At 50.0% G+C, this 55,634-nt stretch carries 58 protein-coding genes and 1 pseudogene; 25 read left to right on the forward strand and 34 right to left on the reverse strand.

Features of this window, described 5'->3' with window-relative positions:
* Positions 1–60 precede the first annotated feature (60 nt).
* The 26 genes from IPL17_RS10505 to IPL17_RS10630 form a co-directional block, all read right to left on the reverse strand.
* Positions 61–426 carry an NUDIX hydrolase gene (locus tag IPL17_RS10505; RefSeq protein ID WP_345307041.1) on the reverse strand — a complete coding sequence of 122 codons (366 nt, stop codon included), beginning with the start codon at positions 424–426 and terminating at the stop codon, positions 61–63.
* Between the two features lie 62 nt (positions 427–488).
* Positions 489–1,001 carry a LysM domain-containing protein gene (locus IPL17_RS10510; protein ID WP_345307042.1) on the reverse strand — a complete coding sequence of 171 codons (513 nt, stop codon included), beginning with the start codon at positions 999–1,001 and terminating at the stop codon, positions 489–491.
* A gap of 30 nt (positions 1,002–1,031) precedes the next feature.
* The gene (locus IPL17_RS10515; RefSeq protein WP_345307043.1) at positions 1,032–1,232 is read right to left on the reverse strand and encodes a hypothetical protein; all 201 of its coding nucleotides are present in this window, start codon (positions 1,230–1,232) and stop codon (positions 1,032–1,034) included.
* Positions 1,233–1,458: 226 nt separating this feature from the next.
* Positions 1,459–2,832, reverse strand: a complete 1,374-nt coding sequence (lpdA, locus tag IPL17_RS10520; protein ID WP_345307044.1) for a dihydrolipoyl dehydrogenase — start codon at positions 2,830–2,832, stop codon at positions 1,459–1,461.
* A gap of 246 nt (positions 2,833–3,078) precedes the next feature.
* Positions 3,079–3,744 carry a dienelactone hydrolase family protein gene (locus tag IPL17_RS10525; protein ID WP_345307045.1) on the reverse strand — a complete coding sequence of 222 codons (666 nt, stop codon included), beginning with the start codon at positions 3,742–3,744 and terminating at the stop codon, positions 3,079–3,081.
* An 85-nt stretch (positions 3,745–3,829) separates the two neighbouring features.
* On the reverse strand, positions 3,830–4,306 hold the full coding sequence (locus IPL17_RS10530) for an isoprenylcysteine carboxylmethyltransferase family protein (RefSeq protein ID WP_345307046.1): 477 nt from the start codon (positions 4,304–4,306) through the stop codon (positions 3,830–3,832).
* A 5-nt stretch (positions 4,307–4,311) separates the two neighbouring features.
* Positions 4,312–5,532: a dihydrolipoamide acetyltransferase family protein gene (locus tag IPL17_RS10535; protein ID WP_345307047.1), complete on the reverse strand. Its 1,221-nt coding sequence runs from the start codon at positions 5,530–5,532 to the stop codon at positions 4,312–4,314.
* A 60-nt stretch (positions 5,533–5,592) separates the two neighbouring features.
* Complete coding sequence (locus IPL17_RS10540) at positions 5,593–6,045, reverse strand: transketolase C-terminal domain-containing protein (RefSeq protein ID WP_345307048.1); 453 nt, start codon at positions 6,043–6,045, stop codon at positions 5,593–5,595.
* Positions 6,020–8,008: a thiamine pyrophosphate-dependent enzyme gene (locus IPL17_RS10545; protein WP_345307049.1), complete on the reverse strand. Its 1,989-nt coding sequence runs from the start codon at positions 8,006–8,008 to the stop codon at positions 6,020–6,022. The genes IPL17_RS10540 and IPL17_RS10545 overlap by 26 nt, the downstream gene beginning before the upstream one ends.
* 134 nt (positions 8,009–8,142) lie before the next feature.
* A complete protein-coding gene (locus IPL17_RS10550) occupies positions 8,143–10,128 on the reverse strand; it encodes a heterodisulfide reductase-related iron-sulfur binding cluster (RefSeq protein ID WP_345307050.1) in 1,986 nt (661 codons plus the stop codon).
* A 56-nt stretch (positions 10,129–10,184) separates the two neighbouring features.
* On the reverse strand, positions 10,185–11,132 hold the full coding sequence (locus tag IPL17_RS10555; protein ID WP_345307051.1) for a LysR family transcriptional regulator: 948 nt from the start codon (positions 11,130–11,132) through the stop codon (positions 10,185–10,187).
* A gap of 172 nt (positions 11,133–11,304) precedes the next feature.
* Positions 11,305–13,026: a rhodanese-like domain-containing protein gene (locus IPL17_RS10560; RefSeq protein WP_345307052.1), complete on the reverse strand. Its 1,722-nt coding sequence runs from the start codon at positions 13,024–13,026 to the stop codon at positions 11,305–11,307.
* Between the two features lie 35 nt (positions 13,027–13,061).
* Positions 13,062–14,288, reverse strand: a complete 1,227-nt coding sequence (locus IPL17_RS10565) for a cytochrome c3 family protein (protein WP_345307053.1) — start codon at positions 14,286–14,288, stop codon at positions 13,062–13,064.
* Positions 14,289–14,347: 59 nt separating this feature from the next.
* Positions 14,348–14,584 carry a hypothetical protein gene (locus IPL17_RS10570; protein ID WP_345307054.1) on the reverse strand — a complete coding sequence of 79 codons (237 nt, stop codon included), beginning with the start codon at positions 14,582–14,584 and terminating at the stop codon, positions 14,348–14,350.
* A 252-nt stretch (positions 14,585–14,836) separates the two neighbouring features.
* Positions 14,837–16,480 carry a hypothetical protein gene (locus IPL17_RS10575; RefSeq protein WP_345307055.1) on the reverse strand — a complete coding sequence of 548 codons (1,644 nt, stop codon included), beginning with the start codon at positions 16,478–16,480 and terminating at the stop codon, positions 14,837–14,839.
* Positions 16,481–16,566: 86 nt separating this feature from the next.
* Positions 16,567–16,731: a hypothetical protein gene (locus tag IPL17_RS10580; RefSeq protein ID WP_345307056.1), complete on the reverse strand. Its 165-nt coding sequence runs from the start codon at positions 16,729–16,731 to the stop codon at positions 16,567–16,569.
* A 14-nt stretch (positions 16,732–16,745) separates the two neighbouring features.
* Positions 16,746–17,435, reverse strand: a complete 690-nt coding sequence (locus IPL17_RS10585; RefSeq protein ID WP_345307057.1) for a cytochrome c biogenesis protein — start codon at positions 17,433–17,435, stop codon at positions 16,746–16,748.
* A 24-nt stretch (positions 17,436–17,459) separates the two neighbouring features.
* The gene (locus IPL17_RS10590) at positions 17,460–18,149 is read right to left on the reverse strand and encodes a heme exporter protein CcmB (RefSeq protein WP_345307058.1); all 690 of its coding nucleotides are present in this window, start codon (positions 18,147–18,149) and stop codon (positions 17,460–17,462) included.
* Between the two features lie 10 nt (positions 18,150–18,159).
* A complete protein-coding gene (ccmA, locus tag IPL17_RS10595) occupies positions 18,160–18,858 on the reverse strand; it encodes a heme ABC exporter ATP-binding protein CcmA (protein ID WP_345307059.1) in 699 nt (232 codons plus the stop codon).
* 50 nt (positions 18,859–18,908) lie between these two features.
* The gene (locus IPL17_RS10600) at positions 18,909–20,495 is read right to left on the reverse strand and encodes a cytochrome c (protein WP_345307060.1); all 1,587 of its coding nucleotides are present in this window, start codon (positions 20,493–20,495) and stop codon (positions 18,909–18,911) included.
* A complete protein-coding gene (locus IPL17_RS10605) occupies positions 20,482–20,814 on the reverse strand; it encodes a c-type cytochrome (protein ID WP_345307061.1) in 333 nt (110 codons plus the stop codon). Before IPL17_RS10605 ends, IPL17_RS10600 begins: the two co-directional genes overlap by 14 nt.
* Before the next feature lie 27 nt (positions 20,815–20,841).
* A complete protein-coding gene (locus IPL17_RS10610; protein WP_345307062.1) occupies positions 20,842–21,354 on the reverse strand; it encodes a zinc ribbon domain-containing protein in 513 nt (170 codons plus the stop codon).
* A gap of 11 nt (positions 21,355–21,365) precedes the next feature.
* The gene (locus IPL17_RS10615; RefSeq protein WP_345307063.1) at positions 21,366–21,944 is read right to left on the reverse strand and encodes a TlpA disulfide reductase family protein; all 579 of its coding nucleotides are present in this window, start codon (positions 21,942–21,944) and stop codon (positions 21,366–21,368) included.
* Between the two features lie 83 nt (positions 21,945–22,027).
* Positions 22,028–22,519, reverse strand: coding sequence for a cytochrome c-type biogenesis protein (locus tag IPL17_RS10620; protein ID WP_345307064.1), 492 nt, complete (start codon positions 22,517–22,519; stop codon positions 22,028–22,030).
* Positions 22,520–22,587: 68 nt separating this feature from the next.
* Positions 22,588–24,654, reverse strand: a complete 2,067-nt coding sequence (locus IPL17_RS10625) for a heme lyase CcmF/NrfE family subunit (protein ID WP_345307065.1) — start codon at positions 24,652–24,654, stop codon at positions 22,588–22,590.
* Positions 24,655–24,735: 81 nt separating this feature from the next.
* Positions 24,736–25,230: a cytochrome c maturation protein CcmE gene (locus tag IPL17_RS10630; protein WP_345307066.1), complete on the reverse strand. Its 495-nt coding sequence runs from the start codon at positions 25,228–25,230 to the stop codon at positions 24,736–24,738.
* A 217-nt stretch (positions 25,231–25,447) separates the two neighbouring features.
* On the opposite strand from IPL17_RS10630, the gene IPL17_RS10635 reads away from it, so the two are divergent.
* Positions 25,448–26,818: a peptidase MA family metallohydrolase gene (locus tag IPL17_RS10635; RefSeq protein ID WP_345307067.1), complete on the forward strand. Its 1,371-nt coding sequence runs from the start codon at positions 25,448–25,450 to the stop codon at positions 26,816–26,818.
* The gene (locus tag IPL17_RS10640) at positions 26,805–28,400 is read left to right on the forward strand and encodes a peptide ABC transporter substrate-binding protein (RefSeq protein ID WP_345307068.1); all 1,596 of its coding nucleotides are present in this window, start codon (positions 26,805–26,807) and stop codon (positions 28,398–28,400) included. Before IPL17_RS10635 ends, IPL17_RS10640 begins: the two co-directional genes overlap by 14 nt.
* A 64-nt stretch (positions 28,401–28,464) precedes the next feature.
* Here IPL17_RS10640 and IPL17_RS10645 read toward each other — a convergent pair whose 3' ends face one another.
* Positions 28,465–29,385 (reverse strand): LysM peptidoglycan-binding domain-containing protein, encoded by a 921-nt coding sequence (locus IPL17_RS10645; protein ID WP_345307069.1) that lies wholly within the window; start codon positions 29,383–29,385, stop codon positions 28,465–28,467.
* A gap of 42 nt (positions 29,386–29,427) precedes the next feature.
* On the opposite strand from IPL17_RS10645, the gene IPL17_RS10650 reads away from it, so the two are divergent.
* Positions 29,428–30,411, forward strand: a complete 984-nt coding sequence (locus tag IPL17_RS10650; RefSeq protein WP_345307070.1) for an aldo/keto reductase — start codon at positions 29,428–29,430, stop codon at positions 30,409–30,411.
* Positions 30,412–30,448: 37 nt separating this feature from the next.
* Here the strand turns inward: IPL17_RS10650 and IPL17_RS10655 are convergent, their stop codons facing one another.
* The 5 genes from IPL17_RS10655 to IPL17_RS10675 all read right to left on the reverse strand — a co-directional run bounded on the left by IPL17_RS10655 (position 30,449) and on the right by IPL17_RS10675 (position 35,850).
* On the reverse strand, positions 30,449–31,870 hold the full coding sequence (locus IPL17_RS10655; RefSeq protein WP_345307071.1) for an FAD-dependent thymidylate synthase: 1,422 nt from the start codon (positions 31,868–31,870) through the stop codon (positions 30,449–30,451).
* A gap of 123 nt (positions 31,871–31,993) precedes the next feature.
* Complete coding sequence (locus tag IPL17_RS10660; RefSeq protein ID WP_345307072.1) at positions 31,994–32,338, reverse strand: histidine triad nucleotide-binding protein; 345 nt, start codon at positions 32,336–32,338, stop codon at positions 31,994–31,996.
* Complete coding sequence (locus IPL17_RS10665) at positions 32,331–33,473, reverse strand: hypothetical protein (protein ID WP_345307073.1); 1,143 nt, start codon at positions 33,471–33,473, stop codon at positions 32,331–32,333. The genes IPL17_RS10660 and IPL17_RS10665 overlap by 8 nt, the downstream gene beginning before the upstream one ends.
* Positions 33,474–33,539: 66 nt before the next feature.
* Positions 33,540–34,694 carry a polysaccharide deacetylase family protein gene (locus IPL17_RS10670; protein ID WP_345307074.1) on the reverse strand — a complete coding sequence of 385 codons (1,155 nt, stop codon included), beginning with the start codon at positions 34,692–34,694 and terminating at the stop codon, positions 33,540–33,542.
* Between the two features lie 70 nt (positions 34,695–34,764).
* The gene (locus IPL17_RS10675; protein WP_345307075.1) at positions 34,765–35,850 is read right to left on the reverse strand and encodes an inositol-3-phosphate synthase; all 1,086 of its coding nucleotides are present in this window, start codon (positions 35,848–35,850) and stop codon (positions 34,765–34,767) included.
* 96 nt (positions 35,851–35,946) lie between these two features.
* Between IPL17_RS10675 and IPL17_RS10680 the strand changes: the two genes are divergently transcribed.
* From IPL17_RS10680 to IPL17_RS10725, 10 genes and pseudogenes are all read left to right on the forward strand, one after another.
* Complete coding sequence (locus IPL17_RS10680) at positions 35,947–37,212, forward strand: GAF domain-containing sensor histidine kinase (protein ID WP_345307076.1); 1,266 nt, start codon at positions 35,947–35,949, stop codon at positions 37,210–37,212.
* A 150-nt stretch (positions 37,213–37,362) separates the two neighbouring features.
* Positions 37,363–38,544: a pyridoxal phosphate-dependent aminotransferase gene (locus tag IPL17_RS10685; protein WP_345307077.1), complete on the forward strand. Its 1,182-nt coding sequence runs from the start codon at positions 37,363–37,365 to the stop codon at positions 38,542–38,544.
* Between the two features lie 66 nt (positions 38,545–38,610).
* On the forward strand, positions 38,611–39,423 hold the full coding sequence (gene pheA, locus IPL17_RS10690; RefSeq protein ID WP_345307078.1) for a prephenate dehydratase: 813 nt from the start codon (positions 38,611–38,613) through the stop codon (positions 39,421–39,423).
* Positions 39,424–39,542: 119 nt separating this feature from the next.
* Positions 39,543–39,859 (forward strand): annotated as a pseudogene (locus IPL17_RS10695) (metalloregulator ArsR/SmtB family transcription factor).
* A 1-nt stretch (position 39,860) separates the two neighbouring features.
* Entirely contained in the window at positions 39,861–40,340 is a 480-nt protein-coding gene (locus tag IPL17_RS10700) for an SRPBCC family protein (RefSeq protein ID WP_345307079.1), read from the forward strand.
* A 22-nt stretch (positions 40,341–40,362) separates the two neighbouring features.
* A complete protein-coding gene (locus IPL17_RS10705; RefSeq protein WP_345307080.1) occupies positions 40,363–40,953 on the forward strand; it encodes a dihydrofolate reductase family protein in 591 nt (196 codons plus the stop codon).
* Positions 40,950–41,333, forward strand: a complete 384-nt coding sequence (locus IPL17_RS10710; RefSeq protein ID WP_345307081.1) for a VOC family protein — start codon at positions 40,950–40,952, stop codon at positions 41,331–41,333. The genes IPL17_RS10705 and IPL17_RS10710 overlap by 4 nt, the downstream gene beginning before the upstream one ends.
* On the forward strand, positions 41,333–41,719 hold the full coding sequence (locus tag IPL17_RS10715) for a DUF1801 domain-containing protein (RefSeq protein WP_345307082.1): 387 nt from the start codon (positions 41,333–41,335) through the stop codon (positions 41,717–41,719). Before IPL17_RS10710 ends, IPL17_RS10715 begins: the two co-directional genes overlap by 1 nt.
* A gap of 1 nt (position 41,720) precedes the next feature.
* A complete protein-coding gene (locus IPL17_RS10720) occupies positions 41,721–42,296 on the forward strand; it encodes a dihydrofolate reductase family protein (RefSeq protein ID WP_345307083.1) in 576 nt (191 codons plus the stop codon).
* Between the two features lies 1 nt (position 42,297).
* Positions 42,298–42,756 (forward strand): VOC family protein, encoded by a 459-nt coding sequence (locus IPL17_RS10725; RefSeq protein ID WP_345307084.1) that lies wholly within the window; start codon positions 42,298–42,300, stop codon positions 42,754–42,756.
* Positions 42,757–42,764: 8 nt separating this feature from the next.
* On the opposite strand, the gene IPL17_RS10730 is transcribed toward IPL17_RS10725, so the two are convergent.
* On the reverse strand, positions 42,765–43,232 hold the full coding sequence (locus IPL17_RS10730) for a MarR family transcriptional regulator (RefSeq protein WP_345307085.1): 468 nt from the start codon (positions 43,230–43,232) through the stop codon (positions 42,765–42,767).
* A 109-nt stretch (positions 43,233–43,341) separates the two neighbouring features.
* On the opposite strand from IPL17_RS10730, the gene IPL17_RS10735 reads away from it, so the two are divergent.
* The gene (locus IPL17_RS10735) at positions 43,342–43,809 is read left to right on the forward strand and encodes a hypothetical protein (protein ID WP_345307086.1); all 468 of its coding nucleotides are present in this window, start codon (positions 43,342–43,344) and stop codon (positions 43,807–43,809) included.
* A gap of 72 nt (positions 43,810–43,881) precedes the next feature.
* Here IPL17_RS10735 and IPL17_RS10740 read toward each other — a convergent pair whose 3' ends face one another.
* The gene (locus IPL17_RS10740) at positions 43,882–44,985 is read right to left on the reverse strand and encodes a transposase (protein ID WP_345307087.1); all 1,104 of its coding nucleotides are present in this window, start codon (positions 44,983–44,985) and stop codon (positions 43,882–43,884) included.
* A gap of 110 nt (positions 44,986–45,095) precedes the next feature.
* On the opposite strand from IPL17_RS10740, the gene IPL17_RS10745 reads away from it, so the two are divergent.
* The 11 genes from IPL17_RS10745 to argH form a co-directional block, all read left to right on the forward strand.
* The gene (locus IPL17_RS10745; protein WP_345307088.1) at positions 45,096–45,764 is read left to right on the forward strand and encodes a peptidase E; all 669 of its coding nucleotides are present in this window, start codon (positions 45,096–45,098) and stop codon (positions 45,762–45,764) included.
* Between the two features lie 144 nt (positions 45,765–45,908).
* Positions 45,909–48,158, forward strand: a complete 2,250-nt coding sequence (locus IPL17_RS10750; protein WP_345307089.1) for an excinuclease ABC subunit UvrA — start codon at positions 45,909–45,911, stop codon at positions 48,156–48,158.
* Between the two features lie 151 nt (positions 48,159–48,309).
* Entirely contained in the window at positions 48,310–49,701 is a 1,392-nt protein-coding gene (locus IPL17_RS10755) for an FAD-binding oxidoreductase (RefSeq protein WP_345307090.1), read from the forward strand.
* Positions 49,702–49,751: 50 nt separating this feature from the next.
* Positions 49,752–50,243, forward strand: a complete 492-nt coding sequence (locus tag IPL17_RS10760) for a GyrI-like domain-containing protein (protein WP_345307091.1) — start codon at positions 49,752–49,754, stop codon at positions 50,241–50,243.
* A gap of 17 nt (positions 50,244–50,260) precedes the next feature.
* Positions 50,261–50,866: a DUF1801 domain-containing protein gene (locus IPL17_RS10765; RefSeq protein ID WP_345307092.1), complete on the forward strand. Its 606-nt coding sequence runs from the start codon at positions 50,261–50,263 to the stop codon at positions 50,864–50,866.
* A 13-nt stretch (positions 50,867–50,879) separates the two neighbouring features.
* Positions 50,880–51,257 (forward strand): DUF1801 domain-containing protein, encoded by a 378-nt coding sequence (locus IPL17_RS10770; RefSeq protein WP_345307093.1) that lies wholly within the window; start codon positions 50,880–50,882, stop codon positions 51,255–51,257.
* 15 nt (positions 51,258–51,272) lie between these two features.
* Positions 51,273–51,821 carry a DUF4287 domain-containing protein gene (locus IPL17_RS10775; RefSeq protein WP_345307094.1) on the forward strand — a complete coding sequence of 183 codons (549 nt, stop codon included), beginning with the start codon at positions 51,273–51,275 and terminating at the stop codon, positions 51,819–51,821.
* 19 nt (positions 51,822–51,840) lie between these two features.
* The gene (locus tag IPL17_RS10780) at positions 51,841–52,389 is read left to right on the forward strand and encodes a hypothetical protein (RefSeq protein WP_345307095.1); all 549 of its coding nucleotides are present in this window, start codon (positions 51,841–51,843) and stop codon (positions 52,387–52,389) included.
* On the forward strand, positions 52,386–53,255 hold the full coding sequence (locus IPL17_RS10785) for a 5'-3' exonuclease H3TH domain-containing protein (protein ID WP_345307096.1): 870 nt from the start codon (positions 52,386–52,388) through the stop codon (positions 53,253–53,255). The genes IPL17_RS10780 and IPL17_RS10785 overlap by 4 nt, the downstream gene beginning before the upstream one ends.
* Before the next feature lie 346 nt (positions 53,256–53,601).
* Positions 53,602–54,873: an argininosuccinate synthase gene (locus IPL17_RS10790; protein WP_345307097.1), complete on the forward strand. Its 1,272-nt coding sequence runs from the start codon at positions 53,602–53,604 to the stop codon at positions 54,871–54,873.
* Between the two features lie 54 nt (positions 54,874–54,927).
* The coding region (gene argH / locus IPL17_RS10795; protein ID WP_345307098.1) for an argininosuccinate lyase at positions 54,928–55,634 on the forward strand (707 nt) is incomplete at its 3' end.

Consider the following 55,634-nt stretch of genomic DNA (forward strand, 5'->3'; position numbering starts at 1 on the left):
GATAGTTTTTCCACGCTGAGAAATTCATCCTCGTCCGCTTCAAGAGGGTCATATCTCAGTTCACGCCAGATAAACATGCATAAATTCCGTGGAATAGCCCGGGAGAAAAACCCCCGATTTTCTCGATATTGTTCCGGCGAAACCTGTCTCCTCGCGGATTTCTCGCGCAGCACATACTGCGGGATCTTCGCCTACATCCAAAGTTCCTGCAGGCAGTTCGAGCAGATCCTTGCCCGCGGCGTGGCGATATTGCCTCACAAACAACAGCTTGCCATCTGTGTCAATGGGAACGATGATCACCGAACCGCCATGTTCAATGATATCAAATTTGGTTTCGCGCCCGTCCGGGGTCTTGAGCGTGTCGCGGCGGATGGTGAAAGCGCGGCCTTTGAGTAACGTCTCAGTTCGTAGAAATTCAAATGGCATTGTGTAGGTTTCCTTCTAATAAAAAAAGCCCAAGCATTTGCTTGGGCTTTTTTTATTTCAACTTAGGGTATCTGTAACTTTTGCCCAGCGGTCAAGGTTGCTGAGACTGCGAGACTATTTGCAGAAGCGATTGCAGCGGGATCAACATCACCGAATTTACAGGCTATGCCGTATAGTGTTTCACTTGAGGATGCGACAGTGTACGTGGTAGGGTGCGCGGCGAGTGAGCGGCTTCCAGGGAATGACCCGCTCTGCGGAATGGTTAACTTTTGATTTGGAACATACACATCGGGGCTGGTAAGTCCGCTTGCGCTAAGCAAGGCATCCGGATCTACATTGAAGCGGCGGGCGCTGCAATATGGAATTCGCCAGACTGGAGAGTGTAGGTGGCAGGTCTTACAACAGGCGCTGGCGTATTGATCGGGCCGCTTGGCGTAGTGGCTGCTACCACGGGAGTTAAAGCAACAGCTCCAACATTTGTAGGGGTACCAGGGATGTTGTCCCTTCCAGCCGGAACCGTGTTCCCTCTTGCGGCGTGAGCACTGCCCCTGTTGAAATTGCAGCAGGCGTTCCATTTGATTTGCCACCTGCGGCAGCTGTTTGCGCTACTGAAGTTTGCTTTGCAAATTCTCGATCATTGCCATCGGATTCTCAACGGAAGGGAATGGGGAAACAAATAGTCCGGTTGCGATTACGGTTGGCGTTGCTTCGGGTGCTTGGGATAATGATTGCGTACAGGCAGAAATCAATACTGTTGTTAGTACAAAAATGAAGACTACTACCAGGGCGCGATTTTTTTGACTCATATTTTCTCCTCTTTCAAAAATTTAAGAGATGGTAGCACATGACGTTTCAAGCGTCAAGGCATACTGTTTGTGATGAAATGATTCTGTAGAGTTCTGTTTTACACGAATAGAATGTGGCTTTTCGAAAGAAAACGGGAGTACCCCACTTCCTTGTGCGATAAGTGACACAGCCTCGTAATGTACGTTACGAGGCTGTGTCACTCAAACATCGAAAATAACCGACCTGTTAAATATGTATCGCGTTACCTTCCGCTCCGTGCGCGGCTTCCATGATCGCTTCTGAAAGGGTGGGGTGCGCATGGACGTTGCGCGCGATCTCGTGCGGGGTAAGCTCCATCATACGCGCAAGGGTCAATTCGGGCAGCAGTTCTGTCACCTCAGGCCCGATCATGGATGCTCCGAGAAGTTCGCCGTATTTTTCATCCACAATTATCTTCACGAAGCCGCCGTAATCGCCCATACCGAGCGCCTTGCCGTTGGCCTGAAATGGGAAGCGGCCGATCTTCACCGCATGTCCGCGTTCTTTGGCTTGCGCCTCTGTCATGCCAAATGACGCTATCTGCGGCTGGCAATACGTGGCACGTGGCATCATCTCATATTCGAGTGTGACAGTTTCATGTCCGCCGATATGTTCAGCGCAAATAATTCCCATCGCTGAGCCGACGTGCGCCAGCATCAGTTTGCCGGTCACATCGCCGATGGCCCAAATACCAGGCACATTCGTCTGCATCTTTTGATTGATCTCCACGAAGCCGCGCTCATTGATCTGGACTCCGACTTCTTCGAGACCGAGTCCTTTGGAGTTGGGGCGGAACCCGATCGCGACCAAAGCCTGATTCGCTTCGAGCATGGTTTCCTTCCCTTCGGCAGAGACCTTCACCTTCACACCGGCATCCGTCGCTTCGACAGATTCGACCTTATGCCCGGCCATTGTTTTGATTCCGCGCTTCTTGAATTCCTTTTCAAGTTCCTTTGAAATTTCTTCATCTTCGAGCGGAACAATGCGCGGCAGCATTTCAACAATGGTCACATCCACTCCGTAGGAACTCCACACGGTGGCAAATTCCACGCCGATGGCGCCAGAGCCGATGATGACCACCGACTTGGGAAGTGTGGTTTGAAGAATCGCTTCCCAATAGGTGACGACTTTTTGTCCATCTACTTTCCACGCGCCGGGCACCGCCGCGGATGCGCCTGTGGCGACGATGATATTCTTCGCGGCAAGTTCAGTGCCCTTGCCGTCCTTGTCTGTGACAGCCAGTACATCTTTTGATTTGAATTTTGCCTCGCCCATGAACACGGTGATGTTGTTCTTCTTCATCAAAAAGCCAATGCCTTTGACGAGACGATCCGAATTCTGGCGGGAACGTTTGACGGCCACGCTGTAATCCAGTTTTAGGTTATCGAACGAAAAGCCAAAATCCTTGGCACGCTCGCGCAGGGTGTGAGCGACTTCTGCATTTTTAAGCAGTGACTTCGACGGAATACAGCCGACGTTCAGACATACACCTCCAAGCCATTGCTTGTCCACGATTGCGACTTTCTGTTTGAGTTGTGCCGCGCGAATTGCCGCGACATATCCTGCAGGACCGGCACTCAATAACGACTACATCAAAATTTTCAGGCATTTATTACTCCAGAGTTTAGTGATTGAAAAATAGCTTTACCTGTCAATTTTACTACAACCAAAACCTCCCCGTTTTCAGGGGAGGTTGAAATATATGTAATGTCGTTCTGAGCCGCTTTGCGGCGACACTTGCGCTGCACACCAGTGCGGTGAGAATCTCCACGTAATCTCAAATACCCTTCGCTCCGCTCAGGGAATCATACCAACGCGTCGGTTGAGTTACTTCAAACTATTTTTCAAAAACACAAACGTCCGATCCCACGCCACCTGCGCGGATGCGGCGTCATATTCAGGGCGGTCAGTCTCAACGAACCAATGATCTACTCCCGGGTAGAAATGAAGCGTAGCGTCTACGTTGAGAACCTTCAAACTCGCTTCCATCTCACGCACACCCTCGATGGGTTCCCATTCATCGACTTCACAAAAATGACCAAGAATTTTTGATTTGATATTTTTGAAATTCATGGGATATGCCCCATAGAAAAGAACTGTTGCAGAAATTTTTTCAGAATCGTTTTCAGCGGCGACCAGCGCCCATGCCGCACCCATCGAAAAACCGATCACACCGATCTTGTTGTGGGTAAGGGCATGCAAATGATCTTTTGCCGCCATTACAGTATTGCCAAGAAGTTGGTCATCACTTTTTTGCATCAATTCTTTGGCTTCATCAATCGTGCTGGCAATTTCCCCGTCACGCAGATCAGGCGCGAGCACGATGTAGCCGTGTTCGGCAAGTTGATCGCAAATTTGTTTGAAGAAAGGTTTTAGCCCCCACCACGCGTGAAGCAGTAAAATTCCAGGTCCGCCGTTTGTAGGGGAGGCTAGATACGCATTGACCGATTTGCCATTAACATCAAGCTTGATATCAGATTTTTGAATGGACATGTGACTCTCCTTTTTGTAGATTATAAGCACGCATGTTCTATTTTACAAGGAAAATAAAAAGGCGACTTTTCATCGCCTTTGAGATTTACAACCAGCGTCTCACTTTTGATCTATAGTCTGTGTACTGCTCTTTGAATTTTTTCTCCAGATAAGCCTCCTCCCGCTCGATGACAAGCCGACTCATGGTCATGGCGAAGAACGGTGAAATAATGAGACCCCAATACAGGCCTGAATTCAGAGGTAAGCCAATCACCATCAACATGAATCCGAGATAGATCGGGTTGCGTGTAAAGCGATACACACCTGCCATCACCAATTGTTTGACCGAACCATGAGGATCCAGGGTGGTTCGCGCTTTCCTGAATTCGATAAATGCGCCGATGCCGAACAAAAAACCAATAAAGGTCAGCGCAAAGCCGATGCCGCGTAAAATGGGCGGTGCAACCAACGGAGTTGGAACAAACCTCCCGAGAAAATACGCGATTACGATAAACATGAGAGCAACCATCGGCGGGTGGATGTTTTTGTTGATATTCGGATGATCCATTTGTTTTTCTGCCATGTTTGCTAGCTCCAATTTTCCAAAGTCTCTTTTACCTTCATCAAGAACCAGTCTGCGGATGCGCCATCGAGAATGCGATGGTCGAATACGAACGAGAGATATACCATCGGACGGATCGCGATTGCATCCTCGATCACCACCACTCGTTTCTGCATCGCACCGACGCCGAGAATTCCGCACTGCGGCTGGTTGATGACGGGGAACGCGAACAGCGATCCGCTGATGCCGTGGTTGGTGAGTGTGAATGTGCCTCCCTTAACTTCATCGGGTTGCAATTTCTTGGTGCGCGCACGATTGGCAAGATCGTTCACAGTCCGCGCCATGGCTAGAAGTGACAAGTTGTCCGCGTTCTTGATGACAGGCACGATCAATCCTTCTTCACCGAGAGATGTTGCCATGCCGAGGTTGATCGCTTTGTGAATTAGCACGCCTTCATCTGTCCATGAAGAATTGGCGCTCGGATAGGTTTTCAGAGCCGCCACAATTGCGGACATGAAATATGCAGTAAATGTCAATTTCACGCCATCCCGCTCAAATGCAGATTTGTTTGCTGCGCGGTGTTTGCTGATATGCGACAGGTCTGCTTCCATGACGGTCAACACATGCGGAGAAGTACGCTTGCTCATCACCATGTGTTCGGCGATGGATCTGCGGATGGGGGAGTGTTTGATCAGCTGGTCGCCAATGGCGGGTTGAACATTTGCGGATTGCTGGTTGGAAGTTTTTAATTCCGGTATGGTTGACTTTCCAGTTTCAATAAATGCCAATACATCGTTTTTGGTAATGCGCCCATTTAAACCCGTACCAGTGACTTGCGATAAACTGACGTCATGTTCTGCGGCAATCTTGGCAACAACAGGGGATATAAATCCCATATCAGTCGAATGCCTAAGGTCAATGGTCGCAGATTGTGTCTCAATTGGTTTTTGACTTTCAACTTTTGATATATCCGATACTTCAGTGTTTTCGACACTTTCAATGTGCTCCCCTGGGGTTCCGATAAAGGCAAGAATTTCTCCCACTTTTGCTGGAGAGCCTTCCTGCATGACGATCTTTAAAACGGTACCTGAAGCAGGCGCAGGAATTTCTGTGTCTACCTTGTCCGTGTTGACTTCAAGCAAAGGTTCCAACTCTTTAATGGAGTCGCCAACCTGTTTAAGCCATTTTGTGACGGTAACTTCATCTACACCTTCGCCAAGACGCGGAACCAAAACTTTTATCGCCATAAATTCACTCCTCTTTTCAAGCCAAAGATATTCCTTTATATATCTTGGTACTCATCGTGGTTAATAAATCTTTGGAAATGTCTCGGGATCAACTTCATTCATCATTTCATATACGGCATCGAAGATCGTCTCCGCATTGGGCTTTGACCAGTAATCCCCGTCACTTCCATAAGCGGGTCTGTGTGCTGTGCCTGAAAGCGACTTTGCGGGGGAGTCCAAATGGAAATAACCGCCTTGTTTCTCTATGACTTCATTCATCATGTAGGCGGTCGTCCCGCCAGGCACATCTTCATCCACGAAGAGTACGCGATTCGTTTTCTTGAGTGACTCAACGATCATGCTATGTATGTCAAATGGCAGAAGCGATTGTACATCAATGACCTCGATCTCAATCCCGACTTTGCTTAACTTATCGGCAGCATCCAGAACGACCCGGCAGCAGGCACCGTAGGTGACGATGGTGACATCTTTTCCTGTGCGGATGATCTCAGGCACACCCAATCGCAAGGTCATTTCTCCAATATTGTCCGGGCAGGCGTTCTTTCACACGATAGCCGTTCAACACTTCCACGACAATTGCGGGTTCGTCAGCTTTCAAAAGGGTATTATAAAAACCTGCGGCGCGGGTCATATCACGCGGGACCAAAACGTACATACCGCGTACCAGATTGATGATCCCCGACATGGGCGAGCCAGAATGCCAAATTCCCTCAAGTCTGTGTCCGCGTGTGCGCACGATGACGGGCGCTTTTTGTCCGCCCGCGGTGCGCCAGTGTAAAGTCGCCAGGTCATCAGACATGATCTGCAGCGCGTACAAGACATAATCCAAATATTGGATCTCTGCAATAGGCCGCAATCCACGCATGGCCATGCCGATTGCCTGACCAAGGATCGTCGCTTCACGAATACCGGTATCGCTCACGCGGTATTCGCCATATTTTTCCTGCATGCCCTTGAAGCCCTGATTTACATCGCCGAGTCTGCCGACATCCTCGCCGAATGCGATCAAGCGCGGCTCACGTGCTAACGCGGAATCAAATGCGGCGTTCATGATCTCAAAGCCGAACATCGTCGGCGATGAATGTGAATACGCGGGCTTGACTTCAGGCACCTTCAATGCAGTTCCAGAATAAAGATGTGAACCATATCTTTCCTGAGTGGCCTTATCATTCTCAGATTTCCATTGGATGAGGATGCCTTTTGTGGGGTGTGCCTCATTTCTCAGCATTCTCAAGGTATCGTGTATTGCCGCATGGATATCACGCCTCGCCACTGTCGGGACGTTTGCCAGCCGGTCTTTGAGCAATCTCAACTCTGCGGAATGGTTCGAAGTCGTCGCGATCTCGTCAAGTATGTCCAAAACCTGGTTGCGTTCTTCGAGGATCGGGGCGAGAAAGTTTTCCCAGGCAGTTTTGCGGAATCCCTCCACAGCGGCGCGGTCGGCTTTTTCGATGGTATCAAGCTCGGGCGCGGAGATGACACGGTTGTCAATCAGCCACTTGCGCATTTTTCGGACGCCGTCAAATTCCTCCTCCCACTTGAGCCGCTCGGGAGTTTTGTATCGTTCGTGGCTTCCTGATGTCGAATGACCCTGCGGCTGGGTCACGTCAATGACATGCACCAGCGCGGGGATGTGATACTCGCGGGCGATCTCCGCAGCGCTAAGATAGGTTTCGACCAGGGCGGGGTAATCCCAGGCGTGAACGGTGTAATGATCGAAGCCATGCTCAATAGTTTCGGGCGGCGCATTAGGGTCGCGTTCAAATCCTTTGAGCAACGTGCCGATATTTTCTTTTACCATTTGAAATTGATTAGGGACGGAAATGCCGTAGCCGTCATCGTAGATGGTGATGATGGCGGGTGCTTTGAGAACTCCGATGGCATTCACAGATTCCCAAAACAGACCTTCAGAGGAAGATGCGTTGCCGATGGTGGCGAAGACGATCTCTTCTCCATTGACCGAGAAATCTGTGAACTCATGCAGTTCCTGCAGCTTGCGATACATGACTGATGCATACGCCAGACCAACCGAGCGCGGCATTTGCGCTGCAGTGGGGGAGATGTCGCTCGCGACGTTGTACATTTTTGTTTGCGCGCGCCAGGTGCCGTTGGGGAATAAATTGCGCGAAGCGAAATGCGCATTCATTTGCCGACCCGCGCTGGCGGGGTCATAGGTCACATCAGCGTGGGAATAGAGTTGTGAAAAAAACTCCTGAATGCTCATCACGCCCAGCATGAACATCCAGGTTTGATCGCGGTAATATCCAGAACGCCAATCCCCCTTGCGGAAGGCACGCGCAATGGCGAGTTGAGCAATTTCCTTGCCATCGCCAAAAATCCCAAACTTAGCTTTGCCGCTCAGGACTTCTCTTCGTCCAATAAGGGAAACCTGCCTGCTTTGATACGCAAGACGGTAATCTTTGATTATTTCTTCTTTTTCGAGGGGAAGCGCAATAGAGCCCTTCTTATTGGGCATGTATCTCTCTCCTGAATTGGATATGGTCAGGGGGGATTATAACAAAGAGCAAAGGATGAAGGCTGAAATATGAAGGAAGAAAAGAAGGCGGACATTTCTGTCCGCCCACTTTTCACTTCTACCCTTTTGTTTTTTTACTTCATTCTCTCCGCTACGATCTCCGCCACATCTTTCACCTGGATATTGCCGCCGTCCGCTTTGGATGCATCGTTCATCATCGTGAGACAGAATGGACAGCCGACCGCGACGGTATCTGCCCCGGTGGACTTGGCTTCGGCGAAACGCGACTCACTCACTCGCGCTGTGCCGTTCTCTTCTTCCTTCCACATCTGCGCGCCGCCTGCGCCGCAGCAGAATGATTTGGCTCCGTTGCGCGGCATTTCGATGGTTGTTATGCCTGCGCTGTCCAATGTTGTGCGCGGTGCGTCTGTGATCTTGTTGTGCCGTCCCAAATAACATGGGTCATGGAAAGTAACTTTCATGTTGTCACCTTCAAGGTTCATCGAGATCTTTCCCGCGCCAACTAACTCATTAATTAATTGAGTGTGATGAATGACCTGATAATTTCCCCCGAAGGCAGGATATTCATTCTTGATCGTATGCAAACAATGCGGACAAGTCGTCACGATTCGTTTTGGCGCAACTTCATTTAGGATCTCAACGTTCTGCGAAGCCAGCCCAAAGAAAATATCTTCACGCCCCGCGCGTCTCGCAGAGTCGCCGGTGCAGGCTTCGTTCTTACCAAGCACGGCGTAGTTGACTCCCGCCGCATTCAAAATTTTAGCAAAGGCTTGCGCGGTCTTTTGCGCGCGCGCATCAGTTGCGGGAGCACAGCCAACCCACCATAAAATTTCAGGCTCGGCGTTTTGCTCGATCGTTGGCACAGACATGCCATCCGCCCATTTCATTCTGTCCGCCTGCGAAACATTCCATGGATTCATATTGCGTTCCATACCTTTGAACGCCGTTTCCAATTGTTTGGGGAACGTACTTTCCATCATCGAAAGATTTCTGCGAATATCGAGAATGTCGCGCATGGGTTCATTGCCTACCGGGCAAATATCCACGCAGGCGCCGCAGCTTGTGCAGGCCCAAACCGCTTCTTCCGAGATCAACTCCGTCATTGCCACATCAGTCGTGCCGCCGCCGTTGAAATGATAGCGTTTGTTAATTTCCAACGCGGCGGGTGAAAGCAACTTGCCCGTGTTATACGCGGGGCAAACTTCCTGACAGCGGAAGCACATGATGCAGGCGTAGCTGTCCATGATCTGCTCCCAGCCGAGGTCTTTCATTTTTGCCGCGCCAAATTGTTCAATGCTTTGATCGTCAAGATTGATATAACTTAATTGTCCAATGGATTTGCGCTCGGGCTTCAACGCAAAATTCAACGGAGCAAAGAAAACATGAATATGTTTTGAATATGGGAAGTAGGGCAGGAACGCGACGACTGCGCCAATGGATAACCAGAACGCAATATGTTCACCGATGACCAAAGTCTGCGGGTCAACACCTGACCATAAGCCTGCCACTGACGAAATGGTTGGCTGCCAACTGTCAACTTGACCTGCCAATGCCACCCCGAAGGATTCGCCCAAAAACCGCATTGAATTATGGATGAAGATAAATGTCGCAACAATGGCTGAGTCACGGGTAATGCCAAAACGAGCCTTGGGATTCAGAAGAGTCGTATCGCGTGTGGACAGTGTCGCAGGCCGCAGGATGAAGCGCCGAACTGCCATCGCCACAATGCCAAAGATGATCGCGACGTTCGCAATATCGGCGAGCAGTCTGTAGGCATCTCCAAATAGGCCAGTGTGCTCCAGAAGTTTGAACCCTGTAAAGGCGTAGATCAGATCCGCGAGATTGATCAGCAGGAAGGAGAGAAAGCCCCATCCAATGAGTCCATGTAAAATGCTGGGTCCAAGCCTAAAACGAAAAACGGGCTGGAACAACCCCACTTTAACAATGAGATCTCCAATCCGTTTATAGGCCAGTGACCAATCTATTTTGCCTTGCCCACTGTTGATGCGCTGCATGATGAGCGCAACACCGTGATATGTATAGTAGAGCGATGTTAGTGTTGCGATTACAAAGAGGATTTTTTCTGCAAGTGTGAGCATGGAACCTCCGATATCTGTTTCTTGACATTCAGGTTGCGGTACAGTTTAGCACAGGTTTATGGGGTTGTAACAAAATTCACCAGACTGTCCCAAATTTCTGTGTTAAGTTTTTCGCGCTGTGATCGGGCGAAATCCCAGAACAAGGATTGCGCGCGGGTAAACGGATAATGGATATGGCGCGCAATATAGACCGTGCGTTTGAGATCGAGCCCTTGCAGTTCAACTTTCTTGATCCTGCCAAAAGCAAGTCCGCGTACCGCGATCATTTCAGAGACGAAGGCAATTCCCACGCCGCGTTCGACCGCCATTTCAATGGCTTCGGGATTGCCAAGTTCCATGGTTACATTCAACATATCGGGGGTGATTCCGTAACTTTTGAGTCCCTGCATAACGGTTTCACATGTGCCAGACATTTCTTCGCGCATAATGATCGGCTGGCCGATCAGATCATCCGGCGTAGCTTGACCGTATTTCGCCCAGGGGTGGTCTGCCGGCACGATCAGGTATATGTGATCGTCAAATAAAGGCAGGCATTCGAGGTCGCGATGGTCGAAGCTTTTGCTTGATACCCCAATGGGGATGCTTTGATTTAACAGGCGGTCATAAACTCCCTCACGTCCCATGATCTTTACGCGCGGATGAACGCCAGGGTATTCACGCTGGAAATCGGATAACAGGACGGGCATGATGTATTTTCCTGCGGAGGTGGAGCACCCGATCAGCAATTCTCCGCCAATCTGATGATTGATCTCCTGAAAGCCATCCTCCATTAATCTTGCAGCGCGTAACACGTCACGTGCCATTGGCAGGATGGTTTGCCCCGCTTCACTCAATTCCACTGTGCGCCCGCGGCGGGTGAAGAGCTGAACGCCGTAGGCGCGTTCCATGGATTGGATATTCTGGCTGACGGCAGATTGAGAAAGATTTAATCGTTCTGCTGTTCTGCTGAAATTTTTTTCTTCTGCAGCAATGAGAAATACACGCAGGGTGGATAGCTCGATCAATGATCGCTCCTAGAATAAGCATTGGTTATGAGTATTGTCCATAAGCATACGCCTTTCTTGAAGCAGTGAATAGTGAGTATTGTCAATGAATTTATGTGATGGTAGATGAGAAGAAAAAACTGCCCATGGAAAAGTTCCACAGGCAGTTTGATTTATTTACGTACGATCAGGCTTATTTCACGACTACGGGTAATTCTGCAGCAACCCAGGCGTTCATTCCGCCGGCAAGGTTGCGGACATTGGTGTATCCGCCTGTCATGCGCAGGTACATCATGACCAGGGCGCCGCGGTGGCCGGACTGGCACAACACAACAATCGGGGCGGCTTTGTCAGTGGGCAATTGAGCGAGGTTGGCAGGCACATCGTTGATGGCGATATTGAGCGCGCCTTCAATGTATCCAGCGCCAAATTCATCGGCTGTGCGCACATCGAAGATGAATGGGACGGGGGTGCCTGTCAATTCAACATTGAGGTCGGCGGCTTTGACTGTGAAGAAACCTTCGGGCAATTCGGCAAGGAAGGTGGTGAGATTCGCCAAACGGGTCGCGTCCACTTCGGGGGCGGTACCAGCTACGGGGGCGGCGGGAAGCGTTCCTGTCTCAACAGCGAGTTCGGCTTTCTTCCATCCACCAAGTCCACCGGCGAGATTCTTGACATCGGTATAGCCGAGGAATTGCAGGGCTGCCATGAGCATTGCGCCACGGGCACCGGATGCGCAGTAGATGACAATGGGCTGATCTTGCGCGGGGAGTTTGTCGAGATTGGCGAGGACTTCGCGCACCGGGATATTGACTGCGCCGGCGATGTAACCATCCTTTTCCAGTTCGGCAACCTCACGCACATCGAGCAGGAAGGGAGCCTTTTCAGTCAGGGCTGTGTTGAGGTCTGCGGCTTTGATGGTGTAGTAGCCTTCAGGGATGTTGGTGAGATATTCATTCCAGACGGCTGTCCAGTTGACCCAGCCGACGACGGGCATATTGGCAGTTTTCCACGCGCCGAGTCCGCCCGCGAGGTTGACAACATCAGTGTAGCCCATGAGGCGAAGTGCCATCATGATGATCGAGCCGCGGTGACCAGAGGCGCACAACACGACAATACGTGCATCCTTGTCAGCGGGGACCTGGTCGAGGCTGGTGAAGAAGTCGTTGAAGGGCAGGTTGACTGCGCCGTCAATGTAGCCGTCTTTGGCGAATTCTTCAGCGGAGCGCACGTCAATGATCGTGGGCAGGGTTGCGCCGGTCAGTTCTTCAGCGAGCTTGTCCGATTTGACCGAGTAAAAGTCATCGGGCATGGCGGTGAAGAAGCCGTTGAGCATTTCGAAGAGAGCCTGGTCAGCGACGATCGGGGTGCTGAGGGCTGCGGGGGCTGCGGGCATTGAGCCGGTTACGACGGACAGATTGGCTTTCTTCCAACCGCCGAGTCCGCCGCCCAGGTTGCGGACGTTGGTGTAGCCGAGCATTTTTAGCGCTGACAGCATCATGCCGCCGCGATGACCGGAGCCGCAGTAGATGACGATCGCTTCATCGAGTCCGGGCAATTTGTCGAGATTGTTGAGGACATCGCGCACCGGGATGTTGACTGCGCCTTCGATATATCCGTCCTTTTCGACTTCGGCGGCTTCGCGCACATCGAGCAGGAAGGGGGCTTTGTCAGCCAGTTCTTCATTCAGCGCAGCGGGCTTGATCGTGCCGTAGCCTTTGTCGGCGGGCAGTTCAGCGACGAGCGCGGTAAAAAGCGCCTGTGCATCGGGACCAACTTCCACGATGGGGGCTTCAGTCACAACGACTGGAGCTTCTGTGACAACCACGGTGGGTTCAGCGGCGGGCGCGCACGCGCTTAGGATCATGCTGAAAACGATGATCAATCCAAATAATACTTGCACTTTCTTAGACATGTTTCTTCTCCTTAATGATTTTTATTTCTATCAAGTTACTTCTGTAACTTGTGGCAACCGATACAATTTTCTTCGTTGTATTCCAGATGATTTTCAGGGCTGATGGGGGCGTTTGCCATCCCGCTAGTGTGACAGGATGTGCAGGCTGTTTTCGCGTGGTCAGCGGGCAGGGCGGGGGCGTTGAGTATTTGTTCAAGGCTGACCATTGGCGGCAGTGTTTCGATGATCACAGAGAGATTGGCTTCCAATTCTTCTGGTTTCACTTTGTCTGCTGTCAGGAATATGCTCGCGTCTCCGCTGTGGCAGGCTTCGCAGGATGCGTTTTGCGGCGTGTTCTTTTGGATATTGTGCGGTGTGGCATAGTTCCAGGTGGGTAATGCATTGAAGTTTGGCAAAAGATTTTCACCATAGAAGTCATACGCATCCGCCGCGACAGGGATGTGGCGCACCGGCACATAGGCATAGGGACGTTCTTCAGATCGAATTGGATTTCGTCCGATCAGGAATGTCTGGTAGGTGGCTTCGGTCTCAAAGAACGGATTTCCACTTGTCTCGCTGACCGCCACATGGCAGCCATCACAACTTGTGTATGTGACAGAGTGGCATACCTGACACGAGAGTGTGTCGCCATGAACCTGATGCATCGGATTTTCATCTCCGCCGGGAATGGCCTCTACATGGCAGTCCGTGCATTTCGGTGATTCCATGCCGGCCAGGCGATTCACTTCAGCGGTTTCCGCATCAGTGGCTGTACCATGCAAGTCAGCGCCTTCATGACATTTAACACAGTTCATGCGTGCTTCGCGGAAGTGTACATCCCCGGCAATTCCTTCATTTTTTCCGAGGAACTCATTTCCCACGCGGCTTCCATGACAGGCAGTGCAGGAACGGGTCATGGGCGGGGTCTTTTCAAACACATGCCCGGTGAACAATCCGCCGCCGACGTTCTTTGGCTGGCTGACATGACATTCACCACAGGTGGTGTGGCAGGTGGCGCAGTGGTTGCCAAACATTTCTTCAAGAGCCGGGTGGTTTTCAGGTACATTACCGGCGCGCGATTCAATCGCTGTCCAATATCCCTGCTGGGTCGAGTGGAGCGCGAACGGGTATGTTGCGGTCTGGTCAGAATGACAATCGCCGCAGTATTTTTCAGGCTCAGAGCTTGGGCTGGCGATCAGACCTTCGTGGGCAATTTCTTTATCTGGTGATTGGACGCCGTTATGGCAATCCACACAGGCGATCTGCCCGTGGTCGGTGGGCATAAACTTTTCACTATCAACGAGCACTTTCTCCCATGGCTCCAACGGAGCCACATCGCCCCTCAGCCAACCCCTTTGGATTCTGCCTCTGCAACCACAACAGGCTTGGCTGTGTCTATCAGGCGTTGTTTCTCGGTATGACAGTTCAGGCACTCGTTAGTGACAGGCGCCGCAGTGGCTGTCGCTTCGGCTGTTGGGCTTTCAGTTACAGCAGCTGTCGGTGTGGGGGATTGTGTTGTGCACGAGGAAAGCACAACCAGGACAAATGTTAGGAAAACGATATTTTTTAGTTTTGACACGATTACCTCTTAATTGTGTAATATTTCACAAATTATATTCTAATGTCTTATACAAACAAGTGACTTATATAACCTTTACTTATTAGCTTTGCTTATCAGGAAGTATTACTTGTAGGAATGAGAAATTTTCCGTATCCGCGCGCATCATGCCTGACCTCTAAATTGCTGCTGTTTTCAGCCCCGCAGAATTAAAACAAAAACCGCATGAATTCATGCGGTTGAAATAAGCTTTCAAATTTAAGCGAGTTAGCTTTATTTGCTAATATCGTTCACGTAATCCACTGCGCCGCCGCAAGCCCCGCTGATGAACGGCGAAGTATTATCCCATGTCAAAATGGTATTGCCTTCACCCAGGGAACGGGTAATGACTTCTGCCAGGCATCCTCCCCCCGCGTTGTAATTGACGAGCGAGAATTTCCATAGGTCTTCATAAGAAGCGACTTCACCCGGCGATTTGCCGGTGTAATTTGTTACGACTTGTCCCGCTTGTCTGCAATTTGCGATCATTGAATGGGCAAATACCCCAACAGAATAATCCGCGTGTTCCAGGTCAATGCCGAGCGGACAGTCTTTACAGGTCGCATTGACGCTTCCCACCAAAGCGGTACGGAGCTGTTCCTGTTCCTCTGTGGATATGTGCATATATCCTTTGCCGCAGGTTTCGCCCGGAAGGATGAAGGTACAGAACTGATAATAAAAGGATGGATTCCAGAACAGGGTGGTATCTGCGCCGTTCTCTGTTAATTGACCAAGTCCCACGTCTCCGATTCCCGAGACACTGCCCGGCCAGAACTGGCTTTCACGTGCGAATAGATTTTTCAGCAAATGCGCAGGCACGCCTGTTGCTCTGGCTGTGCTCATGATCAATCCATCAAAACGATTCTGCCAATTAAAAACTTCTTCGCGTGATCTTTCCAGTCCGCATTGATTTGCTCCGCCGTCTGGAGTGATGCCGCCATCCGGGCAGGTGCTTGCATTGACCGCGCCTTGCTTGATCAGATTCGCCGCGAGATAAGTATAGGGAATATCACTGCTGAGCTCCTGACTTTGCGTTGGCGTGGTCAGCCATTTAGGAGAACCTCCAACAGGCGCAAACGCATTCCACGCATCAGAGCAGATCGGAACAGCCTGTCCCTGCCATTGTGAGGAGAGTACATCTACATACCAATAGTGTTGATCGGGGTCGCCTTCATTTGCCTTTTGCACGCGCACTTGGGCGCTATACACCGGGCTGCTGTCGCCGTATGTTGAGTATGACCAAAATTCAACCTTCACGCCATTTTCCACTGTTTCAGGGATGTGGAATTTGCACACATTGGTCTGGTCGCAGTCAAACGACTGGCCATCATAAGTGCCCTCAATGCGGATGATCTTCTCATCTGCCAGCGGTTCCTGCCCTGAGATCACGAGCGTTGGGTTCGACTCGCAGATATTTGTAGAGGTGCTTAGTACCGCTTCACAATCTTCGAGGGATATCCATGCGCTGGCGGAAGCGAGTTCCATGGCGACCTGTTTTTGGGCAGGCTTGCTGGTGATGGGGAAGGTGTAATAGCCATCGCATAGCGTTGTGTCTTCATATATACAAGGCGGCTGGGTGATCCATTTTGTGTAGACTTTTAGATCGCAGTTGTTATATATATCCGAAGGATGCGGTAGACCTTCATGATCGAAGACTACCGAACAGACAATGTTTGACCCTTTCCATGTCGCCAGATACCATTCGTAAGAAGTATATTCAACGCTTACGGTGGTGAAGCGATCCGGGCCAGGCGGAGGATTGGGAGCAAAAGCAGGCTGTGGGTTAGATTGAGGCGATACGGATGGAGGGCGCGTAAAGGCTGTGCCGGAGAAGGCAATGATGAGTGAAAGGAGGCCGAACAGCCAGCGTCTTGCCATAATAAAAAAAGTCCGCTTACATTATAAGCGGACTTTTAAGGGTAGGCAATTCTTTTGGATGCGACTTTAGTCGGAAAGTTGGCTGGTTATTTTTTCCCGTCTTTGTCTGAGTCCATGGATTCAAGGGTTTCGGCATCTCGTTTTAGATTTGTGCTGCGCAGATAGATGCTAAAGACATAAAAACCCATGACAACAAAAGAAAATATATAACCTGCGATCATGTAGTTTGAGGTATCGGGAGTGGTTTCCATTTTATTCTCCTAAATTACATCGAGACTTTTAATTTGAGTTGTTCAACTTTTTCTTCGAGACTGCCGAGGCGGATGCGGTGCCACATCAGGTCAACGAAGATAACGGTGAAGGCAAAGAGTGCAAAGAAAAAGGCGACGCGCATGTCAGAGGTTAGCGGCAATTTCTCGTCCTGGCCAGAACCGACCACGATCGGGTGAATGGTGCGGAAAAGGCGAATGACCATGAATGTGATCGGCGCGCTGAGTCCGCCTAAAATTGCGTAGACAGCGCCAAAGCGGGCGCGTCTTTCGGGGTCCTCGATTCCCTGTCGCAGCATGAAGAATGCGATGTAGATGAGTTCGGTGACCGCGGCGGTGGTCAGGCGGGGATCCCAGGTCCACCAGGTGTTCCAGGCAGGGCGAGCCCAGATGGAACCCAGTACGATCGTAATGAAGAAGAAGATGGTGCTGACTTCCACTGCGGCGACTTCGAGTCGGTCCCACTTCATGTCTTTTGTGACCAGGTAGGCGATGCCTGTCCCTGCGGCAAGCACAAAGCCGACCAGACCAACCCAGGCTGTGCCGATATGGAAATAAAAGACGCGCTGAACATCGCCCATCACGGCTTCGGTCGGCGCGAACACCAGCGCGAGATAGGTTGATATTGCCAATACTATAATGGAAGCAACATCCAGTATTTTTAGCATTAAAGGTTTGGTTTGCATATTTTGCTCCTTATTAAATATTTTTTATTCTTCAACTACGAAATCGAACACCATGAAAGCAATGGCAATGAAGATCACATCATAAACGATGAGCAGGTTAAGCGGGGTGAGGATCTCTGCGAATTCCGCGCCGGCCAACATCCCGCCGCTGGCTTTGACAGATGCCAATAGTACGGGCACAGCTACAGGGAATAATAGGATGGGCAGCAGTACATCTCGTGTACGGGTCTGGACAGACATGGCAGACAGCAATGTCCCGACCGAGATGTAGCCAATGGAGCCAAGCAGGATCACACCCAGAAACCCCAATTGAAAGATGCGGAATTCATTATAGAGCACGGCATAAAGCGGGAGCACAATGGCTTCCACGATGAGCATGAACGCCAGATTGCTGATGGCTTTGCCGAAGAAGATGGCAGACCGGTCAACCGGCGCAAGCAGCAGACCGTCCATACAGCCGCGATCTTTTTCCACGGCCATGGAGCGGTTAAGTCCGAGCGTGCCGGCGAATGCGAAGGTTGTCCACAAGACACCGGCCGCAACTTTTTGGCGGACGTCAATTTCGAGTTCCAATGCAAAGTTGAAGATCAGGATCACAAGCATGGAAAAGACCAGCATGGCGGAAAGCAGTTCGCGTGAGCGCAGTTCGGCGGCCAGGTCTTTTTGTACGATAGCCATGGTGGCTTTGATAAAGGATGGGGCGGCTGTTTTCATAATCGGTTTTTCAAGCCTCCAGCGATTTTTTGTAAAACGCGAGCAGATTTGAATTTTTCAAATCTTCGTGTTTTGCGGAGGCTGCAATGACGCCGCGTGAAAGAATGTCGAAACGGGTGGCGAGGTCTTCTGCGCGGGCAAGGTCGTGGGAGGTCATCACCACGGTGCGGCCCTTGGCGGCGACGGAACGCAGGACATCATCCAGCATTTCAGACGCGTCCTGATCAAGCCCTGTGTAAGGCTCATCGAACAACATCACTTCCGGGTCATGGACAACGGCTCGGCCAATGGCAAGGCGCTGTTGCATCCCGCGCGAAAAAGTCCGCACCAGATCCCTGCGCCGATTGTCGAGGCCGACCATCTCCAAAACTTCGGTGACCCGTGCTTCCATATCCGCAATTCCATACATGCGGCCGTAAAAGCGGATATTCTCTTCCGCGGTCAGGTCTGGATATAACAAGGGCATGTGAGATACCACGCCCAGTTTTGCGCGGACTTGCGCCGCCTGTTGTGGAAGGTTGTGACCGGCTACCTGTACATGTCCCAGGGATGGACGCGAGAGTGTGGCGAGGATCCGTAGGAATGTGGTTTTGCCTGCGCCATTGGGGCCTAGCAATGCCACAAACTCACCGGGCTGAACTGAAAAATCCAATCCGCGCAGGATGCTTTTGAGCCCAAATCTTTTGACGAGTTTTTTTACTTCGATCATTTAAGATTCCATACATCATTGCGAGGGCATTCACCCTCGCAATGATGTGTTTATGATTTTCGCTTAAGCGCGCCTTTTAATTCTTCGCGGCGTTTTTGATAGGCTTCGTCGGAGAGTTTGCCGGCGCGGTGCAGGTCATCGAGCGCGATGATGGCATCCATCAGCGAATCAGGATCTTCAAATTCATCATCCTCTTCGTCTTCCTCGTCAACTTCCTCAACACGCTTGCGGTCGCGCATGAACAGCCAGATGCCTGCGATAATCAGCACGATGCCGAATGCGCCGGCGCCGATCAACAGCGTCTTGTTCTGTGTCAGATCTGGGTTGACTGCTGTATCCTGTGGTTTGCCCGTGATGGTGAACTTAAGGGTTTCACCTGCTTTCAATGCGCCGGTTGTATAAATATGGAAGCTGGCGCTTTGCATGGTCTGCACACCATCATCAGTAAGCTGGTCGCCTTCCGCTTTTAAGCCTTCAGGCAGGAGGATGCTGACGCCGCTGATGGCCAATGGCACGGTTTGCGAAACAACGATCGTATCTGACTTGGGATAGGATGCAAAGGCGATCAGTCCATAAGGCGTAGTGCTGGGCGGCATGGCAAAGCCATCCGCAGTTTGAACAAAGGCAGCCGTATCCTGTGTGGCTTCATACCCGAGCGGCGTTGAGCCTTCCGGGAAGGGAACGAATGGGATCGCTTCCTGTGCCGCCATTTTTACCAGGACACTCTTGTCGGTGGGATTGCTGATCGTGTACACCCCAAAGATCTGAACTTCCGTTTCATTTGCGAAATCAAAGTGGAGTTGTAAAGAGTCAACTGTGAGTACGCTGAAATCTTCTGATGTGGCAAATAATTGGATGGTCGGTATCACGAGCTCGGTCATGCCGGCTTCCACCACCGCAAATTCTGATTCGTAGGTTTGACCGTTCACAACTGCGTCAGCGATGAAGATACGATTTTCAGGCATTTCAACATTCTCGAAAACGAAAGTTCCATCTGCCTTGGCAACGGTTTCGATCGCCGCGATTTCCTGAGGACCGGCATTCATGTCTGCGCCATGCTCGAGGGAGCGTAACGTAACTAAAATATCGGTTGGAAGCGCGTCACCTGTTTGATTATCAATCGAACCGGAGATCGTGCCGAAACCGGCGGCTAGGGTCGCTGGTACTGTAACTTGAATTTCTGCTTGAGGAGTACCCGCCTCTGGCGTCACCGCAGCTTGGGTACCGTCAACGGGTGTTGTCTCGGCTGAGGGTGTGACCGTCTCAGCGCTGACGGGAGTCTCGGTGGCGGCAACAGCTATCGGCGCGGCCGCAGACGCGAATGTCAAACTGCGGATATAAGCGGCGGCGGCTGTTGATTCTTCATCTGTAAAATCCTTCCCAAAATCGGGGAGGCTGCCCATGCCCTGCTTGATGACTTTTATCAGGTCATTATTGGAGAGCGCGGCCATCATTTCCGGGTCGCCGGCCAAAACTTTTGCGCAGTCAGTGCAGTTTGTTTCTACAAGGGACTTGCCCAGTTCGAGTTGCTCCGGGGTTACATGAAGGGTGAGCGCGTATGAAACCACATCCCAGCGTTCCTGGTCGTTCAGGCTTGCGAACGGAGGCATGAAGCGTTCAAGATTACCCTGGGTCACCACCAAATACCAAGTGGCCGGGGATTGCCTTTTGCGCGGTGGCTGGCAAACCAAGCGCTGCTACCGACACCGGTAATTGTTTGCCCTGCGGACCGTCACCCAGACCCGTATCTCCGTGACAGGGAGCGCACTTTTCAGCGAAAATCAGTGCTCCGTTCTCAACATCGGGCGCATTGGAGGGGACCAGGGGAGGCAGGGTTGCCGCGGGTGTTGGCGGAACATAGTTAGGCGGGGGAGTCACATCTTCTGCGAGTGTGAAGTTACAAGCAGCGAGCAGAAGCATGATGGTAGACAAGATGAGCGTATGGCGTAGTTTCATTAATTTCCTCAATTGCTTTGAAATTTGTTATAAAGATTTTCCGCACGAAGGGCAGAATTTATCAGTGATCAAAACGGGCTTGCCGCATTTGGGGCAGAACCCGGCGGACTTGCTTTTGTGTTCCTTGCGGCGCGCGGCGATCATCGATTCGAGGTCATCATCATTAACATTCAACTCAGGTGTTGATGTTGATTTCACCGCTTGCGCCGCAGCGGCGGCTTTTTCAATACGCGCCTCCGCCCGTATTGCAGAGGTGGCTGCCGGTGCGAGTTCATCGAGCTTGCGCAGGATCTCCGCGCCTTTTTTTAAAAGGAATGCGCGTTGGTCGGGATATTCCCCGGCGGGGATCTTTCCGAGGTTGAAATCGAAATCAAGTTCCTGCAAAGAGTTGATCACGCGGTCACGTTCCGCTTTTAAGGCAGAGACTTCGAGGGTTTCGTTCGTGTTAAGACGGCGCGCGCGCGCTGTGAAGGGCATGTATAAATAAATGCCGACCATGATGACTACTGCGAGAATTAGAAAAATTGAACCGAGTTCCATGTATGTTTTCCCTACTCAACACTATCAATTACAGATTTGATCTCATCGACAGAAGTAAACGGTCCGATCTTGACGTTGCGCAAGATGCCTTCACGGTCTATGAGATAAGTTTCAGGTACGCCCATCTGGCGGTTTAAAATGCTGGAGATGTTGGATTTTAGATCGGGCGCATTGGGGAAGCTGATGCTGAATTTCGTGAGATATTCATTTGCGCCTGCGGGTGTATCCACATAATCCACACCGACGAAGACCACATCCCCGCGGTCTTTATAGAACTGCCAGGCTTCCTGTAGATCGGGCGCTTCCTGTTCGCAGGGTTTGCACCATGAAGCCCAGATGTTGATCAAAACGATCTTGCCTTGCAGGTCAGAGAGTTTCATCTCTGTGGTCCCGTTGTATTCATAACCCTCATAAAAAACAAGGTTGAAATCAGGTACGGGTTCTCCAATGATCGCCATTGGGTTTTGGGCGCGTCTCAGTCCAAAAGCCACCAATGCGAGCAGTCCTACAACAAATACCCAAATAATGACCTGTGTCCAGACCGGCACGCCGTGTTTTGCGTTTGTTGTTTCTTTTGTTTCTTCCGTCATAACATTCTCCGTGTAAAGAAAAGTAAGACCTGACAGGTTATCGCATTTCCCTGAAACCTGTCAGATCTGTTACCTTATTTGATCTATTTTTGTTTCTTCACTTCTTCTTCGAAGCGGGCAACGTAATCATCTTTTTGTGATGAAGGTTCGCTTCCCTCTTCACCCAAATCTGTTGCAGCGTCCTTTGGAGTCGTCCACTCTTTGAGCGAGCGGAACAGGATGATCGCGCCTGCAAGGATGATCAGCGGCGGAACGATATAGATGATGTAGTTGAATTTTGTGGTCACCGGCGGCGCGGATAAGACCCGATCGCCGAATTGATCGACAAAATATTGCAGGATCTCATCTTCTGTTTTGCCTTCCGCCAGCATTCCGCGGATCTGTTCGCGCCAATCACGGCAGGCTTCAGTTGGGCAGACATCCAGCGGTGTGTTCTGGCAGACAGGGCAGTATAGTTGATGCGCGACCGCGTTCACTTCGTCATCGGTGGGTTGATTATCCTGCGCGAATGCGGCGCCTGTGAACAGAATGCTCAGTAAAAATATAAAGAGGACTGTGTAAAAAAACTTTTTCATGAATTACTCCGGGATGTCGAAGGTCAAAAGTCGAAGGTCTTATGACCTTCGACTTTTGACCTTTTTTATTAATCCGCTGCGCTGGGTTGGTTTGCGCTTCGTGTAATACCGCGTCGGGATGTTTCCTCGGCAGGGTCACGATCAGGCCATGCCGCGAAAATGATTCCGATCAGGAAGAGCATACTGCCGATCCACAGCCAATTGACCAATGGGTTGACAAAGATCTTGAATGTCGCGCCCATGGCTGTTGTCGGCTGCCAGTCCACAAGCAGGATGTATAAATCATCTCTGAATGTGGAACGGTTGCCGGGGATGGTCATGTTCTGCTGTGAGTCAAAGTAATAGTCAATGCGTGGGGAGAGCTCACCAAGATAGATGCCGTTTTCGTACACATCAACGACTGCGCGGGTAAAGTTCACGCCTTTGCCGGCATCGTCCCAGGATGCGAGTTCGCGGTACTGCACGGTATATTCTGCGATATTTAATTCTTCGCCCTGGGCAAGCTCGCCCTGAGTTTCTTTCTGGAATATCTCAATGCCGAGAATACCGATCGCCATCAACATCATGCTGATGTGGATGATGTATCCGCCATAGCGGCGGCGGTTGCGTCCCATCAAGCGCGAGAGGGAGGTGAAGAAGTTTTCGCCCTGTGTTTTTTGTCTCGCGCGGGCGCCGCGCCAAAATTCCTGCGCGGTTACAAATAGCACCAGAGCGATCAGGAAGAAACCGATCAGCGCGATGTAATTCTTTGTGTATGTAAAGAACAGGACGATGGTCACGACCAGCGCGATCAATGCGGACTTCCACATGGCGCGTCCGAGTGTCTTGACGGTTGAATGTCCCCATGCAGAAAGCGGAGCGACACCCATCAGGAACATCAGCGCCGCGAAGATCGGAGCGGTGGCGCGTTCATAGAATGGCGGACCAACGGTCACTTTTTGACCTGTGAACAGTTCCGAGACGAGCGGGAAGATCACACCCCAGAAGCAGATCACGAGTACGCTCATGAATAGCAGGTTGTTCAAAAGGAATAACGCTTCACGCGAAAGCATGGATTTCATCTCTGTTTCGCCGCGCAGGTTCGGCCAGCGATAGATCACCAGAGCAATCGACGCCACCAGAGTGATGGATACAAATGCCATGAAGAGTGGACCGATCGGACTGTTCGCAAATGAGTGAACGGATGAAAGTACACCGGAGCGTGTCAGGAATGTCCCAAAGATAACCAGCGCGTACGTGAGGATGACGAGGATCATGTTCCAGTGTTTGAGCAAACCGCGCTTTTCCTGGATCATGACGGAATGTAAAAACGCAGTGCCAGTCAGCCAGGGCATGAAAGCCGCGATCTCGACCGGATCCCAGCCCCAATAACCACCCCAGCCGAGTACATCGTAAGCCCAGCGTCCGCCGAGTACGAGACCAAAGGAGAGGAAGAGCCAGGCCCACAAAGACCAGCGGCGGGTGAGACGGATCCAGCGGTCATCGGTGCGGCCTGTGATGAGTGCGGCCATGGCGAAGGCATACGGGATCACGTAAGAGACAAAGCCAAGATAAAGCATGGGCGGATGAATGACCATGCCCGGGTGGCGCAGGAGCGGGTTTAATCCGTTCCCATCCTGCGGCGTAAAGATGGTCGCAAGCGCGGGTTGGAACATGTGCGGTTCCACATTGCCGGCGACGAGCCAGAAGCGTGTGAATGGGTTTTCGTAAAAGACCACGAGACCGAGGAAGAACATCAGTGTGACGGAACACACCATGATCACCCAGGGCAGGAATTCGATGTCGCGATCCCATTTGCGCAAGGTGACTGCTGATGCGAATGCCGAAAGAAGGAATGACCAGAACAGAAGCGATCCTGCTTGTCCGCCCCACCAGGCTGTGATCTTGAGGTAGGTGGGCATACTGCGGCTGGTCACTTCATATACAAATGAAACTTCGTAATGATCGTTGACCAGCATATAGATCAACGAAAGGGCGGCGATGGAAATCAGCGGGAAGGTGAGCAGCATGGCGCGGCGCGCGCTTTCCACCAGGGCGGTGGATTTTTTTGTGGCTCCATAAACCGCCGCAACTACACTGTAGAATGCGACCAGAAAACTTGCAAAGGTAATACCATATCCAAATTCTGCGATCATAAGATATCCTTCTTTAATAGACCCTAAGATGATTCTCTATAAAATAAAACCTGACAGGCAGAAACCTGTCAGGGTGTTTTCCTAATACCCTGAACCAGCGGCTTCTGCCTGTTCAGGTACTGCTTCGTTATATTTGGTTGGACATTTGAGCAAAAGTTCATCGGCATAGAAGACGCCGTTGTCGCTCAGTTTGCCGGTCATGATCGCCTGTGCTTCACCGCGCAGAAGGTCTGGTTTGGGACCGGTATAAACGACTGTGATGCGCTGGCGGCTCGGGTCGTTGACAGCCTGATAAAGCACTTCAGCCAGTCCGCCTTGCGCTTCGATCTCGGCGTTATCGCCGGAGACATGCGCCACATCGAATTGAAGCGCGAGTGTCTGGGAATCATATTGGATCGTGTCACCGAGCACGGCGCCGGAAAGACGCATGCTCTTGCCGACAGCCGATGAGCCTTCAGCCTTGATCTCGTCAACGGTCATGAAATATTCAGCGCTGGCCTGGGTGGATGAGACGATCAGGTAGACTACCGCCGCGAGGATCAGTAATCCGCCGAGAATGAATTTGGTACGTTGCATGGTTCCTCCAAATAAGTTCGTAGATCGCAGACTTTCACGCCTGCCGAAATACTAGTTCAAAATTTAACAATCTATGTTGATTTTACATACTGACATTAAACCATGCTGAGATTTCTGGGTGGATGAATGTACCTAAAACATCCCTATTTTGTCATATATATATGCAAGTTGATTTTGATGATATATTGGGCAGGATCACGAAAAGGAGTTTATTTGTATGCGAGCAAAGTTAACCTTGTTTTTTCTGTTATTGGGGCTGTTCATCATGCCCGTTCAAAATGCCTTCGCCGCCCCGTATGCCGATGTGACGAATAATAAAGTAACTTTTTCATTTCCAGAGACAGCCACATTTTCAGCGGCACTCTCCGCGGATGCGAATATTACTTCGGTCATTCTGGAATATGGAAACGAACAGCAGACCTGCGGTGAAGTGATCGCAAAAGCGTATCCTCAATTCACGCCCGCGAAAAATTCAGATGTTGAATGGACATGGGATATGCGCCAGAGCGGCTCGCTTCCCCCGGGCGCATCCCTGTGGTGGCGCTGGCGTTACACCGATGAAGCCGGCAAGGAATACCTGAGTGAGATACAGACCGCCACATGGCTTGACGATACGCACAAGTGGCAGACCCTTACCAGCGGCTTTTTGCGTTTGCATTGGTATGAAGGCGATAAGTCGTTCGCGCAGGACTTGTTGAATGCCGGCTTGCAGGGTTTATCTCGCAACGAACAGCAGGCGGGTCTCGTTGCAGATGCGCCCATTGATGTTTATGTTTATGCCAGTTATGAGGATCTGCGTGATTCGATTTTGTTTGAGCCGGCGTGGACGGGTGGTTCCGCCTATGCGGAACATAACATCGTCATTGTCGGACTCTCACAGAACGACTCGGAATATGACCGCAACGTGGTCATCCATGAATTGACCCATGTGCTGATCGGTCACTTTACATTTTCCTGCTTGAACGACATGCCCTCCTGGCTGGAGGAAGGTCTTGCTGTTTACAGCGAAGGTAAATTGGATTCCAACTCCCAGGATCAATTTGACCAGGCGATTAAAAATAATGACCTGTTGTCTGTTCGTTCTTTGAACAGTGGTTTCTCTGAAGAATTTTCCAAAGCAACCTTGTCTTATAGCCAGTCATTCAGTCTTGTCGAATTTTTGATCGAAACATACGGGCAGGATAAAATGACCCAGCTGCTTGGTGCTCTGCGGGATGGAGGCGAGATCGAATCTGTCCTCCTCCGCTTATATGGGTTTGACATTGACGGACTCGAAGACGCCTGGCGGGAATCGATCGGGGCTGCGCCTCGGGCTGTTTCTGCGCAACCGACATCCCAGCCCACCCCGACGCATGTCCCAACCATCGTTCCAGTCTCTGGCGGATCTTTAATAGTGACACCAACGCCGTACGCGATCCCAACTTCCACCATCAATGGCGGACAGTCAACACGGACAGGTCCGCCAATTTGGATGACCTTATCTCTGCTTGGTTTTTGTTGTGTGCTCGGGTTGATCATCGGTGTCTTCGTGATCGGTATGATCGTACGTACACAGAATGCAAAGGCGAGGAAAAATGATCAAGCGTAATAATCTTTTCATAAACATCTTTATCGGATTCTTCGCCGCGCTATTCATTACCGCCAGCGCGAATCCTGCCCCGGCGTGGCAAAATGATATTCCGCTGGAGCAAGCCCTCGTTCTGGCAGGAGGCGAGACAACCAATCCGCGTGAATATGATCCCGCCACCACGCATGGTTCAGGCGATAAGCTGATCTACAGCGGATTGGTATCCTTCGACCCCAATTTAAATCTCACCCCAGACCTTGCTGAAAGGTGGAAAGTGAGCAGTGACGGCACAGTCTATACTTTTTATTTGCGTTCAAATGCAAAATTTCATAATGGCCGCGCTGTTACCGCGCAGGATGTCCTGTATTCATGGGAGCGCGCTGTCAGCCCGGAATTGGCGTCGGATACCGCGCTGACCTATCTCAGCGATATTGTTGGCGTGCGGGAAATGGCTGCGGGGCAGGCTGACCATATCAGCGGATTACAGGTCATTGATGATCTTACGCTGCAGGTGACCATTGATGCGCCAAAACCATATTTTGCTTTGAAACTCACTTATCCAACCTCGTTTGTGGTGGATAAGAACAATGTGGAAAAGGGCGGCGAATGGTTCCGCGAGCCGAACGGGACAGGTCCCTATCAACTCATCGAGTGGACAAGTTTTGAGCGCATCGTCTATCAGGCGAATCAGGATTTTTATCTTGGCGCTCCATCCATTCCCTATGTGATCTTAAATTTATACGCAGGCGACCCGCAGCGTTTATATGAATCAGGCGAGGTGGATATCACAGGCGCATATTCGATCGAGCGTTTTCTTGATCCCACAGAGCAGCTTCATAATGAACTGCTTAGCGGCGTTGAACTATGCACAAGCTATGTTTTCTTCGATACCACCCGTCCGCCCTTCGATGATGTCAATGTGCGCAAAGCCTTCAGCATGGCTTTCAACCGCCAGCAATATATTGATATTGTCATGGGTGGACACGCCCTGCCTGCCGTGGGCATCTATCCGCCCGGCCTGCCCGGTTTTAGTTATGACTTGAAGGGACTGCCCTACGATCCTGCCCAAGCGCGCGAGTTGCTTAAGGCATCCAAATATGGCGGCGCGCAGGGATTGCCTCCCATTGTTTATACCAATGGCGGTATTGGAAGCACGATTAGCGCGGATGTGTCTGCGATGGCGGAAATGTGGCAAAAAAACCTCGGCGTGACGATCACCGTTGAAAACATTGAGCCCAATTTTTATTTTGATCAGATCTATGCGGGCAATCACGGTCAATTGTTTCAAGGCGGCTGGTGCGCAGATTATCCCGACCCGGAAAATTTCGCCGATGTGCTGTTTCATACGGGTTCAAATCAAAATAGCGGCGGATATTCCAACCCTGCGCTGGATGCCCTTTTAGAACAGGCGCGTGTCGAGCAGGATGTGACAGCACGAATTGCTTTGTATCAACAGGCTGAACAAATGATTGTGGATGATGCCCCCGTACTTTTCACCACGCACCCATTATCCTATCAACTCGTCAAGCCTTACATAAAGGGATACATTTTTACACCCATTGATATCCCAATCGAAAGATACATGTGGCTGGAAGGGAAATAATAGCACCTCCCCCAAATGCGATGGACTTTGCATTTGGGGGAGGTGTCACGAAGTAACGGAGGGGCTACGGTCTGGTTTCAACAAAAAACTCCACTGCATCGATCTCTGCGCCGAGGCTTGATACGAAAAAGCTGAAAGAGATACTTCCCCCGGGCTGTATCGCTCCGCCTTCCCAACGTTTCATCCCAACTACAATGCCATATTTGTCATAAGCCACAGCCACGACCCGAACTTGTGTTGCGGCTGATGATTCTGCCGGCAGGAGGATCTGTCCGCTGAGTTGGGCGGTGCGTCCATTGATCTGCGCAATGGATTTTTGGATCGCAGCTGGCAGATAACGCGGATTATTTAAAGGAAGTTGATTTGCACTAAGCACTTGAACCTGAATGGAATATTTCGCGGGAATCTTAGAGTCAAAATAAATATATACAGGCAAAGACGAGCGTGGCGGAATAATATCCAATGGCGCGAACGCGGTTTGACTTGCCAGCGAGGTATTATTTTCATCAAGTAATGTGATCTGCGCGGAGACATTCTCAATTAATTCATCTGTGTTATTTTGGATCAGTGCAAGACACCACAAGCCGCCATCTGCTGACGGGTGGCAAACTGTCTGGGTGACTGGAGCAGGCACGGGCGTGGGGGTGAACGCCCCCGCAGGGACAGCAGAATTGTCGGGGATGAGCAATGTTGACCCGATGACCATGCTGTTCGGAGAGACATCAGGATTCGCCGCTCTTAGTTCATCCTGCGAGATATTGAATTGCTCGGCGAGTTTGCTGATCGTGTCGCCTGATTTCACTGTGTAAATATGAGGCGTGGATGTTGGGAGCGGCGTGTCATTAATAATGATCACATTGGGCGTGGAGGTAAGGCTGGGTGTGGAAGTGATGTAAGATACAGGTGCAGCAGGCGGTCTGCTTTGTATCGTCTGTGGTGTGCATGCGGAGATAAAAAATGCACAGATCAATATTAGATTACGCATTCAATGATTATAATGGACGCATAAAATTTCTCTGGAGGAACAATGAAATATCGTTATCTTGGCAGGACGGGAATTCAGGTCAGTGAACTTTCTTTTGGCTCATGGGTTACATTTCATAATCAGGCGGGTGTGAAGTCCGCTGTGGAAATGATGGCTGCGGCGTATGACGCGGGTGTGAACTTTTTTGATAACGCCGAAGTGTACGCCGGCGGAAAATCTGAATCGGTGATGGGCGAAGCACTTAAAGAATTGAAGTGGCGTAGAGGCAGTTATCTGGTCTCCACAAAATTCTATTGGGGTCTGCACGATGGTGTGAACGAAAAGAACACCCTTAATCGTAAACGCCTGATCGAAGGCATTGATGATTCGCTTAAAAGATTTCAGCTGGATTATGTGGACCTGATCTACTGTCACCGTCCCGATCAGACCACGCCCATCGAAGAGACCGTTTGGGCAATGCATAATATTGTTGAATGGGGCAAAGCCATGTATTGGGGCACATCGGAATGGTCGGCTTCCGAGATCATCGAAGCGATCCAAATTGCAGAACGTCATCACCTGCACAAACCGGTCGTTGAACAACCGCAATACAATTTGTTTGAGCAGGGACGTATGCAGGGCGACTATGTCCGCTTTTATAAGGAATATGGCTACGGCTCCACGATCTGGAGTCCGCTGGCTTCTGGTCTGCTGACTGGTAAATATAATAACGGCATCCCCTCTGACAGTCGCGGCGCGCTCAAAGGCTATGAATGGTTAAAAAATAGTTTGACCAATGAGCAAAAACTAGCCAAGGTTGCAGAACTGGATTTGATCGCTAAGGAAATTGGCTGTACTCTTTCGCAACTTGCGCTGGCATGGTGTTTGAAGAATCCATTTGTCAGCACTGTCATTACAGGTGCGAGCCGTGTGGAGCAGGTACATGAAAATATGAAAGCGGCAAATGTGGTTGACAGGATCACACTAGAAGTGCTTGAAAAGATCGATGCGGTTTTTGGGGTCAAAACAGAAGAAGACGGCGATTAAAACGTAGGGGCGGAGCATTGCTCCGCCCCTACAATATCTATACCTGCGTGAAATAATTTTCTTCCACCTGTTCCCAGGTCTCATCATGTAACTTCATATACTTCGTTAACAGCGGATGCACGCGCGCCATCTCTTCGTACATTTTTTGCGCCACCCTGCGGATCGAAAAATGCGCGTTGGCCGCGCTCCGCAATTGGCAGAACGCGAATGCTTCGCGCAAATTGAATTGAGCCAGTACGCGCCGATTGAATCCATTGGGGACGATATATTGTGCGACATCGGGATTGAACGCATACAATTTCTCGTACATTTGAATCGCGGATTGCATCGCCGCTTCATACTTTAACCCGAAGCCTGCTTCTGTTACGAGGCGCGGAATTGTGTACCCCAGCCGTGTAGACAGTCTCTGCGGTGTCTGGGTCATCATGCGGTGACGTTTAAATTCGGCGTACGCGCCTTGATCCATAATGATGTCAAACGTGTATGTGCTGTATTCCAACTCACGCAACGGTACATCGTAGCGGCTTAAGCGCTTGAGTAATGTGTCTGCCAGTTCAGCTTTCTCTGACTCTGATAATGCTTCGATATAAGTCAGCGCATTCGTAAATGACATTTCATTGAAGCGATACAACGTGGCCGCAAGGATTTTCTTTTCGCCGTCTTTGTCGTAGTCGATCAAAGAACACCAATCCGCCCGATCATTGTTCACTGTCCACTGTCCACTGTCCACTGATGACTGCAATTCTTTCACTGTTTCAACAAAATAAGGAACCGCGTCCGCATATTTAACCAATGTCGGCGTTTCAGCTTTGGCAACTTCCTTCATCTTCTCGCCGATCTGACGCACTTCCGCGAGCGGGTGGGAGAGCATTTTGCGGATGATCATTTCAACCACGCGCGCGTTGGCGGTCATGCCGACATTCGCATTCGCGGCGGCGGGCAGGATGAAGCGGCATCTGTCCACGTATTGCGAGCGGATGCGGCGGTCATATCCTTCGTCACTTTCATTCTCGCGGCGCGGGGATCTCTCTAAGATGAGATTCTTTACCGGGTCAAGCGACTCAGCATAGGTCGAGAAGAGGAAGCGTACAGTGTCGACGAATTCGTCCCGTAGTGGAAGTCCGTCCAGTTCAGGTGGAATCGTGAAATCAGCCTGTCCCCATTTTTGGTAGCGTGTGGATTTTTCTGTATAGGATGCCAATCGGCTGCTTTCGATCGTTTCGATGGCGATGCGCGAAACATTTTCAAATGCAAAATGCAAAACCGCATGTTCCGCCACCGAAGCGTGGCCATAGCCCACAACCCATTTCTCGTGGAACTGGGCAGACTTTTCATCACTTAGTTCTGCCGCGATCTCGCGAAAGGATTCAGGCGCGCGGGATGTTTTTGCGAACGCGACCGCGATGGTCTCTGGACTGAGCGCGCGCGGGGAAAGCAGGTAAATTTCTCGTTCAGGCATAAGACGACTCCTCGTAAATGTTGGGGTGCAAAATCTCCAGACTTTGCTTGACACGGTCGGGAGATGCTAGACTCCGTTTTATAAAAAAGCGACCAGCCGATTTTCCGCTGATCGCCATGTATTTTATCCCATTGGATGTTTCATGGGCGCGCCGCCCAAAAGATGCAGGTGGATGTGAAAGACGGTCTGCCCGGCATGTGCGTTCGTATTAATGATCAGACGATAGCCGTCTTCCGCAATGCCTTCCTGTGAAGCGATTTGTTTTGCCGTGGTGAAGAGATGACCGATCAATGGTTCGTCGTCATTTGCAAGCAAGTTGACAGAATCAATATGTCTGTTCGGAACAAGAAGGATGTGTGTTGGCGCGGCAGGGTTCAGATCGCGGAAGGCTGTGACCTGCTCATCGCGGAATACAGTGGTGCTTGGAATGTCACCTTTGATGATCATGCAAAAAATACAATCAGACATGAGAGACCTCCATTTGTTGGTTATGGGGTTGGCAGGGGACCATATTCTGCCCTGCATACGCCTCGTAATATTCAACTTCTTTGGCTTTATTCGCTTCAGCATATGCCGCGGCTTCCTTGCCGGAAGCGCGGACTGCGTCAATTGCATCAAGCGCTTCGTCTGATGAATAACGCGGGATGGTCATCAATGGGTCGTTGATCAACGCTTCTGGGAGATGGCTGGGGCGCTCAGGATCAACTTCATCAGCAAGCGGTACCCAGTTGTACATCACCGGTCCGCGCGAGTTGGATGTGAAGCCAAGCTGGTAGCCTAGTTGACGGGCTGCCTGGATGGGGCGCACACCAAATCCGCCGTTAGGCCAGATAAAGGCATACGGAGTCTTGGCAAAATGTTCGGCAAATGCCGAGAGCGAGCCGTCCAGTTCGCGTGTGATGATCGCCTTTGAAGATTCCTCGGATAATGTGATATCCGCGCTAACTCCCAGTGCTTGATGATCCACAAATTTTTCCCTTTCCAATGCCATGTTTTCTTCCCATAAAGTATCCGGGATCTCGGCTTGACTCGGCCATGCATTAACGACTGTCCATCCCCAGTTATTCCAATATTCACGGAAGTATCTTGCGTAATATTGCGCATCGTAATTGCCATCCTGGATGATCAAAACAGAACGGGGCGGGATCTTAATATTTTGCTCCATAAAGAACAGGAATTTTTTTGTGGGGATCGCTTCAAAGCCCTGGACTTTGAGCTGCTGCATGATCTTTTGGAATTCGATCAGGGCAATACTTTCCGGGTCTCCGGTTGGGCTGTTGGTGATGTTGTGGAAGTAGATCACCATGACGACCGTGCCGGGTTCGGCATTCAGCGGATTCCATCTATTCTTTAAATATTTACAGATTTCTTCGACATACGTACGCGGCTTGTCCAGCGGATTTAAATACTGGGATTGATAGATGGCAGGAAGTTCAGGCGTTGGATTCGTTTGACCAGTCTGTGTGACAGCAGTTTCAGTTGGATCGGTTGTTTGCGAAGGGCTGGTCGTAAATGCTTCGCATGAGATAAGAATGAAGATCAGGGTCAGGACACTCGCAACTCGGTAGAGGATATGTTTTGTGTTGGATACTTGCTTTATCATGATGTTGATTGTAAACGATATTCAATTATGTCAGGATGCTCGGGATTTTGATTGAAGGTTTCGTTATTACGGCATGCCTGGAATGGAACCCAACGTCGGAGCGCAGACAATATCATAATATTCCAACTCGGTGGCTTTGTTTTGTTCAGCGTATGCGGCGGCATCATTCCCCATGATACGGATGGTATCCAATGCTCCGAGTACCTGGGTGGGCCAGTAACGCGGCAAGGTTAGCCGTGGATCATTAACCGGGCCTTCAGGAATGAAAGCTGGACGTCCCGCGTCTGGCGCATCTGCGAGCGGAATCCAGTTGAACATGATCGGTCCACGCGGATTGACGGTGAATCCGACACGATAGCCGACCTCCCGCGCAATCTGCGCGCCGCGCGGCGTGAATCCACCGCCCGGCCAGATATAGGCGACAGGCGTTTTTTCGAAATATTTTTTCAGGTTGTCGATCGAGCCTTGCAGTTCGCTGCGGATGAACTCATCCGTTGAATTGGGACTGATGTTGATGTTGTGGATCACGCCATGCGCCTGATAATCCACCCAGCCTTCTTTGGAGAGAACAACATTTTCCTGGAGGAATTGGTCATCCGCGCCAAATGCGCTGATCCAGCCATTGATCACCGGCCAACCCCACTGTTCATAATACGGGCGGAAATGTTCAAAGGCTTCAGCAGTATGCCTGTCATCGTAAGTCAATACCACCGAGCGCTTGGGGATTGGCGCGTTGCTGTCCAGAAAATCTGCAAGCTGCGTGGCGTTAATAGCTTCGAATCCAAGCTCCTTGAGGCTGCCCATTAATTTATCAAAATCTTTCACTGTGATGTCGTTGGCATCCAGAGAACTTGAGTCTTTGTTGATGCCGTGGAACATGATCACTAATACGATCGTGCCGGGCGCGGCATTATTGGGATCCCATTTGGCTTTGAGGTACTGACATGAATCCTGGATATACGTGTGAGGTGTATCCAGAGGATGCAATACAGTTGTTGTAAAGGCAGATGGTAACGCAGGCGGTGTGCGTGGAACGGTTGCAGTGGGAATGGGAGTTTCAGTTGGAATTAATGTAGAGGTTGGAACGTTGATCTGAGCGAAGGCTGTTTCTATCGCTGCGGTCATTACGATCCCCGGGTCGGCAGTGGCTGCTGCGGGTTGGCAGGCTGCCAACAGGACAGCAAGCAGGCCGAGGTTAAGAATGAAGCGAATTTTTTCCATATGTCAAATTCTACCTGAAAAAAAGAGACGTCTGCTTATGCAAACGTCTCTCTAATCACTGATTTATCTTTTATTCGTCGCTTCTGCCTGAGACGAAATCTTCCACTTTATCACGGCAGATATCGTCACGGAACTGTTGCGGCGGGGTCTTGAAGAAATAAGAGGATGGTCCAACGATGGGGCCGGCGAGCTCGCGGTCAAGTGCGATCTTGGCGCAGCGCACAGCGTCAATCATCACGCCTGCGGAGTTGGGACTGTCCCACACTTCAAGTTTTAATTCCAAGTTGAGCGGGACATTGCCGAAGGTGGTGCCTTCCATACGGATGTAACACCACTTGCGGTCGGTCAGCCACGGCACATGGTCACTTGGCCCAACGTGGACATTATCCTTGCCCATATCGTAGGGTACCATGCTTGTGACCGCGTTGGTCTTTGAGATCTTCTTGCTTTCAAGACGTTCGCGTTCGAGCATGTTGAGGAAATCGGTGTTGCCGCCAAAGTTAAGTTGATAAGTGCGGTCGATCTTCACGCCTCTATCTACGAACAGGCTGGTCAGCACGCGATGAACGATCGTTGCCCCGACCTGACTCTTGATGTCATCTCCGAGAATGGGCAGGCCTGCGTCGCGGAAGCGCTTGCCCCAATATTCAGAGGATGCGATAAATACAGGAATGGCATTAACAAATGCGCAGCCCGCTTCAAGCGCCTGTTCCACATACCACTTCGTCGCCATTTCAGAGCCAACAGGCAGGAAGTTGATGATGACATCCGTTTTTGTTTCTTTAAGCAGTTTGACGATGTCCGCGGTAGGACCGGGTGCCTTGGTGATGATCTCACTTAAATATTTGCCAAGACCATCATGGGTCATGCCGCGCACGACCGGGGCGTTGAGGTGAGGAACTTCTGAAAACTTGAATGTATTATTTGGCTCGGCGAAAATGGCTTCTGAAAGATCCTTGCCGACTTTGTTTATGTTTACGTCAATGGCGAGGGTGAATTCAATATCTCCGACATGATACTCGCCGAGTTGTGTGTGCATAATGCCGGGGATGGTCTCATCCTGTTTGGCGTTCTTGTAAAACTGAACACCCTGAACCAGCGACGATGCGCAATTTCCCACGCCAATAATGGCGACACGTACTTTTCTGTTTGCCATAACAAATCTCTCCTTGATATTTAATTGCAATTTTATGTATTTGCCAACCTGTATTCCAGATAGACCCGTGATGTATAATCTTACTATAGGCTAGCCATGGTTGTGGATCAATCGAAACTCCTTAAACGCCTCCTTGAAGTAACGCGTAATCTTGGTACATCCGTGGACCTTGAGACTTACTTGCGTTCCATTTTATCTGCCGCCTCTGAATTGACCGAGAGCGAGAGCGCGTCATTAATGGAGTACGATGAGATTTCACGCGAACTTACTTTTAAGTATGTGCCGTGGTTCCATCGGGATGCCATCAGCTCCGCAAGAATTCCTTTAGATTTAAGCGCGGCTGGCTGGGCTTTTCTGAATATCAAACCGCTGATTATCAACGATGTAAAGAATGACAGCCGTCATTATAGCAAAATTGATGAACTGGCCGGCTTCACGACCCGCTCCCTTTTGGCTGTTCCACTTTTATTGCACGGAAAACCTGTTGGGGTCTTTGAGGTTTTCAACAAGAAGAATGAATCGTATTATACCGAGGATGATATCGCTCTTCTTGAAGCCTTGTCTGCGCTTGCCACGACGGCTATGCAAAATGAGATCCTTGAAGGCAATGTCATTTCATATCAAAGCGAGGCGCGTGATCTTGACCGCTTGAAGAATGAATTTATCGCGATCACTTCCCATGAATTGCGCACGCCGCTTGGGTTGATCCTCGGGCATTCGACGTTTTTGCGCGAATTGATCGGTGATAAACATCAAGAACAGGTGGATGCGATCATTCGCAATGCCACCAGGCTAAAAGAGATCATTGAGAGCCTGTCCAGCGTTGATAATTATCAAACAGGCGGTGCGCGCATTCGTCAGCGGAAAATTTCCATTGCGCGCGTCATCGAAGACGTTGTCGCTTCGTTTCGTGAAATGGCCTTACAGAAAAATATCACACTAAAGGTGATGCTGGCGGGTGGTCAGGAACTTTTTGTAGATGCAGATGGCAGCAAAGTAGCGATCGCGCTGAGCAACCTTTTAAAGAATGCAATTACATTCACCAACCAAGGCGGGCATGTCATCATTCATAGTGAGCTTCAATCCAAGTTTGTGAAAGTGAGTATTGAGGATGATGGCGTCGGCATTCCCGCCGAAGAACTGCCGCATGTGTTTGACAGATTCTATCAGGTTGAATCGCATCTGACGCGCAAACATGGCGGCATGGGACTTGGATTGTCTGTGGCAAAAGTGATGATAGAAATGCATGGCGGGCGTATTTGGGCAGAAAGCACCGAGGGCATTGGAAGCACCTTCACATTTCTTTTGCCAGTCAAGTTGAAAATTGACGAGGCGGAGCACATCCAACCGTTTGCGGAATAAGATTATTTTTGATGACCATTTATCCCGTCAAATCAGTTGACGGGATTTTTGTTTATTTGATACACTCACGCCCATTAATTCCCATGTCATTGCGAGCCGCGCTTTTGCTCTTCTGCGGCGAAGCAATCTCCACTTAAATTGGAAACCATCATGCAAAGCATCAATACACAATTTGACCTTATTCGCCAATCCGCTACGGTCGCCATGGCCGACCGCATCCTTGCGCTTAAAGCCAGTGGAAAAAATATCGTCGGCCTGCAAGTGGGTGACCCTGATTTCGGGACTCATCCCGCCATTGCCGATGCGGCTTTCAAAGCGATGCAAGCCGGGCTCACTCATTACGGTCCCTCGCGCGGCTACCCCGACCTGCGAGCTGCTGTTGCAAACAAGCTGATCCGCGACGAAGGCATCACCTACGACCCCGCCTCCGAAATCCTCATTACGCACGGCGGCATTCACGCTTATTATCTCGCCATGCAATCCATTCTCAACCCTGGTGATGATGTATTGATTCCAGACCCTTCATGGGCGACTCATTCGAACATGGCCATCATGCTGCGTGGAAAGGTGATCCGCGTCTCTGCCCCCGCCGAAAATGGATTTATCCCCTTCTTCGACTCATGGCTGAAAGCTTTGACTCCCAAAACCCGGGTCATTGTGCTGAACTATCCCTCCAACCCGACGGGCGCATACCCTACCCGCGAGTATCTGCAAAAGCTGCAAGACTTTGCGAAAGAACACAGCCTGTGGATCGTCAGCGATGAAGTGTATGGAAGTTTATATTATGAAGAGAGACCCACATCCGCAGCAGCGATTGACGGCGCGAAGGAACGCACGCTCATCGTGAACAGCCTTTCCAAATCCTATGCGATGACGGGTTGGCGGGTTGGTTTCCTCGCTGCGCCTGCTCACATTATTGAGAACGCCTTGAAGGCAGGGCAGAACTCCATTACTTGTGTAGCTCCCTTCATTCAAAAGGCCGCCGCCTTTGCGTTGACCGACCCCGCCATGCAGGATGTCACTGCCGAGATGCGTGCTGGATATGCAAGGAGACGCAATCTGGTGCTGCGTCTCTCGCATGAACTGGAATGTGAAAAAGTTAAAGTGATTCCTCCGCAAGGTGCTTTCTATTTCTTCCTCGATCTGCGTGCTTTGAAGATGTCATCGGTGGAGATGTGTGAAAAGATTCTGGATGAAGTCGGCGTGGGGCTTGTTCCTGGCTCGGCATTCGGCGAATATGGCGAAGGCTTTATCCGCATGACGATTGCCGCTTCCGATGAAGATGTCGAAGCTGGATTTCGGAAGATCGTGGAGTGGGCTGAAAGACAATAGTCAAAAGTGATTAGCCAAAGATTTGACTCTTTCGACTTTTGACCTAAGACAAAATAAGGAGTAATCATGAAAGTATCATTCCAGGGCGAACCCGGCGCGTATTCAGAGCAGGCTGTTTTTAATTATTTTGGGAAAGTGGAAACTGTTCCATGTGAATCTTTCGATGCGATGTTCGATGCGGTTGTGTCAGGTAAAAGTGATGCGGCGCTGGCTCCCATTGAAAATTCACTGGCGGGCAGCATTCATCAAAATTATGATTTGCTTCTGCGGCATGACCTGCATATTGTGGGGGAGTACTTCCTGCGCGTGCAGCATTGTCTCATCACCAATCCGGGTGTAAAGATGGAAGATATTAAGAAGGCCATCAGCCATCCGCAGGCATTGGGTCAGTGTGCGGGATATTTGCGTTCACATGGAATCAAGGCAGAGCAGGTGTACGATACGGCGGGTAGTGTGAAGATGCTCAAAGAGTCAGGTGCGCGGGATGTGGCGGCCATTGCGTCGAAGCGGGCGGCTGAGTTGTACGGAATGCAAATCCTCCAGGAAGGCATCGAGGACAACCCGGAAAACTATACGCGTTTTCTTGCTGTCGGACGAGAATCAATTGTCCCGACGGATGATGCGAAGACTTCCATCGTATTCACGTTGAAAAATGTCCCCGGCTCATTGTTCAAGGCAATGTCCGTTTTTGCTTTGCGTGATATTGACCTGGCAAAAATTGAATCACGACCGTTGCAGGGAAGTCCGTGGGAATATCTTTTTTATATCGATCTGATCGGCTCCGTGCAGGATGAAACCGTGCAGCGCGCGCTCGATCATTTGGGTGAGTACGCGGTGATGCTGCGCGTGCTGGGGTCGTATCCACGTTTTAAGCGATAGTTCATAACCGAAGGGGGTGTTCTAAATTCGATAATTCAGACCATTTTCATCTTGACAAATAAGAATATCTGTTCTAAAATCGCTTCTATAAGTAACTGAATAGTTACGCATAGGTGAGTATGAGAAGAGATGTTTTTCAGGCAATTGCAGACCCAAACCGCAGAGCCATTTTGGGTCTGCTGGCTCAACAAAGGCTGACCCTTAACGGTGTCGCCGAGAATTTTCGCATCAGCCGTCCGGCGGTTTCCGGCATATCAAGATATTGAAAGAGTGTGGGTTGGTGGTCGTCATTCCACAGGGACGCGAGCGGTATGTGGAAGCGCGGTTTGATAAATTGAGTGAAGTGAACGATTGGCTGGAGCAGTACCGCCAGTTATGGGAAGGACGATTTGGTAGATTGGATGACGTTTTAGAAAAGATGAAAAAGGAGAAATAACATGCCCTCGAAAAATAAAGTAACAGTAACTGCCGAGCCCGGCAAGCAGGAGCTTTTTATCACACGCGAATTTGATGCTCCGCGTGATTTGGTTTACAAAGCGCACATCGACCCGAAGTTATACGTGCAGTGGCTGGGTCCGCATGGATATGAAATGATCCTCGAGACTTTTGAGCCTGTCAGTGGCGGAAAATATCGTTATGTCCACAAAGATAAAGAAGGAAATGAATATGGCTTTCATGGCACATTCCATGCCATGTCTCCTGAAAACATGATCCAGACCTTTGAGTTCGAAGGATACCCGGGACACGTTTCTTTGGATTGCATGGTTCTTGAAGAGTTGCCCGGCAACAGGACAAAGGCTACGATTCATTCTGTCTTTCAGTCTATTGCTGACCGCGATGGTATGATCCAAAATGGAATGGAAAAGGGCGTGCGAGAAGGTTACGAGCGCCTTGATGATTTATTGGTAAAGATATAGTCTGAGATAAAAAGGAGAAACCATGCGAAAACTGATCGTACATCAATTCATTTCTTTAGACGGCGTCATTCAAGCCCCCGGCGGCGTGGATGAAGATACCGATGGCGGCTTCTCTCACGGCGGCTGGACCATTCCCTTTTGGCACGACGACATCGGCATGCGCTTCTCGCAAGCCATGGAAACCGCCGATACTCTTTTGCTCGGGCGCAAAACCTGGAAGACTCACGGCGACGCCTTTGAACCCATGCCGCCCGAAGAGAATCCTTTTGGCAATGTTAAAAAATATGTCGTTTCCACTACGTTGAAATCTTCGGCGGCATGGAGCAATTCCACCATCATCAGCAGCAACGTGGTCGAAGAAGTTCGCAAACTCAAGAACCAACCCGGCAAAAACATTCTTTCGGATGGCAGCAGTGTGTTAATGCACACCCTCATCGAAAACGATCTTGTGGATGAATTCTTTTTGCATGTTTACCCGCTTGTGCTGGGCGGCGGCAAGAAGTTATTTCCGGATGGAAAATACCTGCGCCTGAAGTTGATCGAATCTGCGCCTCTGCCTACGGGCGTGGTGTATCAGCATTACGAGCTTGTTCGCTCGGAGAATAATGTATGAGCCACGGATATATCTTCTTTGAAATACAAGCTGACGATGTGAAGCGAGCCGTTAGTTTTTATCGAAAGGTCTTTGATTGGAAGTTCAACCTTCAGCCCAATCTTCCCATCGAGTATTGGGATATTGAAACGGGCGGATCTCGCGGCGGCCTGCTTCAACGCCCTGCCAAAACTCCTCCGCCCGAGCATGGGACGAATGCCTTCGTCTGCTCTTTGGAAGTGGAAAACTTTGATGAGATCGCCGAGAAGATCATGAAAGGCGGCGGACAGGTTGCTCTGGAAAAATTCCCTGTCCCTGGCAGATGCTGGCAGGGATACTTCATCGACACCGAAGGCAACACCTTTGGCATCTTTGAAGTGGACGAAAAGGCAGGCGTGTAATGGCAAAGACCAATTTTCAATCAATCGATGAATACATCGCCGCCTGCCCGGAACAATCACAAAGTTACATGCAAAAAATCCGCGAGCTGATTAAGACGCTTGCTCCAGATGCAAAAGAAAAGATCAGTTACCAGATTGCGTGTCTTGAACTCAATGGCAAAAACCTGGTCCATTTCGCAGGCTGGAAACAGCATGTGTCCATGTATCCAACTCCAACTGGAACTGAAGCATTCAACAAAGCAATCGCAAAATATGCGGGCGGAAAAGGCACCACGAAATTCCCGCTGGATGAGCCGTTGCCGCTGAAACTGATTGGTCAGATTGTAAAGTTTCGTATCGCAGATAATTTGAAGAATGAAAAAATAAAAGCGGTCAAAAGAAAATAAAATGAAAAAAATCGTTGCGGTTTCACATATTACATTTGATGGCGTCATGTCAGGGCCAGCAGGCGACGAAGACAATATGATAAGTTGGGGCATGTCAGGTGTGGTTGATTCAACGCCTGATTTCCAAAATTCCTTTCAGGAATTTGACACGATTTTGCTGGGACGCATCACTTATGAAGGGCTTTCACAATTTTGGCCCACACAATCTGGTGATTTTGCGGACCTTATGAATCACACTTCAAAAATTGTTTTTTCAAAAACGCTCTCGAAAGCTGGCTGGGGCGTATTTGAAAATATATCGCTTATCAACAAAAACGTAGAGGAGGAAGTCAAAAAGATAAAAGGACAAACTGGCAAAGATATGATCATCTTTGCCAGTTCAAAACTGGTACAGAGTTTCACCAATGCTGGACTCATTGACGAATACCGCATTGTGGTGCATCCAGTTCTTTTGGGAAGCGGTAAGCGGCTATTCGATGGCATTACAGCCCGTAAAGACCTCAAGCTTGAAAGTACAAAGACATACCCAAATGGGGCAGTGTTATTGCGTTATGTTACATATCAAAAGGAGAATTAACATGAGCAAAATCACCCCGTTTTTATGGTTCGATACGCAAGCCGAAGAGGCGATGAATTTTTACATCTCTCTGTTCAAGAACTCAAAAGTCAACAACATCTCACGCGTACCTGACGGCAAAGTCTTCACGGTGGCATTTGAACTGGATGGGCAGGAATTTATGGGTTTGAATTCGGGTCCAATGTTTAAATTCAACGAAGCCGTTTCAATGTATGTGAATTGTGAAAGCCAGGCCGAAGTGGATTATTTTTGGGAGGCGTTTATGATGAATGGCGGGAAGGAGCCTAGTTGTGGTTGGTTGAAGGATAAATGGGGCTTGTCTTGGCAAATTATTCCGAAACAATTAGGTGAGTTATTGGGTGACCCTGATGCTGAAAAATCTAAACGGGTGATGGATGCGATGTTGAAGATGGAAAAGATTATTGTTGCAGACTTGAAAAAGGCGTACGACGGCGAGTGATGCGATCCCTACGGGTCTTTTTGAACTTTCTTACGTTCATCATCCCAAAGTTTTGCAAATCGTTCAAAGGCATCCGCAACGATTTCCAGTTCGCTCTCAGAGTAACTTGAGATTAATTCGTCTTGTGCCTTTCGCGCCGACTCAAACCATGATGCGGCTTTTTCAGCACTCGATGGCGCAGGAGCGATCAAAGTTCCGCGGCGGTCATTGGGGTTGGGTCGGCGTTCAATTAAGCCAGCCTTTTCGAGCCGATCCAGCATGGCGGTCGTTGCGCCAGAGGTGAGACCCGTAGACTTGGAAAGTTCAGAAGGCGATGCGACACCTTTGAAGAAGAGGAATCGCAGACATTCCATGTCGGTCACGTTGAGTCCGGCCCATTCACTCATGGCGTTTCGGAACTGCGTCAGATTAACGCCATAATCCCTGACTGCCATGAGGGCTCGTTTTTTCAGATCTGGCTTTGTTGGTTTGGTCATAGAAATTTGCCCTTGACATTGTCTTTATCTTGAAGTATCTTTATTGTAAAGATAAATTCGTTTTTATGCAAGGTGTCAAAACAACCAAAAGTTAGATAAGGAGATTCTTATGAGCCCAAAGACAGATACGAAAAAGACCACCAAGACAATTGCTGGAGGATTTACAGCCGACGAAAAAGCCGCGATGAAGGCTCGTGCTCAAGAGTTGAAGGCAGAAGCACGCGCGGGCAAGGACAGGGCAGAAGGTGAAAAAGCCATCCTTGCGGCAATCAGTGCAATGAAAGACCCAACAGATCGTTCCATGGGGAAGCGGATTCATGAGATCGTTACTGCTGCTGCGCCAGAGCTCATGCCGAAGACCTGGTATGGCATGCCCGCCTATGCCGACGCGGATGGCAAGGTCATCTGCTTTTTTCAGGCTGCAAGTAAGTTCGGTGTGAGGTATGCAACCTTCGGCTTTCAACCCGATGCGAAACTGGATGAAGGCAATATGTGGGCTGCCGCCTTCGCGTTGATAAAATTGACCTCTGCCGAAGAGGCAAAGATCATCGCGCTCGTGAAAAAATCGGTGAGTTGAGTTTGAAAACAAGTGCGAATCCTCTAGGTTCTTAAAATCGTTCTGGAGAGACATCGTAAACGAACCCCACAGCTAAAGCAGGGGGCTTTGTCCCTGAACACGAAGGTTCGAGACCATTGGCAGGTTTACTTCTGCCCTGACTGCGATATTCACAGCCGCTACTCTGTCCGCATTGCCAGAGAAGTTGCAAGCGGTACAAAGGAAAACAGATTGAGACTTACGATTGGCTTTATCAACACAACCACATTCGGGGCAGGTGCGCGAGGTGTTTCTTGGATCAACGAAGATCACAGGAACCCCCACGCGTTCGGCTTTGTACACGATGTACTGCCTCAGTTGGTAGAACGACCAATTCGCATGTCTCGCTCTCTGCTTGCGTCCTTTTACGGGAGCCTCACGGATACCGCCCAATTCTTCAAGGGCGATCGCTCGATGAGTGTCATACGCAATCTGTACGAGAATTTTGCTAATTCTATGGTTGGTTGTTTTTTGAAAACGGGATTGAACGCCAGATATTTTCTTGAGTTTTCGTGTGGCGGATTTGGTCTGTTTCTTTTGCAAATTGCTTCTGCGATGTCCAAACTTTCGGCGGTTATCTTCGATCGCCGCGCCGCTGAACCCGCCACCGTCCGAAGTTGCGGCGATCTGGACAAGACCCAGATCCACCCCCAACACCCCTTCCACGTCAATTGGCTTGGGTGTCTCCACCTCGCAGACAACCATCAGGTAAAACTTGCCTTTGACCAGACACAAGTCGCTTTCCCCATGCTGGCCTTTGAGCAATTCAAGCTGGCGTTTTCCGCAGGCAAAGGACATCTTTTGTCTGCCCTCTACTGTCCAGAGGCTCAACTCCATCCTGTCCAGTTTGCAGGTCAGGATGCGGTCATCAAAAGCGATCGCGCCATGCGGCTTGAAAGTACGTTTGACTTTTCTATCCAGCTTATAAGCATCTGCAACTTTCGAGATGCAACGCACAACCACCTGTGCGGTCAAGCCAAACATTTCCTTGACAGCGTAATACGTAAGTTTGTGGATTGGAAATTGTTTGAATGTCTGACTCTCCCACGCCTGTTCGCTGATGTAATTGCAGGCGGCGTTTGCAACCTCAAGAGTTTTACGAAGGGCTTGCGCTTGTTCAGGCGTAGGCAGGAGTTTTATTTGAGCGATCAATTTCATGGCGTGATTATACCGCAACTTCAATCTATTGAAACTGCTCTAGCGAAAGTACATCGCCAGCGGCTATCCCTCTCCACTGCTAAAGCAGGGAGTTTCTTGCCGAGGTCTCGATGAAATTTTTGCTTACCTCAGCTGGTATCAAGAATGCAAGTATCCAGACAGCGTTGGTCGATCTGTTGGGCAAACCGATTGCCGAGTCCAGCGCCCTTTGCATTCCCACCGCCATCTATCCTTTCTCCGTCGGACCTTCAATGGCCTACCGTTTCATCAGCGGATTAGGTCCCAGCCCCCTGACCGAATTGGGTTGGAAATCGTTGGGCGTGCTGGAGCTCACGGCCCTACCCAGCATCAAGAGAGAGAATTGGGTCACTCCTGTCGAGGAGGCTGATGCCCTGTTGGTGTTTGGCGGCGATGTCCTGTATCTGTGCCGCTGGATGCGAGAGTCTGGACTGGCAGAACTCCTGCCGTCGCTGCGTAAGACGGTTTACGTGGGGGTGAGCGCTGGCAGCATGGTGACGGCACCTATTTTTGGAGAGACGTACGATGACCCCAATGCGCCCTTTGTCATCGAGCAGGGGCTGGGCCTGGTTGACTTTGCGTTGCTTCCGCATCTGGATCACGAGAACCACCCCGAAAGTTCCACGGCCAAAGTAGAAAGAATGGCTGCCAAGGTACCAGTGCCAACCTACGGGATTGACGATCAGACCGCCATCAAAGTGGTGGATGGCGTTGCCGAAGTTATTTCTGAGGGACATTGGAAACGGTTTATGCCCCAATAGAGCGGTGAGTTGAGAATCGTTTTTGCCTTGACTGTTTAGAATAAACGTTCTAAAATATTTAGACATTTTATCTGGGTGGGTGAAAGCCTTGCTTTTGCCCACCCAATGCGTTAACCATTCGGCAGAGATTTCAGAGGAGAGACCATGCCCCAGGAATATATTGAGATTCGCGGCGCACGCGAAAATAACTTGAAGAATGTGTCTTTGCGAATCCCCAAACGAAAAATAACCATCTTTACCGGCGTATCCGGCTCGGGCAAATCTTCGATTGTGTTCGATACGATTGCCACTGAGTCACAGCGCCTGCTAAACGAAAACTTCAGCATGTTCGTGCGGAACTTCCTGCCAAAGTATGCCCAGCCTGAAGCGGATTCCATCGAGAACTTGAGCATGTCCATCGTGGTGGATCAGAAGCGGATGGGCGGCGGTTCACACTCGACCGTGGGCACGATCACCGACATCAACACGATCCTGCGCATGATGTTCTCGCGCATCGGACAGCCGCATGTGGGACCCACTAATGTCTTTGGTTTTAACGACCCGCAAGGGATGTGCCCGAACTGCAACGGACTTGGTCGTAAACTGGATGTGGATATGGACAAGTTTTTGGATACATCCAAATCTTTGAATGAAGGCGCGATTCTGTTTCCTGAATACAATGTGGATAGTTGGGGCTGGAGCAATTTGATCAATACAGGTTTATTCGACCCTGATAAGAAAATTTCCAAATACACCCAGAAGGAATTGCACGACCTTTTATATAGCGAGCCGATCAAAGTCAAGACCAAGATGGGGGCAAAAGATTTCAACCTGACCTACGAAGGCATTATCAACCGCTTTACCAACAAGTACATCAAACAGGATCTAAAAACCAAGTCTGAGCGCACTCAAAAATCGATTGAGCCATTTATGACAATGGGTCCCTGTTCCGAATGCAACGGCGCGCGATTGAACAAGACCATCCTGAAATGCAAGATCAATGGCTACAACATCGCCGACCTGACGAGCATGGAAATCCCTGAATTGATCGAAGCCGTGAAAACGATCAAAACACCCGCCGCCGAGCCAATCGTCAAAGCGCTTCTCGAACGGTTACAGAATATCGTGGACATTGGCTTGGAATATCTCAGCCTCGACCGTGAGACGGATACATTATCAGGCGGAGAGTCACAGCGCGTAAAAATTGTGAAACACCTCGGCAGCAGCCTGAGCGATGTCATCTATATCTTCGATGAGCCGAGCGTGGGACTGCATCCACGGGATGTGCATCGCATGAATGAGTTACTGCAGAAACTGCGTGACAAGGGCAACACGGTCATCGTCGTGGAGCATGACCCTGACGTGATCAAAGCCGCAGACCATGTCGTGGATGTGGGTCCGCTCGCGGGTCCGCATGGAGGCGAGATCGTCTTCGAAGGCAGTTATGCGAATTTGCTCAAGGCGAACACGATCACGGGCAAACACATGCAGCAATCCGTGCCGATCAAGGGAGAGTTCCGCACGCCGACGGGTAAACTGCCGATCAAGAATGCGAAGGTCAACAATCTGCAAAACGTCAGTGTGAACATTCCAACGGGCGTGCTGACCGTGGTGACGGGCGTGGCAGGGTCTGGGAAAAGTTCGCTTATCAATGAAGTGTTTCAACATCAACATCCAGATGCGATCGTGATCGACCAATCGGCTGTCGGAGTCAACAGCCGATCCAATCCCGCCACGTACACGGGCATCCTGGATGATGTGCGCAAGGCGTTTGCATCCGCGAACAAGGTGCAGGCTTCGCTGTTTAGTTTCAACTCGAAGGGCGCGTGTGAAAACTGTCAGGGGCTGGGCGTGATCTATACCGAGTTGTCGTTTTTCGATAGCGTCAAATCGCCCTGCGAAGTTTGTGAGGGCAGGCGCTTCAAAGATGAAGTGTTGGAATATAAACTGAACGGAAAAAATATTTCAGAAGTCTTGTCCATGAATGTTGAAAAGGCGCTGGAGTATTTTGATCTTCCAGAAGTGAAGAAGAAATTACAAGCCATGAGCGACGTCGGTTTGGATTATCTCGGACTCGGCCAACCATTGAGCACGCTTTCGGGCGGTGAATGTCAACGCATCAAACTCGCCAGCGAGCTACACAAAAAAGGAAGCATCTATATCATGGATGAGCCGACCACTGGCTTGCACATGTCCGATATCGGTCACCTCATGCAAGTCATTGACCGTTTGGTCGATACGGGCAACACGGTCGTTGTCATTGAACATAATCTGCACGTCATCAAGAACGCCGACTGGATCATTGACATGGGCCCCGAAGGCGGCAGCAAAGGCGGTAAGGTCATGTTTGAAGGCACGCCAAAAGAATTGTTGAAGGCGAAACAATCGCTTACGAGTGAGTATTTACAAAATTAATTAATCAAGGTCGCCAGGTTGATCTCGAAAACACCCCTCACTCCGATTGTCGTGTCTTTCGATTGAAGAGTCTTTCCCCTCTCCCATTGGCAGAAGGCAGGGTGGGGGGCTGAAAATTTGACAGACCAACTTTAGAAATAAGGAGAGAAAAATGAAAATCAAATCCAACCTGATTGATCAAATTGTCCCTTCCATTTCAGAACTGCGCGCGCTATTCAACGGACGGGTTATTGCCCCTGATGACCCGCGCTATGAACAGGCGCGTACTGTCTTCTACGGCGGAATTGACTGTCACCCCGCGGCGATCGTTCGAGTGGCAGATGCGGGCGATGTCTCTCGTCTTGTCTCAGTGGCGCGCGAGGCTGGGATCGAGCTTGCCATTCGCAGCGGCGGACACAGCAACGCAGGTCACAGCACCACCGAAGGCGGCATCGTCCTTGATCTTTCTGCGATGAAGGATCTGCAGATCAATGTTCAGGATAAAACTGCCTGGGCTGAAGCGGGATTGACCGCTGGCGAGTATGTTGTTCAAACAGCCGCCTACGGTCTCACCACAGGCTTTGGCGATACAGGCACGGTCGGTCTTGGCGGCATCACGCTCGGCGGCGGTGTCGGTTATCTCGTGCGCAAGCATGGCCTCACAATTGACAATCTGCTGGCCGCCGAGATTGTGACCGCCGATGCTCAACTCCTGCATGTGGATGATCAGAATCATCCGGATCTATTTTGGGCGATCCGCGGCGGCGGCGGAAACTTTGGTGTTGCAACCCGTTTCAAATTCCATTTGCATGAACTGGATAAAGTACTGGGCGGGATGCTTTGCCTGCCTGCAACTGCGGACACTATCGCCTCTTTCTTAAAGGAAGCTGATTCTGCGCCGAACGAACTTTCCACCATCCTGAACATTATGACCGCGCCGCCTATGCCATTCCTTCCAGCAGATATGCATGGCAAGGTGGTCATCATGGCGATGATGGTCTATGCTGGCGATATTGAAATGGGGGAGCAGGTGATTTCAAAATTCCGTTCCATTGCCACACCCTATGCGGATATGATCCGCCCGATGACCTACCCCGAAATGTTCCCTCCCGAAGAAGGCGGTGATTATCACCCCGTCGCAGCGGGACGCACCATGTTTATTGACCATGTCACCCGTTCTGAAGCGGAGATGATCTTGAATCGCCTTCAGAGTTCGAGTGCCTCAATGGCTGTGACCCAGCTACGGGTATTGGGAGGCGCGATGTCCCGCGTTCGAGCAGATGCAACAGCGTTCGCTCATCGCAATTCGCGGATCATGGTCAACCTTGCCGCGTTGTATGAAAATCCCAATGAAAAGAGAATCCATGAAGCCTGGGTAACGGAATTCGCTTCGGCCCTGCGCCAAAGTGATAACGGTGCATACGTCAACTTCCTTGCGGATGTGGATGAGGCGCAAGTCCGCGCCGCGTATCCAAACGGGACCTGGGAGCGGCTCGCTGCCATCAAAGCCCGCTACGACCCTGATAACTTTTTCCACCTCAATCAGAATATCCCGCCAAAGTAATAAAAGAGCATAGCTCTTAAATTTATACATCTTATTAAGGAGAGTGAACCATGAATGTAGAACCAAAATTGGAACATCGTAAGGAACAACCTTATGTGGCAGTCCGCGCTCAGGTGGGAATACCCTTTGGCGATGTGCTTGGAGGATTTTGGGATGAAGCAAATGCCTTTTTAGCTAGCAAGGGATTGACGCCCTCTGGTCCGCCTTTTATTCGTTATCTCACCACAGACATGGAAAAGAAACTTGATATTGAAGTTGGCTTTCCAGTTGCGAGCAGGATAGATGGAAACGACCGCATTACAACAGGTGTCCTTTCCGAAGGTCAGTACGCTGTATTCTTATATTTCGGACATTACGACAACTTAGTGGCTGTGACTGCTGAATTTCTGGCTTGGGCAGAAAAAAATAAGATCACCTGGCAAACTACAAAAGAAGATGGAGTTGAATGGTGGGCGGGACGAATTGAATGGTATCCGACTGACCCAGATACTGAGCCAGACCCGCAAAAGTGGCAGACAGAACTTGCATTTCTAGTTAAATAAAAAATGTAGGAACTTGAATGAAACAAGACAATCAAAATAAAAATGATTTTCCGAAAATTGGAGCCCCAGCCACGCGAGCGTTGGAAGCGGCAGGATATTCCAGCCTTGAGCAATTGACCAAGATCACCGAAGCGGAGTTGGGTCAACTGCATGGGATGGGACCGAAGGCGCTTGGCATATTGCGCGAGACGCTCAAGGAAAAAGGATTGTCGTTTAAGGCAGACTCGACGAACGACACACCGAAAAAGAAGAAGGGATCGCCCGTCAGCCGCACGGATAAGGTGAATGAATTTCTTGAGAATCTCAGTCACCCGCTCAAGGCGGAGGTGGAAGCGGTGCGGTCCATCATCAAGGGTGTGAATAAAGACATCAACGAAGAAATTAAATGGAATGCTCCATCCTTCAATTACAAAGGGGAGTATCTTGTGACCTTTAATCTACGGGAGGAGGAACGCATTCATCTTGTGTTTCATAATCCACAGATTTCAAAGGTCAAGAGCAAATTGTTGGAAGGCGAATACGTGGACAGACGCATGGCTTATTTTGCAGACATGAAGGATATTAAGGCGAAGAAGTCCTTGCTGGAAAAAGCGTTGAAGGATTTGATCAAGTTGCAAAAATAAGGAGAATTTATTAATGGCACTGTCTCCCTCACAAGAGATCGATAAATTTATAAACGACCTCACCGATTGGCGCGGAAAGTGGATCAAGCAATTTCGTGCGCTGATTCTGAAAACTGCTCCCGAAGTTGCCGAAGATTGGAAGTGGGGTGTTCCCGTGTGGACGTGCAAAGGCAATGTGGTGGCATCGGGCGTTTTCAAAGACCATGTGAAACTCAATTTTTTCAAAGGCGCATCCCTGCCAGACCCGAAAAAATTATTTAACGCAGGCTTGGATGCCAAGGCCACGCGCGCGATTGATATTGCAGAAGGCGATAAGCTTGATGAAGCAGCACTTAAAGATCTTATCCGTGCGGCGGTTGACTTCAATGCTTCTGGCGGCAAGAAGAAATAACTATAGGAGAACTCGATGACATATCAAGCCTATCTCGACAATATAAAAGCCAAAACAGGCAAGACGCCCGATGATTTTCGTAAGCTGGCAGCCAAAAAGGGACTGACAAAATATCCCGAATTGATGGTTTGGCTCAAGTCAGAATTTGAACTGGGGCATGGTCACGCGAATGCGATTGCTCATGAGATCGTAAATGTGGATACGCCCAAAGCCACACAGGATGAAGCGATTGCCAAATTATTCTCAGGCAGGAAGGAAAAGTGGCGCGGCGCGTATGATGTTCTTGCCGCGAGAATTGCCAAGTTCGGGGCGGATGTTACCGTGGGTACTACCAGCACATATGTCAGCCTTTTGCGTAACGGGAAAAAATTTGGCATTGTCATGCCTTCTTCCATCGAACGAATGGATATCGGCATCAAATTTAAAGGTGTTCCACCCACTGCGCGGCTCGAAGCGTCTGGAACGTGGCACAATATGGTCACCCATCGAGTACGCCTCACAGATCCAAAACAAATAGATAAAGAACTGCTTGCCTGGTTGAAGCAGGCCTATGATGCTGCATAATTGAAAATAGAGGTGTCTCATGGATAAAATCATTCGAACGCATTTGGATAATATCCGCTCGGACGATGGCCAGATTCAATTCAAAGCCTATGATTATTTAATGAAAGAGACCGAGCAGCCCGTGGATTGGGCATACGAGGCGTGGGAGGAAATTGTGGAAGGGTTGACTCACAAGGATAACCACGTGCGTGCGATCACGTCCCAAATCCTGACATACCTTGCGAAGAGCGACCCCAGGGGCAGGATTTTCAAAGACTATGATAAATTACTCAATGTAACAAAAGATGAACGCTTCGTCACGGCGAGGCATTGCATGCAGTCGCTGTGGAATGTGGCTGTTGTTGGCAAGAAACAGCAAAAGCTGTATCTGGATGGGATGGAAAAACGATTTAAGGAATGTGTGACCGAAAAGAACGGCAAGTTGATCCGCTATGATATTTTGGTCTCGATGCGAAATGTCTACAACGAAGTTGGGGATGAATCGATTCGGGAAAAAGCGCAGGCGTTGATCGCCTCTGAAACAGATGTGAAGAACCAAAAGAAGTGCGCAGGAGTTTGGAAGAAATGAAGATCCATTTGGTTGATGGCACGTATGAATTATTCCGCGCTCATTTTGGTGCGCCGCCCAAAAAATCTCTCAGCGGACAGGAAGTCGGCGCAACACTTGGGCTGATTCGAAGCATGATGTTGCTGCTAAATGACCCCGAAGTGACACATGTTGCAGTTGCCTTCGACCATGTTATCGAGTCGTTTCGCAATAAGATGTTTGCGGGGTACAAATCAAGTGAAGGCGTTGACCCTATTATCTTGAATCAATTTCCACTGGCTGAGGCGGCGGTCAAAGCCTTGGGGTTGGTGACCTGGCCCATGGTCAAGTTTGAAGCGGACGACGCGATTGCGGCGGCAGTGGCGAAGTTCAAGAAGATCAAGTCAGTGGAGCAAGTTATCATTTGTTCGGTGGATAAGGATCTGACGCAAATGGTGGAGCGTGACAAAGTCGTTTGTTGGGACCGCCGTCGCGAAATTGTTTTGGATGAAAAAGGTGTGATTGAAAAATTCGGCGTCAGCCCTGAATCCATTCCTGATTTTCTAGCATTGGTAGGTGACTCTGCTGATGGCTACCCAGGCATTCAAGGTTGGGGAGAGAAATCTACTTCGACGGTGCTGGCGAAGTACAAACACATCGAGGGAATTCCCAATGACCCGAATAAATTAGGACTGGGTCTTGGTCGTGCCACGACCTTGCTTGAGAATCTAAAAAACAATTACAAAGATGCTTTGTTATTCAGAGAACTATCCACGCTTCGAGAAGATGTTCCGCTGAAAGAAGGCCTCAAAGATTTGGAATGGAAAGGGGCACTTCCGAGGTTGAAGAAGCTTTGTCAGGAGTTAAGAGACGAGCGCATCCCAGAACGTGTTACTAAATGGCGTTAGTTACATTCGTTGTAACTATAAGAGTACCCATTTGGGTACTCTTAAAAATTGACTTTCAAAAACCATTGACTCATTTCATATTTCGAGTAGAATACCGCCCAACATGTTTAGCTTTTTTGCACTCCCGCGTACACGTCGTCCGAAACCCACTTCTTTGAGAAGGTTGGGAGTTTTTTGTTTTGACGGCAGAGCAAACGCAAACGTGCGCTAAGTAATAAGCACAAGTCAATCCAAAACAGCCATCCTTCTGGGGTGGCTGTTTTTATTTTCACTCTGGAGTTCCAAGACCTGCTCCCGCAATTTCCGAAGCGAGCTTTGGAACTCCAAATTAACCAAGGAGAAATAAATGAACCCGCAATCAAAACCGCAAGTGAAGAAAGTTGTCCTCGCCTATTCAGGCGGACTGGATACGTCTGTGATCGTGCCCTGGCTGAAAGAAAACTACGGCTGTGAAGTGGTCTGCTTTTGTGCAGATGTGGGACAGGGTGATGAAGACATGCGCGGACTCGAACAGAAAGCTATCAACAGCGGCGCGAGCCAGTGCATCATCCATGACATGAAGGAAGAGTTTGCTGCTGAATATCTTTTTCCAATGCTGAAGGCGGGGGCGGTTTATGAACACAAGTATTTATTGGGCACATCGGTGGCCCGTCCATTAATTGCAAAACATCTTGTTGATGTCGCGCACGAAGTCGGCGCAGATGCAATTTCACACGGCGCAACTGGCAAGGGGAATGATCAGGTACGTTTTGAATTAACCGTCATGGCGCTTGACCCACGCCTCAAAATTATCGCTCCGTGGCGTGAATGGAGCATTCGCTCCCGCGAAGATGCGATTGCGATGGCGGCGAAATACAACATTCCTGTCACCGCCACCATCAAATCCATTTACAGCCGTGACTCAAACCTCTGGCATCTTTCGCATGAGGGCGGCCTGCTCGAAGACCCGTGGAATGAACCTGAAGAATCCATGTTCCAAATGTCGACTTCACCTGAGAACGCTCCCGAAGAAGGAGCATATGTTGAGATCGAATTTGAAAGCGGTAATCCGATTGCAGTAAATGGCGAAAAGCTTTCTCCTGCGAAGATCGTTGAAACGTTAAATGCCATTGGCGGCGCGCACGGCATTGGCCGCGTTGATCTTGTTGAGAATCGCCTCGTGGGTATGAAGTCTCACGGCGTGTATGAAACTCCCGGCGGCACCATTTTGCTGTATGCGCATCGCGAACTCGAGTCACTTGTGCTTGACCGCGAGACCATGCACTTCAAAGAAATGGTCGCCGTGAAATATGCTGAAGTCACATACAACGGCCTTTGGTTCACACCTTTGCGCGAAGCGATTGACGCCTTTGTCAATTCCACGCAGGGGCCTGTCACTGGTCTGGTGCGCCTCAAACTTTACAAGGGCAACATCATCACTGCTGGCAAGAAATCTCCGTTCAGTTTGTATCGCGAGGATTTCGCCACCTTCGGCGAAGAAGATGTCTACGATCAGAGTCACGCCGAGGGCTTCATCCGCCTGTATGGCCTCAGCATGAAAGTCCGCGCGATGAACGGCCTGCCTGTTTCCGGCCTCGATATGCCGAAACCTGATTATTCGAAATTCAAAAGGGATTAGAGAATAGTAATTGGTAAATGGTAATTACCATTTACCAATTACTAAGGAGATTTTATGACCCTCTGGGGCGGACGCTTTTCCACCAAACTAAACGATCAAGCCTGGGACTTGAATTCATCCCTGCCCGTTGACCAGCGCATGGCGATTCAGGACGTGGATGGTTCCATCGCGTGGGCGAATGCGTTGCACAGGGCAAATATTCTTTTGGATGAAGAATACGCCTCGATCTCACTCGGGCTTGCTACTGTCAAAAAAGAATTCGCTTCGGGCGAGTTTATCTTCGTCCCCTCCGATGAAGATATCCACACTGCCGTTGAGCGCCGCCTCACCGAGTTAATCGGTGTGACCGCAGGGAAACTCCACACTGGAAGAAGCCGCAACGACCAAGTTGCTACTGATTTCAGGTTGTGGATGTTACAGGCAATACCCGAACTGCTTTCAGCTTTCAGCCTTCTGCAATCAGCTCTTGTTGAGCAGGCTGAACTCGCAGGTGAGACCATCATGCCTGGCTACACTCACTTGCAGCGTGCCCAACCGATTCTGCTTTCGCATTGGTGGCTGAGTCACTACTGGCCGCTCGAACGTGACCGCGAGAGACTGAATGACCTGAATAAACGAGTTTCTATCTTGCCGCTCGGTTCTGGCGCACTTGCTGGCACACCCGTCCCTGTCGACCGCGCCGCGTTGGCTGAGTCGCTTGGCTTTGCAGTCGCTTCCCAAAACAGCCTCGACTCTGTTTCAGATAGAGACTTCGCCGCTGA

It is taken from the genome of Candidatus Villigracilis saccharophilus (assembly GCF_016711665.1).

Coding starts and splice junctions, on each gene's coding strand:
- IPL17_RS10505 (WP_345307041.1), bottom strand. CDS start 426: ATGCCATTTGAATTTCTACGAACTGAGACGTTACTCAAAGGCCGCGCT.
- IPL17_RS10510 (WP_345307042.1), bottom strand. CDS start 1,001: ATGGAACGCCTGCTGCAATTTCAACAGGGGCAGTGCTCACGCCGCAAG.
- IPL17_RS10515 (WP_345307043.1), bottom strand. CDS start 1,232: ATGAGTCAAAAAAATCGCGCCCTGGTAGTAGTCTTCATTTTTGTACTA.
- IPL17_RS10525 (WP_345307045.1), bottom strand. CDS start 3,744: ATGTCCATTCAAAAATCTGATATCAAGCTTGATGTTAATGGCAAATCG.
- IPL17_RS10530 (WP_345307046.1), bottom strand. CDS start 4,306: ATGGCAGAAAAACAAATGGATCATCCGAATATCAACAAAAACATCCAC.
- IPL17_RS10535 (WP_345307047.1), bottom strand. CDS start 5,532: ATGGCGATAAAAGTTTTGGTTCCGCGTCTTGGCGAAGGTGTAGATGAA.
- IPL17_RS10540 (WP_345307048.1), bottom strand. CDS start 6,045: ATGACCTTGCGATTGGGTGTGCCTGAGATCATCCGCACAGGAAAAGAT.
- IPL17_RS10545 (WP_345307049.1), bottom strand. CDS start 8,008: ATGCCCAATAAGAAGGGCTCTATTGCGCTTCCCCTCGAAAAAGAAGAA.
- IPL17_RS10550 (WP_345307050.1), bottom strand. CDS start 10,128: ATGCTCACACTTGCAGAAAAAATCCTCTTTGTAATCGCAACACTAACA.
- IPL17_RS10560 (WP_345307052.1), bottom strand. CDS start 13,026: ATGTCTAAGAAAGTGCAAGTATTATTTGGATTGATCATCGTTTTCAGC.
- IPL17_RS10565 (WP_345307053.1), bottom strand. CDS start 14,288: ATGCCCACCGACCACGGGCAGATCGCCTGTGTGGATTGCCATAACGGC.
- IPL17_RS10575 (WP_345307055.1), bottom strand. CDS start 16,480: ATGGCAAGACGCTGGCTGTTCGGCCTCCTTTCACTCATCATTGCCTTC.
- IPL17_RS10580 (WP_345307056.1), bottom strand. CDS start 16,731: ATGGAAACCACTCCCGATACCTCAAACTACATGATCGCAGGTTATATA.
- IPL17_RS10585 (WP_345307057.1), bottom strand. CDS start 17,435: ATGCAAACCAAACCTTTAATGCTAAAAATACTGGATGTTGCTTCCATT.
- IPL17_RS10590 (WP_345307058.1), bottom strand. CDS start 18,149: ATGAAAACAGCCGCCCCATCCTTTATCAAAGCCACCATGGCTATCGTA.
- ccmA (WP_345307059.1), bottom strand. CDS start 18,858: ATGATCGAAGTAAAAAAACTCGTCAAAAGATTTGGGCTCAAAAGCATC.
- IPL17_RS10605 (WP_345307061.1), bottom strand. CDS start 20,814: ATGAAACTACGCCATACGCTCATCTTGTCTACCATCATGCTTCTGCTC.
- IPL17_RS10610 (WP_345307062.1), bottom strand. CDS start 21,354: ATGGAACTCGGTTCAATTTTTCTAATTCTCGCAGTAGTCATCATGGTC.
- IPL17_RS10615 (WP_345307063.1), bottom strand. CDS start 21,944: ATGACGGAAGAAACAAAAGAAACAACAAACGCAAAACACGGCGTGCCG.
- IPL17_RS10620 (WP_345307064.1), bottom strand. CDS start 22,519: ATGAAAAAGTTTTTTTACACAGTCCTCTTTATATTTTTACTGAGCATT.
- IPL17_RS10625 (WP_345307065.1), bottom strand. CDS start 24,654: ATGATCGCAGAATTTGGATATGGTATTACCTTTGCAAGTTTTCTGGTC.
- IPL17_RS10630 (WP_345307066.1), bottom strand. CDS start 25,230: ATGCAACGTACCAAATTCATTCTCGGCGGATTACTGATCCTCGCGGCG.
- IPL17_RS10635 (WP_345307067.1), top strand. CDS start 25,448: ATGCGAGCAAAGTTAACCTTGTTTTTTCTGTTATTGGGGCTGTTCATC.
- IPL17_RS10640 (WP_345307068.1), top strand. CDS start 26,805: ATGATCAAGCGTAATAATCTTTTCATAAACATCTTTATCGGATTCTTC.
- IPL17_RS10645 (WP_345307069.1), bottom strand. CDS start 29,385: ATGCGTAATCTAATATTGATCTGTGCATTTTTTATCTCCGCATGCACA.
- IPL17_RS10650 (WP_345307070.1), top strand. CDS start 29,428: ATGAAATATCGTTATCTTGGCAGGACGGGAATTCAGGTCAGTGAACTT.
- IPL17_RS10655 (WP_345307071.1), bottom strand. CDS start 31,870: ATGCCTGAACGAGAAATTTACCTGCTTTCCCCGCGCGCGCTCAGTCCA.
- IPL17_RS10660 (WP_345307072.1), bottom strand. CDS start 32,338: ATGTCTGATTGTATTTTTTGCATGATCATCAAAGGTGACATTCCAAGC.
- IPL17_RS10665 (WP_345307073.1), bottom strand. CDS start 33,473: ATGATAAAGCAAGTATCCAACACAAAACATATCCTCTACCGAGTTGCG.
- IPL17_RS10670 (WP_345307074.1), bottom strand. CDS start 34,694: ATGGAAAAAATTCGCTTCATTCTTAACCTCGGCCTGCTTGCTGTCCTG.
- IPL17_RS10675 (WP_345307075.1), bottom strand. CDS start 35,850: ATGGCAAACAGAAAAGTACGTGTCGCCATTATTGGCGTGGGAAATTGC.
- IPL17_RS10680 (WP_345307076.1), top strand. CDS start 35,947: ATGGTTGTGGATCAATCGAAACTCCTTAAACGCCTCCTTGAAGTAACG.
- IPL17_RS10685 (WP_345307077.1), top strand. CDS start 37,363: ATGCAAAGCATCAATACACAATTTGACCTTATTCGCCAATCCGCTACG.
- pheA (WP_345307078.1), top strand. CDS start 38,611: ATGAAAGTATCATTCCAGGGCGAACCCGGCGCGTATTCAGAGCAGGCT.
- IPL17_RS10700 (WP_345307079.1), top strand. CDS start 39,861: ATGCCCTCGAAAAATAAAGTAACAGTAACTGCCGAGCCCGGCAAGCAG.
- IPL17_RS10705 (WP_345307080.1), top strand. CDS start 40,363: ATGCGAAAACTGATCGTACATCAATTCATTTCTTTAGACGGCGTCATT.
- IPL17_RS10710 (WP_345307081.1), top strand. CDS start 40,950: ATGAGCCACGGATATATCTTCTTTGAAATACAAGCTGACGATGTGAAG.
- IPL17_RS10715 (WP_345307082.1), top strand. CDS start 41,333: ATGGCAAAGACCAATTTTCAATCAATCGATGAATACATCGCCGCCTGC.
- IPL17_RS10720 (WP_345307083.1), top strand. CDS start 41,721: ATGAAAAAAATCGTTGCGGTTTCACATATTACATTTGATGGCGTCATG.
- IPL17_RS10725 (WP_345307084.1), top strand. CDS start 42,298: ATGAGCAAAATCACCCCGTTTTTATGGTTCGATACGCAAGCCGAAGAG.
- IPL17_RS10730 (WP_345307085.1), bottom strand. CDS start 43,232: ATGACCAAACCAACAAAGCCAGATCTGAAAAAACGAGCCCTCATGGCA.
- IPL17_RS10735 (WP_345307086.1), top strand. CDS start 43,342: ATGAGCCCAAAGACAGATACGAAAAAGACCACCAAGACAATTGCTGGA.
- IPL17_RS10740 (WP_345307087.1), bottom strand. CDS start 44,985: ATGAAATTGATCGCTCAAATAAAACTCCTGCCTACGCCTGAACAAGCG.
- IPL17_RS10745 (WP_345307088.1), top strand. CDS start 45,096: ATGAAATTTTTGCTTACCTCAGCTGGTATCAAGAATGCAAGTATCCAG.
- IPL17_RS10750 (WP_345307089.1), top strand. CDS start 45,909: ATGCCCCAGGAATATATTGAGATTCGCGGCGCACGCGAAAATAACTTG.
- IPL17_RS10755 (WP_345307090.1), top strand. CDS start 48,310: ATGAAAATCAAATCCAACCTGATTGATCAAATTGTCCCTTCCATTTCA.
- IPL17_RS10760 (WP_345307091.1), top strand. CDS start 49,752: ATGAATGTAGAACCAAAATTGGAACATCGTAAGGAACAACCTTATGTG.
- IPL17_RS10765 (WP_345307092.1), top strand. CDS start 50,261: ATGAAACAAGACAATCAAAATAAAAATGATTTTCCGAAAATTGGAGCC.
- IPL17_RS10770 (WP_345307093.1), top strand. CDS start 50,880: ATGGCACTGTCTCCCTCACAAGAGATCGATAAATTTATAAACGACCTC.
- IPL17_RS10775 (WP_345307094.1), top strand. CDS start 51,273: ATGACATATCAAGCCTATCTCGACAATATAAAAGCCAAAACAGGCAAG.
- IPL17_RS10780 (WP_345307095.1), top strand. CDS start 51,841: ATGGATAAAATCATTCGAACGCATTTGGATAATATCCGCTCGGACGAT.
- IPL17_RS10785 (WP_345307096.1), top strand. CDS start 52,386: ATGAAGATCCATTTGGTTGATGGCACGTATGAATTATTCCGCGCTCAT.
- IPL17_RS10790 (WP_345307097.1), top strand. CDS start 53,602: ATGAACCCGCAATCAAAACCGCAAGTGAAGAAAGTTGTCCTCGCCTAT.